This is a genomic window from Hydrogenophaga sp. (genome assembly GCF_018780075.1).
Classification (GTDB): Bacteria; Pseudomonadota; Gammaproteobacteria; order Burkholderiales; family Burkholderiaceae_C; genus Hydrogenophaga.
The window spans coordinates 1-57671 of sequence record NZ_JADMKB010000043.1 but is presented as its reverse complement, the minus strand read 5'-3'; the positions used below and the strand labels follow the sequence as shown (position 1 = coordinate 57671).

51 protein-coding genes and 1 pseudogene (1 of these 52 running past the window's edge) are annotated in these 57671 nt (G+C 67.7%); 35 read left to right on the top strand and 17 right to left on the bottom strand.

The window, feature by feature from the left end; genetic code table 11:
- Positions 1–61, bottom strand: the 5' portion of a protein-coding gene (gene ompA, locus IV088_RS10050) for an outer membrane protein OmpA (protein ID WP_291101329.1). 611 nt of this gene lie to the left of the window's left edge; the window shows 61 of its 672 coding nt (coding positions 1–61); its start codon is at positions 59–61; the stop codon falls past the left edge of the window.
- 263 nt (positions 62–324) lie between these two features.
- Between ompA and gyrA the strand changes: the two genes are divergently transcribed.
- From gyrA to lapB, 9 genes are all read left to right on the top strand, one after another.
- Complete coding sequence (gyrA, locus tag IV088_RS10045) at positions 325–2982, top strand: DNA gyrase subunit A (RefSeq protein ID WP_291101326.1); 2658 nt, start codon at positions 325–327, stop codon at positions 2980–2982.
- Positions 2979–4085: a 3-phosphoserine/phosphohydroxythreonine transaminase gene (serC, locus tag IV088_RS10040; RefSeq protein WP_291101323.1), complete on the top strand. Its 1107-nt coding sequence runs from the start codon at positions 2979–2981 to the stop codon at positions 4083–4085. Before gyrA ends, serC begins: the two co-directional genes overlap by 4 nt.
- Complete coding sequence (pheA, locus tag IV088_RS10035; RefSeq protein ID WP_236964647.1) at positions 4082–5179, top strand: prephenate dehydratase; 1098 nt, start codon at positions 4082–4084, stop codon at positions 5177–5179. The genes serC and pheA overlap by 4 nt, the downstream gene beginning before the upstream one ends.
- A 1-nt stretch (position 5180) precedes the next feature.
- Complete coding sequence (locus IV088_RS10030; RefSeq protein ID WP_291101320.1) at positions 5181–6080, top strand: prephenate dehydrogenase/arogenate dehydrogenase family protein; 900 nt, start codon at positions 5181–5183, stop codon at positions 6078–6080.
- A 17-nt stretch (positions 6081–6097) separates the two neighbouring features.
- Positions 6098–8116: a bifunctional 3-phosphoshikimate 1-carboxyvinyltransferase/cytidylate kinase gene (locus IV088_RS10025; RefSeq protein ID WP_291101317.1), complete on the top strand. Its 2019-nt coding sequence runs from the start codon at positions 6098–6100 to the stop codon at positions 8114–8116.
- 180 nt (positions 8117–8296) lie between these two features.
- Positions 8297–9979 (top strand): 30S ribosomal protein S1, encoded by a 1683-nt coding sequence (gene rpsA / locus IV088_RS10020; RefSeq protein ID WP_291101314.1) that lies wholly within the window; start codon positions 8297–8299, stop codon positions 9977–9979.
- Between the two features lie 83 nt (positions 9980–10062).
- Positions 10063–10383 carry an integration host factor subunit beta gene (locus tag IV088_RS10015; RefSeq protein WP_291101311.1) on the top strand — a complete coding sequence of 107 codons (321 nt, stop codon included), beginning with the start codon at positions 10063–10065 and terminating at the stop codon, positions 10381–10383.
- Positions 10384–10416: 33 nt separating this feature from the next.
- On the top strand, positions 10417–10713 hold the full coding sequence (locus IV088_RS10010; RefSeq protein WP_291101308.1) for a lipopolysaccharide assembly protein LapA domain-containing protein: 297 nt from the start codon (positions 10417–10419) through the stop codon (positions 10711–10713).
- Positions 10703–11842 (top strand): lipopolysaccharide assembly protein LapB, encoded by a 1140-nt coding sequence (gene lapB / locus IV088_RS10005; RefSeq protein ID WP_291101306.1) that lies wholly within the window; start codon positions 10703–10705, stop codon positions 11840–11842. Before IV088_RS10010 ends, lapB begins: the two co-directional genes overlap by 11 nt.
- A 101-nt stretch (positions 11843–11943) precedes the next feature.
- Here the strand turns inward: lapB and IV088_RS10000 are convergent, their stop codons facing one another.
- A complete protein-coding gene (locus IV088_RS10000; protein WP_291101303.1) occupies positions 11944–12633 on the bottom strand; it encodes an aspartate/glutamate racemase family protein in 690 nt (229 codons plus the stop codon).
- A gap of 48 nt (positions 12634–12681) precedes the next feature.
- On the opposite strand from IV088_RS10000, the gene IV088_RS09995 reads away from it, so the two are divergent.
- Entirely contained in the window at positions 12682–13950 is a 1269-nt protein-coding gene (locus IV088_RS09995) for an FAD-binding oxidoreductase (RefSeq protein ID WP_291101300.1), read from the top strand.
- Positions 13951–13959: 9 nt separating this feature from the next.
- Here IV088_RS09995 and IV088_RS09990 read toward each other — a convergent pair whose 3' ends face one another.
- From IV088_RS09990 to IV088_RS09980, 3 genes are read right to left on the bottom strand one after another with little or no spacing between them, the layout of a single operon-like run.
- Positions 13960–15255, bottom strand: coding sequence for a TRAP transporter large permease subunit (locus tag IV088_RS09990; RefSeq protein ID WP_291101298.1), 1296 nt, complete (start codon positions 15253–15255; stop codon positions 13960–13962).
- Positions 15248–15754: a TRAP transporter small permease gene (locus IV088_RS09985; RefSeq protein ID WP_291101350.1), complete on the bottom strand. Its 507-nt coding sequence runs from the start codon at positions 15752–15754 to the stop codon at positions 15248–15250. Before IV088_RS09985 ends, IV088_RS09990 begins: the two co-directional genes overlap by 8 nt.
- A 14-nt stretch (positions 15755–15768) precedes the next feature.
- Positions 15769–16743 carry a TRAP transporter substrate-binding protein gene (locus IV088_RS09980; RefSeq protein WP_291101295.1) on the bottom strand — a complete coding sequence of 325 codons (975 nt, stop codon included), beginning with the start codon at positions 16741–16743 and terminating at the stop codon, positions 15769–15771.
- A gap of 174 nt (positions 16744–16917) precedes the next feature.
- On the opposite strand from IV088_RS09980, the gene IV088_RS09975 reads away from it, so the two are divergent.
- From IV088_RS09975 to IV088_RS09900, 16 genes are all read left to right on the top strand, one after another.
- A complete protein-coding gene (locus tag IV088_RS09975; protein ID WP_291101292.1) occupies positions 16918–17466 on the top strand; it encodes a winged helix DNA-binding protein in 549 nt (182 codons plus the stop codon).
- Between the two features lie 242 nt (positions 17467–17708).
- A complete protein-coding gene (pxpB, locus tag IV088_RS09970) occupies positions 17709–18464 on the top strand; it encodes a 5-oxoprolinase subunit PxpB (RefSeq protein ID WP_291101289.1) in 756 nt (251 codons plus the stop codon).
- Between the two features lie 40 nt (positions 18465–18504).
- Positions 18505–19542 (top strand): biotin-dependent carboxyltransferase family protein, encoded by a 1038-nt coding sequence (locus tag IV088_RS09965; protein WP_291101286.1) that lies wholly within the window; start codon positions 18505–18507, stop codon positions 19540–19542.
- Positions 19543–19644: 102 nt separating this feature from the next.
- The gene (locus IV088_RS09960) at positions 19645–20418 is read left to right on the top strand and encodes a LamB/YcsF family protein (RefSeq protein WP_291101283.1); all 774 of its coding nucleotides are present in this window, start codon (positions 19645–19647) and stop codon (positions 20416–20418) included.
- Positions 20419–20524: 106 nt separating this feature from the next.
- A complete protein-coding gene (locus tag IV088_RS09955; RefSeq protein WP_291101281.1) occupies positions 20525–21529 on the top strand; it encodes a recombination-associated protein RdgC in 1005 nt (334 codons plus the stop codon).
- A 125-nt stretch (positions 21530–21654) separates the two neighbouring features.
- Positions 21655–22038, top strand: coding sequence for a fluoride efflux transporter CrcB (crcB, locus tag IV088_RS09950; RefSeq protein ID WP_291101279.1), 384 nt, complete (start codon positions 21655–21657; stop codon positions 22036–22038).
- Positions 22039–22156: 118 nt separating this feature from the next.
- Positions 22157–23227, top strand: a complete 1071-nt coding sequence (locus IV088_RS09945) for a flavodoxin family protein (RefSeq protein WP_291101277.1) — start codon at positions 22157–22159, stop codon at positions 23225–23227.
- 511 nt (positions 23228–23738) lie between these two features.
- Positions 23739–25670 carry a TAT-dependent nitrous-oxide reductase gene (gene nosZ / locus IV088_RS09940; RefSeq protein WP_291101274.1) on the top strand — a complete coding sequence of 644 codons (1932 nt, stop codon included), beginning with the start codon at positions 23739–23741 and terminating at the stop codon, positions 25668–25670.
- 99 nt (positions 25671–25769) lie between these two features.
- Positions 25770–28388, top strand: coding sequence for a NosR/NirI family protein (locus IV088_RS09935; RefSeq protein ID WP_291101271.1), 2619 nt, complete (start codon positions 25770–25772; stop codon positions 28386–28388).
- Positions 28389–28429: 41 nt separating this feature from the next.
- The gene (locus tag IV088_RS09930; RefSeq protein ID WP_291101347.1) at positions 28430–29668 is read left to right on the top strand and encodes a nitrous oxide reductase family maturation protein NosD; all 1239 of its coding nucleotides are present in this window, start codon (positions 28430–28432) and stop codon (positions 29666–29668) included.
- 4 nt (positions 29669–29672) lie between these two features.
- On the top strand, positions 29673–30593 hold the full coding sequence (locus IV088_RS09925) for an ABC transporter ATP-binding protein (protein WP_291101344.1): 921 nt from the start codon (positions 29673–29675) through the stop codon (positions 30591–30593).
- Complete coding sequence (locus tag IV088_RS09920) at positions 30590–31417, top strand: ABC transporter permease subunit (RefSeq protein ID WP_291101269.1); 828 nt, start codon at positions 30590–30592, stop codon at positions 31415–31417. Before IV088_RS09925 ends, IV088_RS09920 begins: the two co-directional genes overlap by 4 nt.
- Entirely contained in the window at positions 31414–31965 is a 552-nt protein-coding gene (locus tag IV088_RS09915) for a nitrous oxide reductase accessory protein NosL (RefSeq protein WP_291101267.1), read from the top strand. Before IV088_RS09920 ends, IV088_RS09915 begins: the two co-directional genes overlap by 4 nt.
- Positions 31965–32579: a nitrous oxide reductase accessory protein NosL gene (locus IV088_RS09910; RefSeq protein WP_291101265.1), complete on the top strand. Its 615-nt coding sequence runs from the start codon at positions 31965–31967 to the stop codon at positions 32577–32579. Before IV088_RS09915 ends, IV088_RS09910 begins: the two co-directional genes overlap by 1 nt.
- A gap of 105 nt (positions 32580–32684) precedes the next feature.
- Complete coding sequence (locus tag IV088_RS09905; protein ID WP_291101263.1) at positions 32685–33089, top strand: c-type cytochrome; 405 nt, start codon at positions 32685–32687, stop codon at positions 33087–33089.
- 17 nt (positions 33090–33106) lie between these two features.
- Positions 33107–34105, top strand: coding sequence for an FAD:protein FMN transferase (locus tag IV088_RS09900; protein ID WP_291101260.1), 999 nt, complete (start codon positions 33107–33109; stop codon positions 34103–34105).
- Positions 34106–34122: 17 nt separating this feature from the next.
- Here the strand turns inward: IV088_RS09900 and IV088_RS09895 are convergent, their stop codons facing one another.
- The 10 genes from IV088_RS09895 to IV088_RS09850 form a co-directional block, all read right to left on the bottom strand.
- On the bottom strand, positions 34123–34689 hold the full coding sequence (locus IV088_RS09895; RefSeq protein ID WP_291101256.1) for an Rrf2 family transcriptional regulator: 567 nt from the start codon (positions 34687–34689) through the stop codon (positions 34123–34125).
- Positions 34690–34799: 110 nt separating this feature from the next.
- Positions 34800–35246, bottom strand: coding sequence for an OsmC family protein (locus IV088_RS09890; protein WP_291101252.1), 447 nt, complete (start codon positions 35244–35246; stop codon positions 34800–34802).
- 117 nt (positions 35247–35363) lie between these two features.
- The gene (gene fdhF / locus IV088_RS09885; protein ID WP_291101249.1) at positions 35364–38195 is read right to left on the bottom strand and encodes a formate dehydrogenase subunit alpha; all 2832 of its coding nucleotides are present in this window, start codon (positions 38193–38195) and stop codon (positions 35364–35366) included.
- Positions 38192–39862: an NADH-ubiquinone oxidoreductase-F iron-sulfur binding region domain-containing protein gene (locus IV088_RS09880; RefSeq protein ID WP_291101341.1), complete on the bottom strand. Its 1671-nt coding sequence runs from the start codon at positions 39860–39862 to the stop codon at positions 38192–38194. The genes fdhF and IV088_RS09880 overlap by 4 nt, the downstream gene beginning before the upstream one ends.
- 167 nt (positions 39863–40029) lie before the next feature.
- Positions 40030–40986 carry a LysR substrate-binding domain-containing protein gene (locus tag IV088_RS09875; RefSeq protein ID WP_291101246.1) on the bottom strand — a complete coding sequence of 319 codons (957 nt, stop codon included), beginning with the start codon at positions 40984–40986 and terminating at the stop codon, positions 40030–40032.
- 219 nt (positions 40987–41205) lie between these two features.
- Positions 41206–41508: a hypothetical protein gene (locus IV088_RS09870; RefSeq protein WP_291101243.1), complete on the bottom strand. Its 303-nt coding sequence runs from the start codon at positions 41506–41508 to the stop codon at positions 41206–41208.
- Between the two features lie 141 nt (positions 41509–41649).
- Positions 41650–41904 carry a MoaD/ThiS family protein gene (locus IV088_RS09865; protein ID WP_291101240.1) on the bottom strand — a complete coding sequence of 85 codons (255 nt, stop codon included), beginning with the start codon at positions 41902–41904 and terminating at the stop codon, positions 41650–41652.
- 103 nt (positions 41905–42007) lie between these two features.
- Complete coding sequence (locus tag IV088_RS09860; RefSeq protein WP_291101237.1) at positions 42008–43363, bottom strand: FAD-dependent oxidoreductase; 1356 nt, start codon at positions 43361–43363, stop codon at positions 42008–42010.
- A gap of 65 nt (positions 43364–43428) precedes the next feature.
- Complete coding sequence (locus IV088_RS09855) at positions 43429–45276, bottom strand: aldehyde ferredoxin oxidoreductase family protein (RefSeq protein ID WP_291101234.1); 1848 nt, start codon at positions 45274–45276, stop codon at positions 43429–43431.
- Positions 45277–45303: 27 nt separating this feature from the next.
- Complete coding sequence (locus IV088_RS09850; protein ID WP_077328101.1) at positions 45304–45780, bottom strand: 4Fe-4S dicluster domain-containing protein; 477 nt, start codon at positions 45778–45780, stop codon at positions 45304–45306.
- Between the two features lie 442 nt (positions 45781–46222).
- Here IV088_RS09850 and IV088_RS09845 point away from each other — a divergent pair, with 442 nt between their 5' ends.
- From IV088_RS09845 to IV088_RS09810, 8 genes are all read left to right on the top strand, one after another.
- The gene (locus tag IV088_RS09845; RefSeq protein ID WP_291101230.1) at positions 46223–46693 is read left to right on the top strand and encodes a (2Fe-2S)-binding protein; all 471 of its coding nucleotides are present in this window, start codon (positions 46223–46225) and stop codon (positions 46691–46693) included.
- A gap of 12 nt (positions 46694–46705) precedes the next feature.
- Complete coding sequence (locus IV088_RS09840) at positions 46706–49078, top strand: xanthine dehydrogenase family protein molybdopterin-binding subunit (RefSeq protein ID WP_291101227.1); 2373 nt, start codon at positions 46706–46708, stop codon at positions 49076–49078.
- Between the two features lie 116 nt (positions 49079–49194).
- A complete protein-coding gene (locus IV088_RS09835; protein WP_291101224.1) occupies positions 49195–49986 on the top strand; it encodes a xanthine dehydrogenase family protein subunit M in 792 nt (263 codons plus the stop codon).
- A gap of 81 nt (positions 49987–50067) precedes the next feature.
- Positions 50068–50991 carry a MoxR family ATPase gene (locus tag IV088_RS09830; RefSeq protein ID WP_291101221.1) on the top strand — a complete coding sequence of 308 codons (924 nt, stop codon included), beginning with the start codon at positions 50068–50070 and terminating at the stop codon, positions 50989–50991.
- 5 nt (positions 50992–50996) lie between these two features.
- Complete coding sequence (locus IV088_RS09825; protein ID WP_291101218.1) at positions 50997–52181, top strand: VWA domain-containing protein; 1185 nt, start codon at positions 50997–50999, stop codon at positions 52179–52181.
- A gap of 37 nt (positions 52182–52218) precedes the next feature.
- The gene (locus IV088_RS09820) at positions 52219–52824 is read left to right on the top strand and encodes a CoxG family protein (RefSeq protein ID WP_291101216.1); all 606 of its coding nucleotides are present in this window, start codon (positions 52219–52221) and stop codon (positions 52822–52824) included.
- Positions 52825–52862: 38 nt separating this feature from the next.
- A complete protein-coding gene (locus tag IV088_RS09815; RefSeq protein WP_291101214.1) occupies positions 52863–53903 on the top strand; it encodes an XdhC family protein in 1041 nt (346 codons plus the stop codon).
- A 230-nt stretch (positions 53904–54133) separates the two neighbouring features.
- Entirely contained in the window at positions 54134–55243 is a 1110-nt protein-coding gene (locus tag IV088_RS09810; RefSeq protein WP_291101211.1) for a helix-turn-helix domain-containing protein, read from the top strand.
- Between the two features lie 259 nt (positions 55244–55502).
- Here the strand turns inward: IV088_RS09810 and IV088_RS09805 are convergent, their stop codons facing one another.
- Positions 55503–56405 carry an ABC transporter substrate-binding protein gene (locus IV088_RS09805; RefSeq protein WP_291101208.1) on the bottom strand — a complete coding sequence of 301 codons (903 nt, stop codon included), beginning with the start codon at positions 56403–56405 and terminating at the stop codon, positions 55503–55505.
- 56 nt (positions 56406–56461) lie between these two features.
- Positions 56462–56959 carry a cytochrome c-550 PedF gene (gene pedF / locus IV088_RS09800; RefSeq protein ID WP_236964605.1) on the bottom strand — a complete coding sequence of 166 codons (498 nt, stop codon included), beginning with the start codon at positions 56957–56959 and terminating at the stop codon, positions 56462–56464.
- 308 nt (positions 56960–57267) lie between these two features.
- Here pedF and IV088_RS09795 point away from each other — a divergent pair.
- A pseudogene (locus tag IV088_RS09795) lies at positions 57268–57671 on the top strand (hypothetical protein); the annotation flags it as partial.

The following is a 57671-nucleotide window of genomic DNA, read 5'->3' as shown; positions in this document are numbered from 1 at the left end:
AGGCGGCCGATGCCATGGCGGCGGTTGCAAACAGCATTGCCACTGTGTTCAGTTTTTTCATGGTTTTCCTCTTGGAGTAAGCCGCGGACGGGCTGGATGTCAACAATCACGCTTGAAGTGACCACCACTTGAAACGCTGAAATTATTGTGCCACAAGCGTGTGAAACAAGAATCAGGGCGGAGGGACACGGGAGTCACCCCAGTTCAGACAATTAGCGCGATCGTTGCCGGAACACAACAAGCACAGCGGCAAGTCACATGCCAGCCTGTCATTTAAAATGAGCGGTTGCCCACAGGCTGTACACGGACCTCTCTTCACCGCTCATGACACAGTTCGCCAAAGAAACCCTGCCCATCAGCCTTGAAGAGGAAATGCGCCGAAGCTACCTCGACTACGCCATGAGCGTGATCGTGGGGCGCGCACTGCCTGATGCGCGCGACGGCCTGAAACCGGTGCATCGTCGCGTTCTGTTCGCCATGCACGAGCTCAACAACGACTGGAACCGGCCGTACAAGAAATCGGCCCGTATCGTCGGTGATGTGATCGGTAAGTACCACCCACACGGCGACTCGGCGGTGTACGACACCATCGTTCGCATGGCGCAAGACTTTTCGCTGCGTCACATGCTGGTGGACGGCCAGGGCAACTTCGGCAGCGTGGACGGCGACAACGCCGCCGCCATGCGATACACCGAAATCCGCATGTCGAAGATCGCCCACGAAATGCTGGCCGACATCGACAAAGACACCGTCAACTACGGTCCCAACTACGACGGCTCGGAAAAAGAACCGTTGGTTTTGCCGGCACGCTTCCCCAACCTGCTGGTGAACGGCTCGGGCGGCATCGCGGTGGGCATGGCGACCAACATTCCACCGCACAACCTCAACGAGTCGGTGGACGCCTGTCTGCACCTGCTCAAGCACCCTGAAGCGTCCATCGACGAGCTGATGGAGATCATCCCGGCACCCGACTTCCCTACCGGCGGCATCATCTACGGCATCAATGGCGTCAAAGATGGCTACCGCACAGGGCGAGGCCGTGTGGTGATGCGCGCCAAGTGCCATTTCGAGGACATCGACAAGGGCCAACGCCAGTCCATCATCGTGGACGAACTGCCCTACCAGGTGAACAAGAAGACGCTCCAGGAGCGCATTGCCGAACTGGTGCATGAAAAGAAGATTGAGGGCATCAGCCACATCCAGGACGAGTCGGACAAGTCGGGCATGCGCCTGGTGATCGAACTCAAGCGCGGCGAAGTGCCCGAGGTGGTGCTGAACAACCTGTACAAACAGACGCAGTTGCAGGACACCTTCGGCATCAACATGGTGGCCCTGATCGACGGCCAACCCAAGCTGTGCAATCTGAAGGACCTGGTCCAGGTGTTCCTGGAGCACCGCCGCGAGGTGGTGACGCGCCGCACGGTGTTTGAACTGCGCAAGGCGCGCGAACGCGGCCACGTGCTCGAAGGCCTGGCCGTGGCGCTGGCCAACATCGACGAGTTCATTCGCATCATCCGCGAGTCACCCACCCCGCCCGTGGCCAAGGCCGAGCTGATGACGCGCAGCTGGGACAGCAAGCTGGTGCGCGAGATGCTGACCCGCAGCCGCCTGGATGGCGGCGTGGTCAACGCCGACGACTACCGCCCCGACGGTCTGGAACGTGAGTTCGGCATGCAGGGCGATGGCCTGTACCGACTGAGCGAAACGCAGGCCCAGGAAATCCTGCAGATGCGTCTGCAACGCCTGACCGGACTGGAGCAGGACAAGATCGTCGCCGAGTACAAGGACGTGATGGCCGAAATCGACGATCTGCTCGATATCCTGGCCCGGCCCGAGCGTGTGTCCACCATCATCGGTGAAGAACTGACCGCTGTGAAACAGGAGTTTGGCGTGACCAAGCTGGGCGCTCGCCGCAGCGAGATCGAGCACAGCGCGCAAGACCTGTCCACCGAAGACCTGATCACTCCCACCGACATGGTGGTCACGCTCAGTCACAGCGGCTACATCAAGAGCCAGCCGCTCTCCGAGTACCGGGCGCAAAAGCGCGGCGGACGCGGCAAACAGGCCACCGCCACCAAGGAAGACGACTGGATCGACCAGCTCTTCATCGCCAACACGCACGACTACATCCTGTGTTTCTCCAACCGCGGCCGCCTGTACTGGCTCAAGGTGTGGGAAGTGCCGGCGGGCTCGCGCGGCTCGCGCGGCCGCCCCATCGTCAACATGTTCCCGCTGCAGGAGGGCGAGAAGATCAACGTGGTGCTGGCGCTGACCGGTGAAGCGCGCAGCTTCCCCGACAACCGCTTTGTGTTCATGGCCACGTCCATGGGCACCGTGAAGAAAACCTCGCTGGACGAGTTCAACAACCCGCGCAAGGGCGGCATCATCGCGGTCAACCTCGACGAAGGCGACTTCCTGATCGGCGCGGCGCTCACCGATGGGCAGCACGATGTGATGCTGTTCAGCGACGGTGGCAAGGCCGTGCGTTTCGACGAAAACGACGTGCGTCCGCTGGGCCGCAATGCCCGCGGTGTGCGCGGCATGACGATCGAAGACGGCCAGAGCGTGATTGCCATGCTGGTGGCCGAAGACGAGCAGCAAAGCGTGCTGACCGCGACCATCAACGGCTACGGCAAGCGCACGCCGATCAGTGAATACACCCGCCACGGCCGTGGCACCAAGGGCATGATCGCGATCCAGCAGAGCGAGCGCAATGGCAAGGTCGTGGCCGCCACGCTGGTGCACAGCGACGACGAGATCATGCTGATCACCGACAAGGGCGTGCTGGTGCGCACGCGGGTGAGCGAGATCCGCGAAATGGGCCGCGCCACGCAGGGCGTGACGCTGATCGCGCTGGACGATGGCGCGGAGCTGTCGGGCCTGCAGCGCATCGTGGAGAACGACGCCAACGTGGCCGATGCAGGTGATGCACCGGATGCGACCGACGCTGGAGACGACACCGACGCGGGCACCGAAGCATGACACGCCCCTACAACTTCTCGGCCGGCCCGGCCGCCATGCCCGAGGCCGTGCTGCAGCAGGCGGCGGCCGAGATGCTGGACTGGCAAGGCAGCGGCATGGGCGTGATGGAGATGAGCCACCGGGGCAAGGAGTTCATGTCCATCGCGGCCACGGCGGAAGCGGACTTGCGCGAGTTGCTGGCGGTGCCGGCCCACTTCCGCATTCTGTTCATGCAGGGCGGAGGTCTGGCTGAAAACGCCATCGTGCCGATGAACCTGTCTCGGGGCGGCGTGGTGGACTTCGTGGTCACGGGCAGCTGGAGCCAGAAGTCGGCCAAGGAAGCGCGCAAGTACGCTGCTGCCAACGTGGTGGGCAGCAACGAGGCCGACCACCACACCACCCTGCCCTCACCCGCCGGTTGGCGCTTGAGCAGCAACGCGCAATACCTGCACCTCTGCAGCAACGAAACCATCCACGGCGTGGAGTTCCACGAGCTGCCCGACCTCAAGGCCCTGGGCAGCGACGCCCCGCTGGTGATCGACTTCTCTTCTCACGTTGCCTCGCGCTCGGTGGACTGGTCTCGTGTGGGCCTGGCCTTTGGTGGCGCGCAGAAAAACCTCGGGCCTGCCGGCGTGACCCTGGTGGTGGTCCGCGAAGACCTGCTGGGTCACGCGCTGTCCATCTGCCCGAGCGCGTTCGACTACAAAACCGTGGCCGACAACGCATCGATGTACAACACGCCACCCACCTACAGCATCTACATGGCGGGACTGACCTTCCAGTGGCTCAAGGCCCAGACCGAAGGTGCGCTCACCGGCATCGCCGCGATGGAAGCGAAGAACATGGCCAAAGCCCGACTGCTGTACGACTTCATCGACGGCTCGGGGTTCTACCTGAACAAGGTGGCCAAGGACTGCCGCTCTCGCATGAACATCCCCTTCTTCCTGCGCGATGAATCGCGCAACGACGCCTTCCTGGCCGGGGCCAAAGCGGCCGGGCTGCTGCAGCTCAAGGGCCACAAGTCGGTGGGGGGCATGCGCGCCAGCATCTACAACGCCATGCCGCTGGAAGGTGTGCAGGCACTGGTGACGTACATGCGGGATTTTGAACAGACACAAGCATGACCCAACCCTCCCAATCCGAAGCGCTGGGCACCTTGCGGGTCCAGATCGACTCGCTGGACCAGCAACTGCTCTCGTTGCTCAACCAGCGCGCCAAGGTGGCCGAACAGGTCGGCGAGATCAAACGCGCCGAGGGCTCGCCGTTCTTCCGCCCCGACCGCGTGGCCCAGGTCATCGAAAAGATCCAGAAGGCCAACCAGGGTCCGTTGCAGAACGCGCATGTGGCATCCATCTGGCGCGAGATCATGTCGGCCTGCCTGGCGCTGGAAGCACCCCAACGCGTCGCCGTGCTCGGACCGCAAGGCACGTTCTGCGAGCAGGCCGCCATCGAGTTTTTCGGCAGCGCAGCCAACCTGATCTACTGCGCCAATTTTGACGAGGTGTTCCACGCCACCGCAGCGGGCACCGCGCAGTACGGCGTGGTGGGCATGGAGAACTCCACCGAAGGCGTGGTGGCCCGCTCGCTCGACCTGTTCCTGCGCTCGCCGGTCCACGTGGTCGGTGAAGTGAGTCTGCTGGTGCGCCACAACCTGCTGCGCCAGGTGAACCACCTGGACGGCATCGAGGTCGTCATGGCGCATCCACAGGCGCTCGCCCAGTGCCAGGGCTGGCTGAGCCAGCATCTGCCCAACGCCGAACGCCGGGCGGTGTCCAGCAATGCCGAGGGCGCCCGCCTGGCCGCGACCCACCCGGCCTGGGCCGGCCTGGCCAGCGAACGCGCCGCCGCGCAGTTTGGGCTGCACATCGTGGCGCATGCGATCCAGGACGAGGCCTACAACCGCACGCGTTTCGCCGTGATCAGCCTGCCGCAGACCCTGGCCATGCCACCAGCTTCGGGCAAGGACTGCACCAGCCTCGTGGTGTCGGTGCCCAACCGCCCGGGCGCGGTTCACGACCTGCTGGTGCCACTGAAGAACAACGGCGTGTCCATGACGCGCTTCGAGTCTCGCCCAGCCAAGTCGGGTCAGTGGGAGTACTACTTCTACATCGACATCGCCGGCCATCCGTCGCAACCTCATGTGGCGGCGGCGCTCAAAGAACTCCAGGGCCTTTGCGCCTTTTACAAGGTGCTGGGTGCTTACCCGGTCAGTGAATGACATGACCACTCCCGCCCCTGTGAAATTCGAACAGCTCGGTCTCATTGGCTGCGGCCTGATGGGAGGCTCTTTTGCGCTCGCGCTGAAGAAAGCGGGCCTGGTCAAGCGCGTCGTCGGCTACAGCAAATCGCCCTCCACCACCGAGCGAGCCCGGCAGATGGGGGTGATCGACATCGAGGCCCCTTCGGCGTTGCTGGCGGTGTCGGGTGCCGATCTGGTGCTGGTCGCGGTGCCGGTGTCGGCCACCGAAGCGACCTTCAAGGCCATCCGGCATCTGTTGAGCAAAGACACGCTCATCATGGACGTGGGCTCAACCAAGCGCGATGTGATCGACGCCGCGCGCCGCGTGCTCAAGGACCAGGTCGGCATCTTCGTGCCCGCCCACCCCATCACGGGCAAGGAGTTGGCGGGCGTGGAGCACGCCGATGCCGACCTGTACGCGGGCCGGAAGGTCATTCTCACACCCATCGAACGCACGCTCACCGCCCAACTGGACAAGGCCGCACGGTTGTGGACCGCGCTGGGCTGCCAAGTGGAACAGATGTCACCCGAGGCGCACGACGCGGCCTACGCGGCCGTGAGCCACCTGCCCCACATGATTGCGTTTGCGCTGATGAACGGCATCACCGGGCAGGCCCAGGCGAAGGAATTTCTGTCGCTGGCCGGCCCCGGCTTTCGCGACTTCACGCGCATCGCCGCGAGCGACCCCAGCGTCTGGCGCGACATCCTCGCGTCCAACCGCGAGGAACTGATTGCGCAGTCCCGACATTTCCAGCGTGCCCTGCACGCCTTCGAAACGGCGATCTCTGCTGGCAACGCCGATGCCCTGGAATCGCTGATCGAAAAAGCCAGCCACGCCCGGTCCCACTGGCGCATGAGCACCCACAAGCCGCAAAGCTGAGCACCGACCGTCGTCGCATGTACGCCATTGAACATCTTGATCTTCCGCCGTTGAGCAGCGCTGGCGGCACGGTCCGCCTGCCCGGCTCCAAGAGCATTTCCAACCGCGTGCTCTTGCTCGCCGCGCTGAGCGTCGGCCACACCGACATTGCCGATCTGCTGGATTCGGACGACACGCGCGTCATGCTGACGGCGCTGGGTCAGCTGGGATGCCGCATCGAACCGCAAACCGACAGTGTGCTGCGCGTGCACGGCCTGGGCGGTGCGCTGCCCGTCAGGCAGGCACCTCTCTTTCTGGGCAATGCCGGCACGGCGATGCGCCCACTCACCGCCGCGCTCGCGTTGCTCGCCAGCACCCAGGGCGGCCAGTTCGAACTCAGCGGCGTCGCGCGCATGCACGAGCGCCCCATCGGTGATCTGGTGGACGCGCTGCGCCAGCTGGGGTGCCCTGTGGACTGCACGGGCCAAGAAGGCTACCCGCCATTGCGCCTGGGCAACGGGACTCCTCAGTCGCTGAACCTGGACGAGCCGATCCGCGTTCGGGGCGACGTGTCGAGCCAGTTCCTCACCGCCTTGCTGCTGGCCTTGCCGCTGGTGGCCACATCGCACAACGTGGTGATCGACGTGGTGGGCGAACTGATTTCCAAGCCCTACATCGAGATCACGCTCAATTTGCTGGAGCGCTTTGGTGTCACGGTGCAGCGCAATGGCTGGTCGCGTTTCACCATCCCTGCGGGTTGCAAATACCGCTCGCCCGGCCTGATCCACGTCGAAGGTGATGCCTCTTCGGCAAGCTATTTCATTGCGCTGGGTGCCATCGCCGCAGCCACACCCGGCACCCAGGGCATCACCATCGAAGGCGTGGGGCTAGCGTCGATCCAGGGCGACATCCGCTTCGTCGAAGCCGCCCGCTTGATGGGAGCCGATGTGACGGGCGAAGCCAACCGCCTGCACATCCGGCGCGGAGCCTGGCCCCTCAAGGCCATCGACCTGGACTGCAACCACATCCCTGACGCCGCCATGACGCTGGCCGTCATGGCGCTCTACGCCGACGGCACCACCACCTTGCGCAACATCGCCAGCTGGCGCGTCAAGGAAACCGACCGGATCGCCGCCATGGCGACCGAGTGCCGCAAGTTCGGCGCCACGGTCGAAGAAGGGACAGATTTCATCCGCATCACGCCCCCCACGCGATGGAGCACGGGAAGCATCCACACCTACGACGACCACCGCGTGGCCATGTGCTTCTCTCTCGTGGCCTTCAATCCGGACGCCCTGCCGGTGCGGATCGAAGACCCGAAATGCGTGGCCAAGACCTTCCCGGACTATTTCGAGACCCTGTTCGACGTGAGCCACACGCCGGCCCATGCCATCCCGGTGATCTGCATCGACGGCCCCACGGCATCAGGCAAGGGAACACTGGCCTCTGAGGTGGCCCAACGGCTGGGCTACCAGTTGCTCGACTCGGGTGCCCTGTACCGGGCCACCGCCCTGGCGGCGCAGGACGCGGGCATCGATCTGGACGATCAACCCCCCCTGGCCCGACTGGCCGCAGAGCTGCCCCTGGTGTTCCGTGATCACCGGGTGTACCTTGCCGGCCGCGACATCACCGACCCCTTGCGGCTGGAGTCCACCGGTGGCATGGCCTCCAGGGTGTCCCAGCATCCCGAGGTCCGATCCGCGCTCCATGCGTTGCAGCTGAGCTTTCGGCGCCTGCCTGGCCTGGTCGCCGACGGGCGCGACATGGGCACCGTGATCTTCCCGGACGCGCCGCTGAAGGTGTATTTGACCGCCAGCGCCGAACAACGCGCGCAAAGGCGGCATAAGCAGTTGATTTCAAAGGGATTTGCTGCTAACATCGAAGACCTTTTGGCCGACTTGGCGGCGCGCGACCTGCGGGACACATCCCGGGCCCACGCACCGCTGAAGCCGGCCGAAGATGCTTTGTTGCTGGACAACTCCGCGCTCACCATCGAACAGTCGGTGCTGCAGGTGCTGGACTGGTGGCAAGGCAAAACGGTGTTTTCGGGCAGCTGAAAACACCATTCCTGATGGCCCAGACGGCACCGCCGGGCGCTCACTGCCCGCAGGCCGAATGGTTCTTTCACTTAACCCCGCGGTACCCCGTACCGCATGTCAACGCCGCCCATCCGTCGAATCCGCGCCAACCGTACAACCGGTGCTGCGCCCCGACGCTGAGTGGCTCTAGGAAACTGCATGTCTGAATCTTTTGCCGCCCTCTTCGAAGAGTCCCTGAAACGCGCTGAAATGCGCTCAGGCGAAGTCATCACCGCGGAAGTCGTTCGCATCGAACACAACCACGTCGTGGTCAACGCCGGTCTGAAGTCGGAAGCCTATGTGCCGCTCGCCGAGTTCAAGAACGACCTGGGCGAACTCGAAGTGCAGGTCGGCGACTTCGTCTCCGTCGCCATCGACTCCGTGGAAAACGGCTTCGGCGACACCCTGCTGTCGCGCGACAAGGCCAAGCGCCTGGCCTCGTGGATGGCCCTGGAAAAGGCCCTCGAATCCGGCGACTTCGTCACCGGCACGACCTCCAGCAAGGTCAAGGGCGGCCTCAAGGTCATGGTCAACGGCATCAGCGCCTTCCTGCCGGGCTCGCTGGTCGACAGCCGTCCGACCAAGGACCTGACCCCGTACGAAAACAAGACCCTGGAATTCAAGGTCATCAAGCTCGACCGCAAGCGCAACAACGTGGTGCTGAGCCGCCGTGCCGTGGTGGAAGCCTCCATGGGCGAAGAACGCGCCAAGCTGATGGACACGCTGAAAGAAGGCGCGATCGTCAACGGCGTGGTCAAGAACATCACCGAATACGGTGCGTTCGTGGACCTGGGCGGTATCGACGGCCTGCTGCACATCACCGACATGGCCTGGCGCCGTGTCCGTCACCCGAGCGAAGTGGTGACGGCTGGCCAGGAAATCACCGCCAAGATCCTGAAGTTCGACACCGAGAAGCACCGCGTTTCCCTGGGTCTGAAGCAGATGGGCGACGATCCCTGGATGGGCGTTGGCCGCCGCTACCCGCAAGGCACGCGCATGTTCGGCAAGATCACCAACATCGCCGACTACGGCGCGTTCGTCGAGCTGGAGCCAGGCATCGAAGGCCTGGTGCACGTCTCCGAAATGGACTGGACCAACAAGAACGTGGCCCCGTCCAAGCTGGTGTCGCTGGGCGACGAAGTCGAAGTCATGGTGCTCGACATCGACGAAGACAAGCGTCGCATCTCGCTGGGCATGAAGCAGTGCCGTGCCAACCCCTGGCACGAGTTCGCCGAGCAGACCAAGCGTGGTGACCGCGTCAAGGGCCCGATCAAGTCGATCACCGACTTCGGCGTGTTCGTGGGTCTGGCCGCCGGCATCGACGGCCTGGTTCACCTGTCCGATCTGTCGTGGAACGAAACCGGCGAAGCCGCCGTACGCAACTACAAAAAGGGTCAGGAAGTCGAAGCCATCGTGCTGGCCATCGATGTGGAGCGCGAGCGCATCTCCCTGGGCATCAAGCAACTCGACGGTGACCCGTTCACCACCTTCGTGTCGGTGAACGACAAGGGCTCCATCGTGACCGGCAAGGTCAAGACCGTGGACGCCAAGGGCGCTGAAATCGATCTTGGCGAAGACGTGCTGGGCTACCTGCGTGCCTCCGAAATCAGCCGTGACCGCGTGGAAGATGCGCGCAACGTGCTGAAAGAAGGCGACGAAGTGACGACCGTGGTGATGAACGTGGACCGCAAGACCCGCAACATCCAGCTGTCGATCAAGGCCAAGGACATGGCTGACCAGAACGAAGCCATGCAGACCCTGAGCCAGCAGTCGGCCCGTGAAAATGCCGGCACCACCAGCCTGGGCGCCCTGCTGCGCGCCAAGCTGGACAACAACAACTGAGAAGCCTGATCAGTGGCTGGCGCGCACCCTGCGCGCCAGCCCTGTGATGCGCCATCCAGACCCGAACACGGTTCGATTCAGACATGACCCGCAGCGACCTCGTCGAAGCACTGGCCGGCAAGTTCAGCCAGCTCACCCACCGCGATGCCGAGTTTGCCGTCAAAGCGATCCTCGATGCGATGGGCGAGGCCTTGGTCAAAGGCCACCGGATCGAAATCCGGGGTTTTGGCAGCTTTTCCGTGAACCGCCGCTCACCCCGCATCGGGCGCAACCCGCGTTCGGGTGAAAGCGTGATGATTCCGGAGAAACGCGTCCCCCATTTCAAACCGGGCAAGGCCCTGCGCGAAGAGGTGGACAAGAAGACCGCCGAGATCCTGGGCCGCGCGCCGAAGACGCCGACCTGATCGCTACAATCGCCCCACCACAGAGGGGATGATTTGAAATACCTGATGTGGCTGCTCAACGCAGCCATTTTTTTTGTGCTGTTCGCCTTCGCGCTGAACAACCAGGCACCCGTCACGCTGCACCTGTTCTTCGGTGCCAGCTGGCAGGCGCCGCTGGTGCTGGTGCTGCTGTGTGTGCTGCTGCTGGGCGTGGTGCTGGGTGTCCTGGTGATGCTGCCGCTGTGGCTGCGCGCACGCAAGCAACGGCGTCCCACGCCCACGGTCGTGACGCCGCTGCCCACCGTCCCCGATGCTGTCGGCCCGCCCCAGACCACCACCCATGGATCTTGATCTCACCTGGCTCCTCTGGGGCCTGCCTCTGGCGTTCGCGCTCGGTTGGGTTGCTTCGCGCCTGGACCTGCGCCAGTGGCGCATGGAAAGCCGGCAGACGCCGAAGGCCTATTTCCGGGGCCTGAACCACCTGCTGAACGAGCAGCAGGATCAGGCCATCGACGCCTTCATCGAAGCGGTCCAGCGGGACCCCGACACGGCCGAGTTGCACTTTGCGCTGGGCAACCTGTTCCGCCGCCGTGGTGACTACGACCGCGCGGTCCGGGTCCATGAACACCTGCTCGCGCGCGCCGACCTCGACCGCAAGGACCGCGACCGTGCCCAGCATGCCTTGGCACTCGATTTTCTGAAGGCGGGTTTGCTGGACCGTGCCGAGTCGGCGCTGCACAAGCTGGATGGGTCGGCCTTCGAAGGCGAGGCCCTGCTGGCGCTGCTCGCGATCAGCGAGCGCTCGCGCGACTGGCCGCAGGCCCAGGCGATCGCCCAGCGGCTGGAAGACGCCAACCAGGGCAGCTTCAGCACGCGCCTGTCGCACTACCTGTGCGAAGAGGCCGAGTTGGCCCAGAGCAAAGGCGATGTCACCGAGGCCCTGCGACTGCTCGGCAAGGCCGTGGACCGAGCGCCTCAACAGGCGCGCGGCTGGCTGGCGCTCTCGGCGCTCAAGGCCCAGCAGGGCGACACGTCGGGGGCCATGGACACCCTGAAGAAGATGGCCAGTGAAGCCCCCCAAGGCATGCCGCTGGCGGCCCTACCGCTGGCGGACCTGTCCAAGCTGGTCGGGCGCCAGGCGGAGGCGCTCCAGTTGCTGCACGCGGCACAGGCGCACGCGCCCTCGCTGGACATCACCGAGGCCCTGGCCCGCCTGAGCCCGGATGCAGCCCGATCCCACTACCTCGCCCACCTGGAGCGAGAACCTTCGCTGGTGATTGCCACGCAGTGGCTGGGTGGCGAGACGCTCTCCGACCCCACCGCCCAGAAGCGGGTCCAGTCCGCACTGGAACAGGCCAGCGCGCCGCTCAAGCGCTACCGCTGCGCAGCCTGCGGCTTCGAGGCGCGGCAACACTTCTGGCATTGCCCCGGCTGCCAGAGCTGGGACAGTTACCCGGCTCGGCGCGTAGAGGAGTTGTAGCCCCCCCGCGCCGCTTCGCGTCACCCCCGAGGGGCAACGCTGGCGGCCCGGCGAAGCCGGTTCCGCGGCGTTCTGGGTAGAACGCCCCCTCTTTTCGATTCTCAGTTTGCTGTTCGCTGCTCCCTCCATGTGGCCAGCAGCAGGGTTTCCAGATCGTGCACAGGCCGCCCCGTCGCCTGCGCCACGGCATGTCGGTAGGGTGGCATGTTGGTGCACTCGAGCACCACGTGCTTCACCTCGGGATGCCTCGCCACCAGCCGCACCGCCGCTTCCACCACGTCATCCGATGCGTGCTGCAGATCCAGCTCAGTGTCGTCGCTCAGGATGCGCGACTGCAGTTCGCAGCCCGGCCGCAAACCTTCCACCGGCGTGCCCACCGGGACACCCGCCCGCTGCAGCAGGTCGGCGTGCAGCGAAGCGGCATCGAACGTGACGATGCCCGGGGACGACAGGCCGACACATTGCAGCAGGCTGGAGGTGATCACCGGCACGTCCACCGCCGCCTGCAGTTCGGTTTGCCACGCGGCCAGAAACCCGCAACTGGTGGTGATCAGCCGGGCACCCTGGTGCGCCAGCGATCGTGCAGCGTCTGCAAAGGGTCCGAGCAGCGCCGGGTCTTGGGTTTGCACCACGCGCCGGGCCGATGCACCGGGCACGGTGATGAAGCGCGCCGGGATGCTGGCGCGCGCCCAGGTGGCCGGGCTGCCGATGTCGCCGGGCGGACGGGGGAAGCGCGTGTCCAGCATGATCACCCCCAGAAATCCTTCGGTCGTGGTCGGCGGGCTCGTCATGGCGATAAGCTGAGGGTGGAAAAGCATCAACGAAGGAATCATTGGAGCATGACGCAGGCAAGGCTGGGACAACAGGTGGTGGTGCTGGGCGCAGGCATGGTGGGCATCGCTTGCGCGCTCTCGTTGCGCCAACGCGGCCTGGACGTGACCGTGATCGACCCGCTGGGGCCGGGTGCCGCCACCTCGCACGGCAACGCGGGTGTGCTGGCGCGCAGCTCGCTCATGCCGTTCAACCACCCCCGGCTGTGGTCGCAGCTGCCGGGCCTGCTGCGCGGGCGCAGCCCGGGCTTTCGATACCACCCGCTGGGGTTGCTGGATCAATGGCGCTGGGGGCTCTCGTTCCTCGCCCATGCGCGCGAACAGGCCTTTCGCGACACCACCACGGCACTCGACGCGCTCATCCGTCATTCCGGCACCGTGCACCGAGCGTGGATGGCGGCGGCCGGTGTCGCGCACCGCCGGCGAGATGAGGGCTGGCTGTTCCTCTACCGCAGCGAGACGGGGTTCGGGGCGGGCGCTTTCGGGCGCGAGACCCTGGCCCGGTTCGGTGTGGCCACCGCCGTGCTGGCCCCGCACGAACTGCACGACCTGGAACCGCACCTGCAACCCATCTTCCGCAAGGCCCTGTGGGTGAAAGACGCCAGCTCGGTGGACAGCCCCGGTGAGGTCGTGCGCGCCTACGCGAGGTGGCTGGTGGAACTGGGTGGACGGGTGATGACCTCCGAGGCCACTCGGTTGCACCGGGATGGTGATGGTTGGAGCGTCGACACGGCCGGCGGGGGAACCCAGCGTGCCGATCACGTGGTCATCGCGCTCGGCCCGTGGTCGCGCGACTTCCTTCGACAGCAGCTCGGTTTGAAGTTGCCCATGGGCTTCGAGCGCGGCTACCACCGGCACCTCAACCCGGTGAACGGCGCAACGCTGAACCGCCCGGTCTACGACACGGCGGCAGGCTACGTGCTGGCACCCATGGCGCAAGGGCTGCGCCTGACCACCGGGGTGGAACTCAACGCGCAACACGCGCCACTGAGACCTGGACAACTGAACGCCGCCGAACGGGCCGCGCGCGAGGCGCTGGCGATGGGCGAACGCACGGCCGAGCCCGACTGGCTGGGCAGCCGCCCCACCCTGCCCGACAGCCGCCCGATGGTGGGGGAATGCCCCGGCCGGCCCGGTGTCTGGCTGGCGCTGGGGCACCAGCACGTCGGGTTCTCGACGGGACCGGGGACCGGTGAGCTGCTGTCCCAACTCATGCTGGGCGAGCCCACCACCATCGACCCGCGCCCGTTCAGGCCACAGCGCTTTCTGCGGGCCTGAACACAACGGTCACATGTTCCCCGGCAGCCACATCACGATGGAGGGGAACCACCAGAGCAGGCACACCGCCAGCACCATGAGGAAAAAGTAAGGCAGGCAGACCCTGGCGATCCAGTTGATCTCGCGCTGGGTCATGCCCTGCAGCACAAACAGGTTGAAGCCCACCGGCGGCGTGATCTGTGCCATCTCCACCACGATCACGATGAAGATGCCGAACCAGATCAGGTCGATGCCCGCGGCCTGCACCGTGGGCACGATGACCCCCATGGTCAGCACGATCATGGAAATGCCGTCGAGGAAACAGCCCAGCACGATGTAGAACAGCGCCAGCGCGATCAGCAACAGGCCCGGCGACAGGCCCAGCGATCCGACCCACTCGGCGAGGTGACGCGGCAGGCCGATGTAGCCCATGGACAGGGTGAGGAAGGCGGCCCCGGCGAGGATCAGCGCCATCATGCAGTACAGCCTCGTGGCCCCCAGCAGCGCGTCCTTGAAGTTCTGCCAGTTGAGCGACTTCTGGTAGGCCGACAGCATCAGCGAGCCGACCACGCCGATGGCGGCCGCCTCGGTGGCTGTTGCCACGCCCACGTAGATCGAGCCGATCACGCCGCCGATGAGCAGCACCACCGGAATGAGCTCGCTGGAGGCGCGCAGTTTTTCCGTGAAGCTCATGTCGGCATCGGCTTCGGGGATCTTGTCGGGGTTGAGCAGCGACCAGACCATCAGGTAGCCGCTGAACAGCCCCGCGAGCATCAGCCCCGGAATCACGCCCGCCACGAACAGCTTGGCGATCGACACCTCGGCGGCGACGCCGTACACGATCATCACGATCGACGGCGGGATCAGCAGGCCCAGCGTGCTCGCGCCACCGAGCGAACCGATGACGCGCTCCGGCGGGTAGCCGCGCGCGGTCAGCTCGGGAATCGTCATCTTGCCGATGGTGGCGCAGGTCGCGGCCGACGAGCCCGACACCGCTGCAAAAATGGTGCTGCCCAGGATGTTGGTGTGCAGCAGCCGGCCCGGCAGCGCGTTGACCCAGGGCGCCAGGCCCTTGAACATGTTCTCCGACAGCTTGGTGCGGAACAGGATCTCGCCCATCCACACGAACAACGGCAGCGCGGTCAGCGTCCAGCTGCTGGCCGAGCCCCAGATGGTGACGGCCATGGCGTCGCCCGCGCTGCGCGACGAAAACAGCTCCATGCCGATCCAGGCCACGCCCGCCAGCGTGAGGCCGATCCAGACGCCGCTGCCCAACAGCGCAAACAGGGCAACGATCAGAAAGCCGGTGACGACCATGTCATTCATGTCGGGTCTCCGATCCGTCGATGCGTTGCCGCTGGCCACGGGCTTCGAGCACCCATTCGTCCACGAAGGCGACGAACAGCACCAGCGTGCCCAGCGCCATCGCCAGCTGGGGAATCCACAGCGGCGTGGCGTCGTTGCCGGTGGAGATGTCGTTGAATTCGTGCGACTGCCACACCAGCCGCACCGCAAACCAGGCGAACAGCCCGGAGAGCAGCACCGCTGCGGTCAGCGACCACAGCTCCAGGCCCTGGCGGGCGCGGCCGGTGAGCTTGCCCAGCACCAGCGTGACGCGGATGTGTTCGTTGCGCTTGAGCGTGTGCGCCAGCGCCAGGAAGCCGGCCGCGGCCATGGTGTAGCCCGCGTAGGCGTCCGTGCCCGGCACGTGGAAATTGAACTGCCGGCCCAGCACCGACAGCAGCACCATGACCAGCACGCCGATCATGAACACCGCCGCGAGCCAGGCGCAGCCGTCGTACAAGGCATTGAGCGTGCGCCGCATGGTGCCGTCGTGGCTCACTTGCGGAACGCGTCGACCATGGCCTGGCCTTCAGGACCGGCCTTCTCCAGCCACTCCTTGAGCATGGTGTCACCGACCTTCTTCATGTCGGTCTTCAGCGCGGCCGGGGCCGGCAGGATCTGCATGCCACCGGCCTTGAGCTTGTCCAGGCTCTCGCCGTTGGCCTTCTTGCTCTCGGCCCAGCCGCGGGTCTCGGCGTCGGCGGCGGCCTTCAGCACCGCGTCCTGCGTGGGCTTGTCCAGCGCATCGAAGGCTTTCTTGTTCACCAGCAGCGCGTTCTTGGGCAACCAGGCCTGGGTGTCGTACCAATACTTCACGTGCTCGTACAGCTTGGCGTCGGCGCCGGTGGAGCCGCTGGACATCATGCTTTCGGTCACGCCGGTGGCAAACGCCTGGCTCACTTCAGCGGCCTGCACGGTGACGGGCTGTGCGCCCACCAGCTCGGCGATGCGGGCAGTGGCCGGGCTGTAGGCGCGCCACTTGATGCCCTTGAGGTCGGCCGCGCTGTTCAGCGGCTTCTTGCTGTACACGCCCTGCGGCGGCCATGGCACGGCGTACAACACCATCATGCCCTGCTCGGCCAGCTTCTTCTCCACCACCGGGCGCTGCACCTTCCAGAGCTTGGCCGATTCGTCGTAGCTGTCGGCCAGGAACGGCAGCCCGTCGGCGCCGAAGAGGGCCCATTCGTTCTGGTAGTTGGCCATCAGGATTTCGCCAGCCTGCGCCTGACCGCCCTGCACCGCGCGCTTGATCTCGGGCGCCTTGAACAGCGCGGCGTTGGCGTGCACCGTGATCTTGAGCTTGCCGCCGCTGGCCTTGTCCACGTCGGCCGCGAACTGGCTGATGTTGGCCGTGTGGAAATTGGTGGCCGGGTAGGCCGTGGCCAGGTCCCACTTGGCCTGGGCGAAGGCCGAGGTGGACAACGCGACGGCGGCAGCGGCCATCGAGAGTTGGAAAGCGCGACGTTTCATGGGAGCTCCGGTGGGTGAGGTGGAACAGATTGCAGGGACGTCCTGCGGGGAAAGGGTGCACGGAATGTAGGCGCCGGGCCGCCGGATTGTGATGGGTGTTTTCCCTTATCGTCAACAAATCGTTGGCAAATCATCAGCAAAAAATCTAAACTTCGGGCCATCGAAGGAGCGCCCATGGCCAAGACACCCAAAGCAACATCCACGCCCGCCGCGAAGGCGCCCGGCTCGCACATCGTGTCGTCGGCGCACCTGGTCTCGCCCCAGAGCGCGGAGATGAGCGAGTTCGAGTTCGGCCTGATCGTGGCGAGCAACGCCTTCCACCGCTGGGTGGTGCACTGCATGTCGGCCGCCGGCCTGAAAGACCTGATGCCGCTGGACGTGCTGGTGCTGCACCACGTCTCGCACCGCGCGCGGGACAAGCGCCTCTCGGACATCTGTTTCATCATGAACATCGAGGACACCCACCTCGTCAACTACTCGCTCAAGAAGCTCGTGAGCCTGGGCGTGGTGGTGTCCAGCAAGTCGGGCAAAGAGGTCACCTACGCCGCCACCGAGGCGGGCAGCGTCAGCGTGCAACGCTACCGCGAGATCCGCGAGCAATGCCTGATCCAGGCGCTGCACGCGGACGACGGGCTCAACAAGGACATCGGCGAGCTGGCGCGCCTGCTGCGCGTGCTCTCGGGCATGTACGACCAGGCGGCGCGGTCCGCGGCGTCATTGTGAACACCCCCGGTACTGTGAAGACCCCCCTGCGCCGCTTCGCGTCTTCCCCCCTGAGGGGGACGCAGCTGGTGGCCCGGCAAAGCCGGTTCCACGGCTGCTCTGGGTGGGGGCACGCGCTCCGGCTGTATGTGGGAGCCTCTGCCGCTGCGCGTCTCGTGCCTGGCTCCCTCGCCCCTCTGGGGAGAGGGCTGGGGTGAGGGGCCGCCGCCGAGCCCTGGTCTCCCTGTCGCAAATCACCTCCCATGAGTCCTGACACGCCCCCCCGCCTGCTCGCCCTCGGCGACAGCGCCTGGACGCTGGAGTTCGGCAGCGCCATCGACCCGGCCATCAACGCCCGCGTGATGGGCCTGGCCGAGCGGGTGGCGCAGCGGCGTGGCGCGGAACCGCTGCTCGCATCGATCACCGATGTGGTGCCCACCTTCCGCTCGCTCACGGTGCACTACGACCCGCTGGAGGTCGATGCGGTCGCGCTGGGCGAACGGCTGCAGGCGTTGGCGCAAGAGGGGCATCAGGACATGCAGCCCGGCCACCTCTGGCACCTGCCGGTGTGCTTCGACGCCGACTGCGCGCCCGACCTGCCGCGCCTGGCCGAAGCCAAGGGGCTGTCGCCGGCCGAGGTGATCCAGCGCCTGCTCGCCGCGACCTTCCGGGTCTACATGCTGGGCTTCCAGCCCGGCTTCCCCTACATGGGCGGCGTACCGCCAGAACTGCAGATGCCCCGCCTGCCCGCGCCGCGCCAGAAGGTGCCCGCGCAGTCGCTGGCCGTGGCCGGCGAGATGTGTGCCGTCTATCCGTGGGACAGCCCCGGCGGCTGGAATCTGCTGGGCCGCACGCCGGTGGTGCTGTTCGACCTGCGCCACGCCGAGCAGCCGGCCCTGCTCGCAGCCGGCGACAGCGTGCGCTGCTTCGCGGTGGACCGCGCGACCCACGACCGGCTCGCCATCGACATCGCGCGGGGCCTGCCGCGTGAGACGTTTCTGAAGGCGCCCGAACAATGAGCCCAGCTCGCCAAGCAGTCCGCTGGACGAAGGTTTCCCCGTGAACGGACTTCTGGAGATCGTTCAACCCGGCATCGGCACCACCGTGCAGGACGGTGGCCGCGCGGGCCACCGGCACCACGGCATGCCGCTCTCGGGCTGGCTCGACGGACCGCTGGCCCGCGCGGCCAACGCCCTGCTCGGCAACCCCGCGGACGCCGCCGTGCTGGAGCTGCGCGGCACGGGCACGGTGCTGCGCGTGAAGGCCGGACCGGTGCGTGTGGCGCTGGCGGGCCGCATCGTCGCCACCTGCCTGCGGGCCGACGGCGGCCGCAGCCCCCTGCCCGCCTGGCACAGCGCCACCTTGCGCGAGGGCGACCAGCTGCTGCTCGGCACGGCCGAGAGCGGTTGTGCCTACCTCGCCGTGGCCGGCGGGTTGCTGGTCGAACCCCAGCTCAGCAGCCGCTCCAGCTACTGGCGCGCGGGCCTGGCCGGCGTGCTGGGCCGCGCCTTCCGACCGGGCGATCCGCTGCCCTGTGGCGCCTGGGGCCATGCCGACCCGAGGGAGTGGCGTTGCCGTTCGCCGTGGACGGCCAGCGAGGGCCCGGTGCGCGTGCTGCTCGGGCCGCAACAAGACCACTTCAGCCCCGACGCCATCGCCCAGTTCCTGGGCCAAGACTGGGAAGCCACCGCCGCGCAGGACCGCATGGGCCTGCGGTTTTTGGGCGAGGCGCTGGCGCACGTCAACGCTGCGGCGGCGGACATCGTGTCCGACGGCGTCACACCCGGCGCGATCCAGGTGCCCGCCAACGGCCAGCCCATCGTGCTGCTCGCCGACGGCCAGACCGTGGGCGGCTACCCCAAGATCGCCACCGTGATCAGCGCCGACCTGCCGCGGCTCGCGCACCTGCGTCCCGGCACCCGCGTGCGATTCGAAGCGGTGGACCTCGAGCAGGCCCAGCGCGTGCTGAACGACGAACGCGCGCGCTGGCAACGCTGGCTCAACGCGCGCGAGACCTACCTGCCGCCCGGTACGGTGGACGAAACCGCGCTGTACACGTCCAATCTGATCGACGGCATGCTGCGCGCCGACCCCTGACCAGGAGCACACCATGCACCCCCACGTTCGACACTTCGTGTTCTCACGACCCCCCAAGGTGGCACAAGCCTCCTTTGAGGCGGCTCGGCAGGAGGCTTGACCATGACCCAACCCACCATCAACCTCAACGCCGACCTCGGCGAAAGCTTCGGCGCCTGGCGCATGGGCGACGACACGGCGCTGCTGCAGGTGATTGGCAGCGCCAACATCGCCTGCGGTTTTCACGCGGGCGACCCGGTCGTGATGCGCGAGACCGTGCGCCTCGCGCTGGCCAACGGCGTGAGCCTGGGCGCGCACCCGGCCTTCCCCGACCTGCAGGGCTTCGGCCGCCGCGCCATGCAGCTGTCGGCCAAAGAACTCGAAGCCACCATCCTCTACCAGGTGGGCGCGCTGCAGGCCATGGCCGCGGCTGAAGGCGGCAGTGTCACGCACGTCAAGCCGCACGGCGCGCTCAACAACATCGCCTGCGCCGACGCCGAAGTGGCCGCCACCGTGGCGCGCGCCGTGCGGGCGCTGGACCAAGAGCTCATCCTGCTCGCGCCCGCCCTCTCGGCGCTGGAAGCGGCCGGCGAGGCGGCGGGCCTGCGCGTGGGCCGCGAGGTATTCGCCGACCGCAGCTACCAGGCCGACGGCCAGCTCACGCCGCGCTCGCAGCCCGGCGCCGTGCTGCACGACGCCCAGGCCTGCGTGCAGCACGTGCTGCGCATGCTCGACGCCGGCGGCATCGTCACCGCCGACGGCCAGCACCTGCCGACCCCCATTCACAGCATCTGCGTGCACGGCGACGGGCCCGACGCCGTGGCCTCGGCACAGCAGATCCGGCAGGCGCTGGAGGCGGCGGGCTACCGGCTCGCACCGCTGCCCGCGCTGGTCTGAACCCCGGGGTTGGGCTGGGTATCATCAAAGCCCCTCACCCCAACCCTCTCCCGCTGACGGGAGGGGGCGCCGGTCCAAAACGCACCGGCACAACCCAAGGAATTCCGTGTTCAAGAATGTAACGATCTACCGCATCGCGCCCGGCTGGGGCGCGACGCTGGAAGCCATGGAAGCCGCGCTCGACGCGGCCCGTTTTGTGCCCTGCGGTGCCACGCAGGACAAGGCCGTGGGCTGGGTCGAGCCGCGCGGCGAGGCGAATGGCCCCTTGGCCGAGTCCGTGGCCGGGCAGCGCATCCTCAAACTGATGATCGAGAGCAAGGCCGTGCCCGGCTCGGTCGTGCGCGAGAAGGCGGACGAAGAAGCCGAGCACATCGAGGCCACCACCGGCCGCAAGCCCGGCAAGAAGCAGATGAAAGAACTGCGCGAAGACGCGCTGCTCTCCCTGCTGCCGCAGGCCTTTCCGCGCCGCATGGCCGTGTGGGTCTGGATCGACCTGGCCAACGGCCTGCTGGTCACCGACGCCAGCAGCCAGGGCAAGGCCGACGAGCTGGTGACCGCCCTGGTCAACGTGTTCAACGACCTGTCCCTCACCCTGTTGCAGACCGCCGTGACGCCGCAGACCGCCATGACCTCGTGGCTCTCGGCACCGGTGTCGGACGAAGACGAAGGTGGCGCCCCCGGCGGCTTCTCGGTCGAGCGCGAGTGCGAGCTGAAGTCGGGCGACGAAGAGAAGAGCGTCGTGAAGTTCACCCGCCACAACCTCGCCACCGACGAGGTGCGCAAGCACATCACCGAGGGCAAGCTGCCCACGCGCCTGGCCATGAGCTGGGAGGGCCGCATCGGCTTCGTGCTCACCGAGTCCATGCAGCTCAAGAAGCTCGCGTTCCTCGAAGGCGTGTTCGACGACCGCGCCGACGACGGCGACAGCGGCTTCGACACCGACGTGGCGCTGAGCACCGGCGAGCTGAACAAGCTGATCCCCGAACTGATCGAGGCCCTGGGCGGCGAGATCGTGCCCGGCATGGCGATGCCCGACGCCCCGGCCGCGGCACCGGCCAAACCCAAGCAGGAGGCCGTCACCGCCGTCGGCGACGACGATCCACCGTTCTGAAACATGCACCCCCCTGCGTCGCTGCGCGCCTTCCCCCCAGGGGGACCACACCCGTGGCCCGGCCAAGCCGGTTCCACGGTGTGCGCTGGGCACGATAGCGACCACCACCGGACCAGCGAATACCCATGCTGCAAGTGATCGCCATCAGCCTCGGCGCCAGCGTCGGCGCGCTCTCGCGCTGGCAGCTGAGCCTGTGGCTCAACCAGGGGCACGCCGTGCTGCCCTGGGGCACGCTGGCAGCCAACTGGATCGGCGCCTGGCTGGTGGGCGTGGCGGTGGTGTTCTTCCACAGCCAGACGCAGCTGGACCCGGCCTGGCGGCTGGCCGCCATCACCGGATTTCTGGGCGCGCTCACCACCTTCTCCACCTTCTCGGTCGAGGTGGTCGGCATGCTGCAGCACGCGCGCTACCTGCTGGCCATCGGCACCGCGGGCCTGCACCTGCTGGGCTCGCTGATGCTCACGGTGCTCGGCATGAAGATGGCGGGCTGGTGGTGGGCCCCGGCCTGACACGGCCCCGCTGACGCGGCACGGCGGGCCTGCCGGCGATCTGTGCGGCATCGCACAGACACCGACGGTCCATGCGCCCAGATTGAACCCCTCGGCACTTGCCGCCAAGGGACCCACCATGATCCAGATTCGCAAGGGGCAGGCGCCCGCCCCTTTGGCACGGGCGCAGTTCACCGAGCGCTTCCGGGCCTCCTTCAAGGACCCGGCGTTCCGCGCGGAAGAGACCTCGATTGCCCGCCTGGAAGCCATCGCCTGGGCCGCCTTCAGCGAAGGCCGCAAGGCGCCGTTCACCCACAAGGCCGGCGACGGTTACGCCAACCCGGACTACCTGCTGTCCGACGAATGGGTCGCCACCAAAAAACGGCTGGACGCCGCTCAATTGCTGTGGGCCGACCCTGCAACGACTTCACGCGTGCTGCTGGTCTGCGGCTCGGCGCGCAACGACGGCACCTGCCCAGGTGAAATCTCCAAAAGCTTTCGACTGATGGAAATCGCCCGGGAGGTGCTGGAGCCGCTGGACCTGCAGACCGATGTGCTGGACCTGAGCCTGCTCACCTCCGAGTACGGCCTGAAGATCCACCCCTGCAAGGGTTGCCTGTCCACGGCCATGCCGCTGTGCCACTGGCCCTGCAGCTGTTACCCCAACCACGCGCTGAACCAGACCAACGACTGGATGGCCGAAATCTACGAGCGCTGGACCGCGGCGCACGCCGTGCTCATCGTCACCCCGGTCTACTGGTACCAGAGCCCGAGCCCGCTCAAGCTGATGATGGACCGCATGGTGTGTGCCGATGGCGGCAACCCGGACCCCACCGCGACCGCGGGCAAAAACGCCGCCAAGGCCAAAGCCCTGGAGATGAAGGGCTGGGACTACCCGCAGCACCTGGCCGGCCGTGCCTACGGTGTGCTGGTGCACGGTGACGTGGCCGGCATCGAAGGGGCGCGGCGCTCGCTGTGCGACTGGCTGGACTGGATGGGCTTTCTCGATGCGGGCGTGATGGCCCGGCTGGACCGCTACATCGGCTACTACGAACCCTACGCCAACAGCCACGAGGCCCTGGACCGCGACGAAGCCCTGCAGGAAGAGGCCCGCAACCTGGCGCGGGCCGTGGCCAAGGCCGTGGTCGAGCTGCGCGCCGGCCGGCTGCAGGCGGTGCAGCCGTCGTTGAAACGCCCCCGCCCCAAGTAGCGCAGCCAGGCTCACAGTGCGGCAAGGCGGTCGTTGCGGCACCGCACGCCAGGGTTCAAGAGGCCATTCCATTGACGCAGGTCAAACGCACCTAAATATTCACTTCATGTGCATGATATCGGACCTATAGTCCGCGCATGACGCATTTCCCGAGACCCACACGCGCAGTGCAGCGATGGCTTCTGCTCTGCCTGGTGCTCTGCTGGGGAATCGTTTTTTCATCGCCGATCCCGACCCTCCAGGGCATGACCGAGGTCTGCAGCAGCAGCGGCACCCAGTGGGTTCAGGCCGATGACAGCCCCGACACGGGGCCCACGCACACCACCGTCTGCTGGCTCTGCCTGCCCGCTGCCCTGCCGAGCCCGCCCACCGCCACGCTGCCAGCGGTCGGCCTGCCTCCACTCACGCTCCCGGCCCGGGTAGCCAGTCACGTGCCTCCCGCTCCCGCTGCCATGCCGCCCCCCGCGCGTGGCCCACCCACTTTCCAAACCCAAACCCAAGAGGTTCACACATGAAAAGCGACAGCAGCTTGCCTTCCAAAGACACCACCGCATGGGGTCGCCGACGTTTCCTCAACACCGCCGCATTGGCGGGACTGACGATGGGCGCCGCAGCCTGCACCGACAAAGAATCCGGTGCCGCCAACGCCCCCGCCGCAGCGCCGGCCGCGGCCCCCGATGCCGCACACGCCGGCACCAACGCCACACACCTCAAACCCGGTGAACTCGACACCTACTACGGTCTGTGGAGCGGTGGCCACACCGGCGACATGCGCGTGCTCGGCCTGCCCTCGGGCCGTGAACTCATGCGCATCCCCTGCTTCGTGCCCGACGCGCTGGTGGGCTGGGGCATCACCAACGAGTCCAAGAAGATCATGGGCACCAAGCCCGATGGCTCGCTGCGCTACACGGTGGGCGACTCGCACCACACCCACGCCTCCTACAAGGACGGCAACTACGACGGCCGCTACGCCTGGATCAACGACAAGATCAACGCCCGCATCGCGCGCATCCGCCTGGACTACTTCATCTGCGACAAGATCACGCAGCTGCCCAACGTCCAGGGCTTCCACGGCATCTTCCCCGACAAGGCCGACCCGGTGGACCCGGCGATCAACTACACCACGCGGGTGTTCTGCGGCGCCGAATTCTCCATCCCGCTGCCCAACACCGGCGTGGACGACGGCACCCAGTACCGCTCGATGTTCACCTGCGTGGACGCCGAGAGCATGGAAGTGCGCTGGCAGGTGCTGATCGACGGCAACTGCGACCTGACCGCCACGTCCTACGACGGCAAGCTCGCGGCCACCAACCAGTACAACATCGAGATGGGCGTCACCTACGAGGACATGATGTCCTCCGAGCGCGATGCCTGCCTGTTCTTCAACATCGCCCGCATCGAAGCGGCGGTGAAGGCCGGCAAGTTCAAGACCGTGGGCACCTCCAAGGTGCCGGTGGTCGATGGCACGCACGAGGCCAACAAGGACCCCAAGACCGCGCTGACCGCCTACGTCTCCGTGCCCAAGAACCCGCACGGCGTCAACGCCAGCCCGGACGGCAAGTACTTCATCTGCGCCGGCAAGCTCTCACCCACCGCCACCGTGATCGAGCTCGCCAAGGTGCTCGACTGGTTCGACGGCAAACTGGAAAAGCTGGACGCGGCCATCGTGGCCGAGGTCGAGATCGGCCTGGGCCCGCTGCACACCGCCTTTGACGGCCGCGGCAACGCCTACACCACGCTGTTCCTCGACAGCCAGGTCGTGAAATGGAACGTGGACGCCGCGATCAAGTTCCACGCCGGCGACAAGGCCGCCAAGTACGTGGTCGATCGCATCGACGTGCAATACCAGCCGGGCCACCTGAACGCCAGCCAGTCCGAGACCAAGGCCGCCGACGGCAAGTACCTGGCCGTGGGTTGCAAGTTCTCCAAGGACCGCTTCCTGCCCGTGGGCCCGCTGCACGCCGAAAACGAGCAGCTGATCGACATCTCGGGCGACAAGATGGTGCTGCTGGCCGACCACCCGGTGCGGGGCGAGCCGCACGACTTCATCATCTTCAAACGCGAGCTGCTCCAGCCCAAGCAGGTGTATTCGCTCGACGAATTCCCGCTGGCCATCAAGGACCCGAAAGAGTCCGGCGTGTTCCGCAACGGCAAGAAGGTCACGGTGAAGATGACCTCGCAGGCCCCGGCGTTCAGCCTGCGCGAGTTCAAGGTCAAGAAGGGCGACGAGGTCACGCTGATCCTCACCAACCTCGACAAGATCGAAGACCTGACGCACGGCTTCGCGATCCCCAACCACAACGTGAACTTCATCGTCAACCCGCAGGAGACGGCCTCGGTCACGTTCATCGCCGACCAGCCGGGCGTGTTCTGGTGCTACTGCACGCACTTCTGCCACGCGCTGCACCTGGAGATGCGCACCCGCATGATCGTGGAGGCATAAGCCTTCGCACCCCTCCCCAGCTGGGGAGGTCTTGCCTTGCCGGGTCCGATGCCGGCGCCGTGTGGCGCTGGCATCGGACCCCGCCCCCTGGACCCAACGATGTCGATTGCACGCCTTTTCGCGGCCGCGCTGACCGCCGCCGCCCTGTTGCTGAGCACGCTCGGCAACGACGCACGGGCGCAGGCCTACGAAGCCCATCTGCCCGCCGACCTGGCCACCAACCCCGACCTGTGCGCCCTCGTGCCCTGTGCGGACGTGTTTCCGGGCGCCAAGAGCTTTTCTCAACGCATGGGCCAGCCACCGTATGTGGAAGCCTATGGCGACGCCGACCCGCAGCAGCCGGGCAAGAAGACGGTGCTGGGCTATGTGATGCTCTCGACCGACATCACCGACATCCCGGCCTACTCCGGCAAGCCGGTGGTCACCCTCATCGGCATGGACGCGCAGGGCCGTTATGTGGGCATCAAGGTGCTCAAGCACTCCGAGCCCATCCTGCTGCTGGGCATCCCTGAAAAAGCCCTGCTTGACTTCAACCACCAGTACCTCGGCAAGTCGGTGGCCGACCAGATCGAAGTGGGGCCCTCTCGCCCCGATCAAAACGTGCTCGGGGTGGACGCCATCTCGGGCGCCACCGTGACCGTGATCGCACAAAACCAGGTGATGCAGCTCTCGGGCTCGGCCGTGGCCCGCCAGGTCGGCATCATCGAGCCCACGCGGCGCGACCCGGCCCGCTTCGTCGCGCGCCAGCAGCGCTACAGCTGGGCCGAGCTGGTTCAGATGGGCGCCGTGCAGACCCTGCGCGTCGCGCCCGAACAGGTGGGCCTGCCGCGCGGCGACGCGCCCTTCATCGAACTCTGGTTCGGCGACCTCAACCACCCCGACATTGGCACCAGCCTGCTGGGCGAGCGCAGCTTCGCCAACCTGCGCGAGCGCCTGCAACCGGGCGAACACGCACTCTTCGTGGTGCGCACCGCGGGCGTGGAGTCGTTCAAGGGCTCCGGCTTTGTGCGCGGCGGCCTGTACGACCGGGTCCAGGTGAAACAGGGTGCTGATTCGTTCACCTTCCGCGACCTCGACTACCTCAACCTCTATGGCCTGCAGGCCGCGGGCGCGCCGGCCTTCAGCGAGTCGGCGATCTTTGTCATCCGGGCCGGCTCGTTCTCGGCGGCCTACCCCTGGAAGCTGGCCTTCCTGGGCAACCGCGTGGACCGCGCCACCGGCCACCGCAGCTTCGCCAATTTCGAATCGAAATACTGGCTGGCGGCGGATCTGCTCGAAGGCGGGCGCCCGGTGGTCACCGAGCCCGACGCGCCCTGGGTGCGCATCTGGACATCGCGCGCCATTCAGATCGCCCTCTTCAGCGCCCTGCTGCTGGCGGTGGCCGTGGTCTACGCCCTGCGCGACAAGCTCACGCGGCGCTCGACCCACAAGAACAAATGGCCGGTCAACGCCTTCAAGTACTTGGCCTGGGCGCTCAGCATCGGCTTCGTTGGCTTCGGTCTCATGGCGCAGCCCTCCATCACCCAGGTGCTGACCTGGTTCCACGCGCTGCTGTTCCAGTGGACCTGGTCGCTGTTCCTGTCGGACCCGTTCATCTTCGTCTTCTGGGTCTTCATCATCGCCACCGTGTTTCTGTTCGGGCGTGGGCTGTTCTGCGGCTGGATGTGCCCGTTCGGCTCGCTCTCCGAAGCCCTCTACAAGGTGGGGCGCGTGATCGGTCTCAAGCGCTTCCAGACCCAGCTGCCGCAGGTCTGGCACGACCGGCTCAAGTGGCTGAAGTACGCCATCTTCTTCGGCCTGCTGGTGGTGTCGATGTTCTCCATGGGCCTGGCCGAGGTGCTGGCCGAGGTGGAGCCCTTCAAGACCACCTTCCTGGTCGGCATCACCCACCGCAGTTGGCCCTATGGTCTGTTCGTGGTGGTGATCCTGGGCCTGTCGCTGTTCATCGAACGCCCCTACTGCAAGTACATCTGCCCGCTGGGCGCTTCGCTGGCCATGCCCAGCACCTTCCGCTGGTTCGGCCTGCAGCGCAAGCAGGACTGCAACAGCTGCAAGGCCTGCGCCGTGGGCTGCGGCGCGCAGGCGATCGACGCCGACGGCCGCATCGACCACCGCGAATGCCTGCACTGCCTGGACTGCATGGTGCTCTACACCGACCAGAAAGGCTGCCCGCCGCTGGCCAAGGAGCGCAAGCGCCGCGAGCGCGACGGCCTGCTCATCACGCCCATCGGGCGCGACGGTTACTTCATCCCCATCGAGCCGGTCTCGCCCGTCGGCGCCCGGGCGGCGCAAGGCCCCGATCCGCGCATGCCCACCGCGCCCGCCCAGCCCTGGCCCGGCGGCCGCGCCCCGGGCCTCAAAGGCCTGTGGCAGGAGGTGTTGCACCACCTGTGGCCCTGGAGCCGCGACGGCTGGAAGCACCAGCGCGCCCTGCAGTTCGCCGGGCTCTCGCTGGCCCTGGCCGCCAGCGTGGCCTGGCTGCTGGCGGCCGACGGGCGGCTGTCGGCCAGCGCCATCATCGGCTGGTGGTTCGGCTGGAGCGTCTACGAGGTGCTGATCCGCATGGCGGGCAAGCGCTACGTGAAGGACGGCCCTTGGTGGCATGCGCGCTACCGCGTGGCGAACGGGATGGACATGCTCAGCTACGTCGGGTTCAAGAACCTGCTGATCGGCGCGACGCTGTTCCTCGCGCTCAAGACCCTGGGGCACCTGGCGTGAAGACCCACACATCCTGGCGCCAACGGCTGGCCGGCGTGTGGCTGGTGGCGTTGGCCCTGCCCGCGTGGTCCGCCGTGTGGCGGGTCGAGCCGGGCGGCGACATCCAGGCCACCGTGGCGCGGGCCGCCGCTGGCGATGTGGTGGAAGTGGCGCGCGGCTTCTACAGCGTCAACCTGCGCATCGACAAGCCCCTGATCCTGCGCGGCATCAACCGCCCCACCCTCAGCGGCGGCCAGCGCGGCGACACCATCCGCGTCGCCTCACCCGACGTGCTGATCGAAGGCCTGATCGTGCGCGACTCGGGCACCAGCCTGAAGAGCCAGCACGCGGGCATCTATGTGCAGCCCGGTTCGCACCGGGCCGTGGTGCGGCGTTGCGACCTGACCTACAACCTCTTCGGCCTGTGGATCGAAAAGGCCAACGAAGTGCGCATCGAACACAACCGCATCACCGGCCTGCGCGACCTCAACTCCTCGCAGCGCGGCAACGGCATCCAGCTCTACAACACGCAGGGCGCGCGCATCACCGGCAACGACATCAGCTTCGTGCGCGACGCGCTGTACGTCGACGTGTCGCACAACGCCGAATTCCGCGGCAACCGGCTGCACCACAGCCGCTACGGCTCGCACTACATGAACTCGTACCACAACCTGTGGGAAGACAACGACAGCTTCTACAACCGCGGCGGTCTGGCCCTGATGGAGGTGCGCGACCAGGTGGTGCGCGGCAACCGCACCTGGGGCAATTCCGACCACGGCATCATGCTGCGCACCCTGCAGGACTCGGTGATCGAAAACAACGTGGTGGCCGGCAACGACCGCGGCTTCTTCATCTACGACGTCGAGTACGTGACGCTGCGCAACAACCTGGTGATGGACAACCGCGTCGGAGTGCACCTGTCCGCCGGGTCCACGCGCAACCAGGTGGTGGGCAACGACTTCATCGCCAACCGGGAGCAGGTGCGCTACGTGGGCGCGCGCGACGAACCCTGGGGCCAGCCCACGCCCGGCCAGGGCAATCACTGGAGCAACTACCTGGGCTGGGACCGCGACGGCAACGGCATCGGCGACCTGTCCTACGAGGCCAACGACCTGGTGGACCGCCTGCAGTGGCGCCACCCTTCCATTCAACTCTTGCTGGGCAGCCCCGCGGTGCAGGCCCTGCGCGTGCTGGGGCACCAGTTCCCGGTGCTGCGCGTGCCCAGCGTGATCGACCCCCATCCGGCCATGGCGCCGAAACACCCCGACTGGAGCACATGGCGTGACAAGCATTTCCGCTGAGGCCCTGCATCTCGAGAGCGTCACCAAACCCTACGGCAGCCGGCGTGCGCCGCTGCTGGCGCTGGACAACGTGAGCCTGCGGGTGCCACGCGGCCAGCTCTTCGGCCTGATCGGCCACAACGGCGCCGGCAAGAGCACGCTGTTCAAGCTCGTGCTCGGCCTCATCACCCCCAGCCACGGCCACATCCGCGTCAACGGCTGCGCGGTGAACGGCCCCGACTTCCGCACCACGCGGCGCGCCCTGGGCTACCTGCCCGAGAACCTGGTGCTGTACGACAACCTCACCGGGCTGGAGACGTTGCGCTTTTTCGCGCGCCTCAAGGGCGCGCCGCAGACGCAATGCGCCGCCCTGCTGGATCGCGTCGGCCTGACCCGGGCCGGCGGGCGGGCGGTGCGCGAGTACTCCAAGGGCATGCGCCAGCGGCTGGGTTTTGCCCAGGCCCTGCTGGGCGACCCGCAACTGCTGTTGCTCGACGAGCCCACCACCGGCCTGGACCCGTCGGCGATCCGCGATTTCTACGACCAGCTCGACCTGCTGCGCTCGCAGGGCGTGACCCTGGTCATCAGCTCGCACATCCTGGCCGAGCTGCAGCAGCGCGTCGATGCCCTGGCCATGCTCAGCAACGGCCGCGTGTGCGCGCAGGGCTCGGTGCAGGCGCTGCGCGAGCGCTCGCGCATGCCCCTGGTCTTCCAGCTGCGCGCCGCGCCGGACCGGCTGCAGGCCCTGGCCACCGAGCGGCCCGGGCAACTGGCCGGTGCCGAGATCGCGCTGCAGCAGCGCGAACCCGGTCTGCTGGAACTGCGCTGCCCCCGCGAGCACAAGATGCGGGTACTCGCCTGGCTGGCCGGTGCGGGCCTGAGCGATCTGCAGATCCACGAGCCCTCGCTGGAGGACGTGTACTTCGGCCTGAGGGAGGCACCATGAACGTTTCACTGCAATGGCGTCAGGTGCAGGCCGTGGCCGCCAAGGAATTCCGCGACCGGCTGCGCAACCGCTGGGTGCTGGCGGTGGCCGTGGTCTTCACGGTGTTCTCGCTGCTCATCACCTACTTCGGCTCGGCCGCGCAGGGCCAGATCGGCCCGCGCTCGATCGAGCTCACCATCGCCAGCCTGGTCAGCCTGGTGATCTACCTGATCCCGCTGATCGCGCTGCTGCTCGGCTTCGATGCCATCGTCGGCGAGCGCGAGCGCGGCTCGCTCGACCTGCTGCTGGCCCTGCCCATCACGCGGCTCGAACTGCTGCTGGGCAAGTACCTCGGGCTCGCAGGTGCGCTGACGCTGTCCACCGTCTCGGGCTTTGCGCTGGTGGCCCTGCTGCTGTACCAGCGCTTCAGCTGGGCCGGCCTGTACCACTACGCCGGCTTCGTGATCAGTTCGGTGCTGCTGGGGCTGGCGTTCCTGAGCCTGGCGGTGCTGCTGTCGGCGCTGGCCCGCGACCGCACCCGCGCCTCGGGCCTGGCCATCGCGCTGTGGTTCGCGATGGTGCTGGTGTTCGACCTGCTGCTGCTGGGCCTGCTCGTGGCCACCGGCGGCCAGTTCGCCGGCCAGGCCTTCGCCTACCTGCTGCTGCTGAACCCGGCCGACATCTTCCGCATCCTCAACGTGTTTTCGCTCGACGACGTGCAGCGCCTGTATGGCCTGGCCAGCATCCTGCCCCCGGCCCTCAGCCAGGTGGGCTGGCTCGCCAGCGCCATGCTGGCCTGGATCGTCGCACCCCTTGCCCTGGCTTCCTGGAGATTCCGACCATGAACACCCCTTCCCACATCACCCTGAACCGCCGCCGCCTGCTGTGCGGCTGCGCCGGCCTGGCCACCCTCGGCCTGCTGGGCTGCGGCCAGGGCGGCGATGCCGCCTCCGGCGCCAGCGCCCCGGCCGAGATCAGCGCCCAGTCCAGCTGTTCGCTCGACGGCATGCAGTTGGCCGACTACCCCGGTCCCAAGGGCCAGATCCGCTACGCCGGCGTGCCCGAGGTGCAGTGGTTCTGCGATTCGGTGGAGCTGCTGTCGGTGCTGCTCGCCCCCGAGCAGGTGCGCGCGGTGGTGAGCGCCCACGTGCAGGACATGGCCCTGGCCGACTGGGAGCAGCCCCGCGGGCACTGGATCGACGCGCGCCAGGCGCTCTACGTGCTGGGCAGCCAGCGCCGCGGCTCCATGGGGCCCACGGCCGTGAGCTTCGCCACCGAAGCCACGGCGCAGGCCTTCGTGCAGCAGCACGGTGGCCGCCTGCTGCGCTACGCCGAACTCAAGCCCGACATGGTGGACCTGAGCGGCGGTGCGCTGCACGACACCCGCATGTGATGCCATCGCGCCGCACCGCCATCGGTCTGTCGCTGCTGGGCGGCACGACCGTGTTCGCCGGCCTGGGCTGGCGGGCGGTTCGGGGTGCCACGGCGCCCGTCCGCGCGAACGCGGCGCGGCCCGGCGACGTGTGCCTGACCGCGCCCACCTTCTCCCACGACCCCGCCTCGGGCCTGCCCCTGCAGGCGGCGCGCGAGGTGCCACCCGAGGCCCGCTGCCCGGTCTGCGGCATGTTCCCGGCGCGCCAGCCCCGCTGGGCGGCGCAGGTCATCTTCCGCAATGGCGACGTGCAGTACCTGGACTCGCCGCTGAGTCTGTTCCTGTACTTGCAGCGGGTCCCGCGCTACACGGCCGGCCAGAGCGCCGACCGCATCGTGGCCAGCCACGTCACCGATCTGGACACCGGCGCCTGGGTGCCCGCCGAGCGGGCCTGGTACGTGCACGGGTCCCGGCTGATGGGCCCGATGCGAACGGGCAACCTGCCCGCGTTCGCCACCGTTGAGCGCGCGCGAGCCTTCGCCACCCGGGAAGGCGGCGAGTGGTTCGCGGCCGCGCGCTTGCGCCAGGGCCTGCCCGCGTCGCTGCAGCGGCTCGCCCCGCACACCCACGGCTGAAGCCCGGCCTCCTTTGATGTCCATCAAGGGTCGGTTTAATTATTCATGTAGTATGAATATTAAAATCCAGATCACCCCACTCACCACTTCATTCAAGGACTCCCCATGAACGCCAAGAAGCTTCTCCTGATCCTGGGCTGCAGCGCCGCCCTGATGGCCTGCGGCGACAAGCCCGCCGCCGGCGCCGCGGCGCCGGCGGCCTCGGCTCCGGCCCCGGTGGCCGCCGTCGCTGCGGCACCCGCCCCCGCGGCCGAGAACGCCGTGGGCAAGAAGGTCTATGGCTCGGTGTGCTCCATGTGCCACGCCGCCAACGTGGCCGGTGCCCCCAAGCCCGGCGACAAGGCCGACTGGGGCCCGCGCATCGCGCAAGGCAAGGACACGCTCTACAAGCACGCCGTCGAAGGCTTCACCGGTGCCAAGGGCATGATGCCCCCCCGCGGCGGCGGCAACGCCCTCACCGACGACGAGCTGAAGGCCGCCGTGGACTACATGGTCGCCCAGTCGCTCTGAACCCACCCGGCCCCACCATGACACACCTGCTCCAACGCCGTCAGTGCCTGGCCGGGCTGGGCGGCCTGCTCGTCGCCGGCCTGGGCATGCGCCCTGCGCTGGCCAGCCCCGACGTCCACCGCGCCACCCGCGTGTTGATGGGCACGCGGGTGGACATCGTGGCGCAGGGCGACGGCCCGGGCGCCACGGCGGCGGCCGTGCAGGCGGCCTTCGCGGAAATGCAGCGCCTGGAACGCATGATGAGCCGCCACCGCGCCGACAGCCTGGTGAGCGCGATGCACCGCCGCGCGGGCCAGGGCCTGGTGATGGCACCGCCCGAACTGCTCGCGGTGCTGCAGCGGGCCGCCGAGCTGTCCCGGCTCAGCGAGGGCGCCTTCGACATCACGGTGGGGGCGTACCACGGCTGGTCCTTCGACCCGCAGGACGCCCACGTGCCCGCGCCGCAAGACCTGCGCCGCGAACGCCGGCTGGTGAACTTCCGCGACGTGTTGGTGCACCCCGCGACCGGCCAGGCCGGCCTGGGACGCCCGGGCATGCGCATCGACCTGGGGGGCGTGGCCAAACTGCCCATCCTGCAGGCGGGTCTGCGCGTGCTCGGACAGCACGGCGTGCGCCACGCCATGGTCAATGGCGGGGGCGATGTGCTCACGCGCGGCCAGCTCCTGGGCCAGGACTGGCGCGTGGGCATCCGTGACCCGCGTTCGCCCGAGCGGCTGATCCACACGGTGCAGGTGCGCGACGGGTGTGTGGCCTCGTCCGGCGACTACGAGCGCTGCTTCGTGCGCGACGGCCGCCGTTACCACCACGTGCTGGACCCGCGCACGGGCATGCCCAGCCGCGGCGTGCGGGGCGTGGTCACGGTGTCGCGCCAGCCCGACCCGGTCAACGGCCTGGGCGCCGCGATCATGGTGGCGGGCGCCGCCACAGGCCGGCACCTGCTGTCACCCCTGCGCGACGTGGACAGCCTGATCGTCGACGCCGACGCCCGCGTCAGCACCACCGGGCGGTGGCACTGAGGCAACGCCCTTCGGCGTCAGTCGGCCTGGGCTTTGCCCGGCTTGCGCGCGGCCGATGGCCGCCTGGCGGGCGCGGCTTTGGTCGCCGGAACCGGCGCTGTCCTGGGCATCTTCAGCGAGGCCAGCTGGATGGGAATCAGGTGCGGCATCTGCCCCGCCTGCGCCTTGCCCGTCGCCACGGGCGCCAGCAGATCGGCCAGCGTGATGCCATCGAGCACGTCGAAGAACCCCTGCGTCGCCTTGTACAGGACGTCCTTGAGCCGGCAGTAGCCATCCAGGCGGCAGGTGTTGGTCTTGCGATCGAAACACTCCACCAGGGTCATGTCGGTTTCGGTCTGACGCACGACCTCGCCCAGGGTCAGTTCCCCGGCAGGCTTGAGCAAGCGCAGACCGCCGCCGCGACCCCGCGTGGTGGCCAGCCAGCCAAACGACGCCAGGATCATCACGATCTTGGTGAGGTGGCTGCGGGAAATGCCGTGTGCCTCGGCGATCTCGTTGACCGTGGGCGGATGCTCGCGCCCCTCGCAGGCGGCGCAATACATCAGCACCCGCAGGCTGTAGTCGGTCCAGTGAGTGAGTCGCATGCGGTGTTGCCCGGGCAGGGGGTGGTGGTTGGCGTGAAACTTTCACTGTAGCGGCAATGGAACGCGCCCGCCGTGTCCCGGATCAAGGTCCGGCGACATTCCCGCGCGCATCAGCCCTTGAGGCGGGCTCCGGCACCGTCTTGCACCTGCACGTTGATCGCAATGCCCTGGCGCACGCTCATCGACACGGTGCAGAACTCCTCGAACTGAGCCAGCACACGGTCCAGGTGCTCCAGCTCGGCGGCGGGGCGCCCCAGCTCCAGCTGCACCGTGATGTCGGTGATGCGCAGGCGGTTGGCCGCATTCCGGCCGGTGGTGGCGGTGGCCGTGGCTTTCAGCGGACCGGGGTCCTGCTTGTATTTCTGCAGCGCGAACACCAGGCTGGCGCTCAGGCAGTTGGCCACGGCGGCCAGCAGCAGGTGGTCGGGCGCAGGGCCGGCCGCGCCCCCCAGCGGCGGCGGCTCGTCCACCGCCAGCTGCGCGATGGCGGGACCGAAATCGACCAGAAACTGGTAGCCGGACTGGCGGGTCAGGGTGACGGTGGCTTGCTCGCTCATGAGGGGAACTCCGTGATGGGTGGCTTCACATTTCATTTACCCCTAGGGGTATGAAGCATCATACGCCGGGAATCCCCCGGCGCCTTGCCCCGGGTCGCCACCGTGGGCGCTCCACGCTCAGGGGCTGGAGGCGCCCGCGGGCCGGATCGATACCGCGCAGTACTTGAACTCCGGGATCTTGGCCTGGGGGTCGAGCGCCGCGTTGGTCAGCAGGTTGGCCGCGGCCTCCGAGTAGGCGAAGGGAATGAACACGCAACCGGCGGCGGTGCCGTCGTCCTGGCGCGCGCGCAGCGTCACCTCGCCCCGGCGCGAGCGCACCGTGATGCGGTCACCCGCGGACAGCCCCAGCCGCGCCAGGTCGGTGCCGCTGACGCTGGCCGTGGCCTCCGGTTCCAGCGCGTCCAGCACCGTCGCGCGCCGCGTCATGCTGCCGGTGTGCCAGTGTTCGAGCTGGCGACCGGTGATCAGCACCATCGGGTACTCGGTGTCGGGCGACTCGTCGGCGGGCACCAGTTGCGCCGGCACCAGGCGCAGCCGGCCGTCCCCCGTCGGGAAGTGGTCGATGAAGACGATGGGCTGGCCCGGGTCGTCGTCGCTCAGGCAGGGGTAAGTCACGCTGCCCTCGCGTTCCAGCCGCTCCCAGCGGATGCCCGCGATCGAGGCGTGCATCGCCTGTCGCATCTCTTCGTACACCGCGGCGACGCCATGGTGCCCGCCCTCGTAGCGCCAGCGCAGCCCCAGGCCCGCGGCCATCTGCTGGATGATCCAGAGGTCGGCGCGCGCGTTGCCCGGCGGATCGATCGCCTGCCGGCCCAGCTGCACCATGCGGTCGGTGTTGCTCACGGTGCCGGTCTTTTCCGGCCAGGCGCTGGCGGGCAGGATCACGTCGGCCAGCCACGCGGTCTCGGTCATGAAAATGTCCTGCACCACCAGGTGTTCGAGCGACGCGAGTGCGTGGCGCGTGTGGTTCAGGTCGGGGTCGCTCATGGCCGGGTTCTCGCCCATGACGTAGAGGCCTCGCAGCTTGTGCGGGTCGCTGTCGTCGGCCAGCGCCTTGTGCATCAGCTCGACCACGGTGTAGCCCGGCGCACGGTCCAGCAGCGTGCCCCAGAAGTCCTCGAACCAGGCGTGGGCCGCCTCGTTGTCGACCCGCTGGTAGTTGGGGAACATCATCGGGATCAGGCCGGCGTCGCTTGCGCCTTGCACGTTGTTCTGCCCGCGCAGCGGGTGCAGGCCGCTGCCGGGTTTGCCGATCTGGCCGGTGATGGCGCACAGCGCGATCAGGCAGCGCGCGTTGTCGGTGCCGTGCACGTGCTGGCTCACGCCCATGCCCCAGAGGATCATCGCGGCCTTCGCGGTCGCAAACGCGCGCGCCACCTCGCGGATGGTCTGCGCCGGAATGCCGCAGACCGGTGCCATGGCCTCGGGGCTGAAGCGCGCGACGTTCTGCGCCAGTTCCTCGTAGTGCGTGGTGCGCTGCGCGACGAAGTCCTGGTTCACCAGCCCTTCGTCAATGACCGTGTGGATCATCGCGTTGAGCAGGGCCACGTCGGTGTCGGGCCGGAAGGGCAGCGTGCGCCAGGCGTGCTGGCCGATGTCGGTGATGCGCGGGTCGGCCAGCACGATGCGGGTGCCGCTCTGCGCCGCGTTCTTCATCCAGGTCGCGGCCACCGGGTGGTTGACGGTCGGGTTGGAGCCGATCACCACGATCAGGTCGGCGTGCGCCACGTCGTTGACCGGGTTGCTCACCGCGCCCGATCCCACGCCTTCGAGCAGCGCCGCGACGCTGGAGGCGTGGCACAGGCGCGTGCAGTGGTCGACGTTGTTGGAGCCGAAGCCGGTGCGCACCAGCTTCTGGAACAGGTAGGCCTCTTCGTTCGTGCCCTTGGCCGAGCCGAAACCGGCCAGGCTTCGGGGGCCGTGGTTGTCGCGCAGCGCCTTGAAGGTGCCGGAGGAAAGCGCCAGGGCTTCTTCCCAGCTCGCTTCGCGGAAGGTCTCGCGCCAGTCGGCGTCGCGCGCCGGAATGCCGTCGCCGTGTTTGGGCACGCCCTCGCGCCGGATCAGCGGCACCGTCAGGCGGCCCGCGTGGTGCACGTAGTCGAAACCGAAGCGGCCCTTGACGCACAGGCGGCCATGGTTGGCCGGTCCGTCGCGGCCTTCGACCGCGACAATTTTTTCGTCGCGCACCTTGTAGCTCAGTTGGCAACCCACACCGCAGAACGGGCACACCGAGTCCACCGAGCGGTCGACGGCCTGTGAGCCCACCAGGCTCTTGGGCATGAGCGCGCCCGTCGGGCAGGCCTGCACGCACTCGCCGCAGGCCACGCAGCTGCTGGCGCCCATGGGGTCGCCGAGGTCGAACACCACCTGCGCGTGTGAGCCCCGGAAGGCCATGCCGATCACGTCGTTGACCTGCTCTTCGCGGCAGGCGCGCTGGCATCGGTTGCACTGGATACAGGCGTCGAGGTTGACCGCCATCGCAGGGTGCGAGAGGTCGGGCGCGGTGGGCGCGCGGCGCAAGGCCGCCAGTGCGGGGCGCACGGTCACGCCCTCGCGCTGCGCCCACTCGCTCAGCTCGCCGTGCGGCAGGGCGGGGTCGTCGTCCAGCCACTTGTGGCCCTGCTCGGGCATGTCGGAGAGCAGCAGCTCCAGCACCATGTCGCGGCTCTTCTTCGCGCGCAGGCTTTGCGCCAGCACCTTCATGCCGGGCGTCACGCTGCGGCAGCAGCTGGGCGCAAGCGCGCGCTCGCCCGCGACCTCGACCACACAGGCGCGGCAGTTGCCGTCGGGGCGCAGCGGGTCGCTGTGGCACAGGCGCGGGATCACCACACCGTGGCGCTCGGCGGCGTTCAGGATGGACTCGCCGTCGAAGGCTTCGACGGGCTGGCCGTCGAGTTCGAAGGCCACGGTGGCGGGGGTGAGCTGCTTGGCAGTCAAAGGCTTGTTCATGCGGCACCCCCCACTTCGTGGGCGAAGTGTTTGAGCACCGAGCGGATCGGGTTCGGCGCGGCCTGGCCCAGGCCGCAGATCGAGGCGTCGCCCATGACCTCGCACAGGTCATTGAGGGTGTCGACGTCCCAGGTATCGGCCTCCATCAGCTTCACGGACTTGGCCGTGCCGACGCGACACGGCGTGCACTGGCCGCAGCTTTCGTGCTCGAAAAACCGCAGGGTGTTGAGCGCCGCGTCGCGCACGCGATCCTGATGACCGAGCACGACCACGGCGGCCGAGCCGATGAAGCAGCCGTGCGGCTGCAGCGTGTCGAAGTCGAGCGGGATGTCGGCCATGCTCGCGGGCAGGATGCCGCCGCTCGCGCCACCGGGCAGGTAGGCGTACAGCTCGTGCCCTTCGGCCATGCCACCGCAGTGTTCGGCGATCAGTTCGCGCAGGGTGATGCCGGCGGGCGCCAGCTTGACGCCGGGTTCGCGCACGCGCCCGCTCACGCTGAAGCTGCGCAGGCCTTGGCGGCCATGGCGCCCTTGCGAAGCAAACCAGCCGGGGCCGCGCTCCAGGATGTCGCGCACCCAGTACAGGGTTTCGAAGTTGTGCTCCAGCGTGGGCCGGCCGAACAGGCCCACCTCGGCGATGTAGGGCGGTCGCATGCGCGGCTCGCCGCGTTTGCCTTCGATGCTTTCGATCATGGCCGACTCTTCACCGCAGATGTAGGCGCCCGCGCCGCGTCGCAGCTCGATGCGCGGCAGCGCACACGGCGGGTCGGCTTGCAGCGCGGCCAGCTCGGCCTGCAACAGGCGACGGCAGTCGTGGTATTCGTCGCGCAGGTACAGGTAGACCGCGTCGATGCCGACCACCGAGGCGGCGATCAGCACGCCTTCGAGAAAACGGTGCGCGTCGCGTTCCATGTGATGGCGGTCCTTGAAGGTGCCGGGCTCGCCCTCGTCGATGTTCACCGCCATCAGGCGCGGCCCCGCGAAGCCGCGCACGATGCGCCACTTGCGCCCCGCCGGAAACCCCGCGCCACCCAGGCCGCGCAGGCCCGAGTCTTCCATGGCCTTGATCAGGTCCTCGGGGTCCCGTTCGCCGCGTGCAACCGCAGCAGCCAGCTGGTAGCCACCACCGGCGCGGTAGGCGGCGTATCCCACAAAGTCGGGGTGTGGTGCGGCGGGGGTTTCGTCCGGCATCGCCGCACAAGCCACCACCGTGTCCGGCGTGGCCCTCGCCACCGCGCGCTGACCGACCTGCACCGCCGGTGCCTGCTCGCAGCGGCCCACACAGGGCGCGGGGATCACGCGCACCGCCTGGCCCAGCAAGGCGGGCAGCTTCGCCAGCAGGTCGCTGGCGCCGGCCAGGCTGCAGCTCAGCCCGTCGCACACGCGCACGGTCAGCCCGGCGGGCGTGTCGCCCTCGCGCAAGACCTCGAAGTGGTGGTAGAAGCTCGCGACCTCGAACACCTCCACCACGGGCAGTCGCATCTCGGCCGCGAGCGCCACGATCAGGGCCTCGGGCAGTCCATGGTGGGCGTCGTTGATGGCGTGCAAGTGCTCGATCAGCAGGTCGCGCCGGTGGCCGTCGGCGGGCGGGGCGCCGATCAGCGCACGCACGGCCTCGATGGCAGCAGGGGTTGCCTGGCGGCCCTTGAGGTGGGCGCGGGCCTTCATGCCCTTGCGGTGGCCGTCGGGCTTCAGGGACGAGGCCGGGGCGATGGGAATGGTGCGGAAGCTGGGGTTGCTCATTCCCGCACTGTGTCGCGGGCCGCCCTCCGCGTCAAATTGCTTTGCCACATGGGTTCATTCAATGCCTGAATGAACCCGCGTTCACGGGCGCGTCAGTTCAGGGCGCCGCTCAAGGTCGCCAGCTCGGCGCGCCAGTCGGCGTCCTTGGCCAGGGCGAGCGCGGCCTCCAGCGCGCGCGTGGGTGCCACGTTCTTGCGCGTCAGAAAGCCCACGGGCGTTTGCACCTCGGGCCGCACCAGCGGCCGAAAGCTCAGCCCCGGCTGGTCGCGCAGGCTGGCCACCAGCGACCCGGGCATGACGCTGGACAGGCTGCCGGAGCGCACGGCGAGCGCCAGCGCGAACACCGAGTTGGTCTCCATCACCGGCTGCGCCACGGCCCCGGCGCGCGCGAACGCCGCGTCCACCACGCTGCGGTTGTGCATGTCGGGCGTGAGCAGGCACAGCGGCTGCTGCGCCGCCTCGCTCCAGGGCACGGGCTCGCCCATGCGGCTGGCGCCGGCCGGCCCTTTGGCGCGCGGCGACCGGGGGGCGCTGGACACCAGGTAATGGTGCTCCTGGTACTGGGCGAGCACCTGAAAGCCGCTGGTGCGCGGGTTCACGCGCTCCAGAAACCCCAGCCCCAGGTCCAGCGTCAGCTCTTTCAACCCGGCCTCGATGTCGGCCGAGGGCAGCGACAGCACGACCGGCGCCACCCCCGGGTGGCGGGCCTGCAAGCGCGCGCAGAACCGTGTGGCCACCGGCACCGCCGACGGCACCACACCCAGGCGCAGCCGCCCCACCGGCCGGTCGGCCTGGCTGGCCAGTGCCTGCTGCAGCATCTCGTGTTCGCGCAGCATGCGGCGCGCGCTCGCGAGCACCTGCTCGCCTTCGGGCGTGAGGCCGGAATAGGTTCGGCCCCGGTGCACGATGGGCGTGCCCATCTCGCGCTCCAGCGCGCGCAGGGCGTTGGACAGTGCCGGTTGCGTGATGTGACACGCCTTGGCCGCGCGCTCGAAGTGGCGGTGGTCGTGCAGCGCGACCAGGTAGCGCAGGGAGGTGAGCAGGTTCATGGGGTGGTGCGGGGCAGGTGTTCCCGAAGTGGGCCACAGCCTATCACCCGGTCACCGCAAAAGCCCATGGAACAAACACGCCATCACAAAGCACGGCGCAAGGCAGCAGCGGCCCGGGGTTTCTCCCGGAGCACGTGGTGTGACCGAGAGGCTCCGCCGGACGGCCAGTGCCGCCCCCTTGAGGGGCGTGACGCGAAGCGGCGCGGGAGGTGTTCCGATCTACCCTCCACCGCGCTGCATGTAGAGATCAAAGCGCTTCATGAACGCATACCGCTGCTCAGCGTCCAGCCCCACGAACACGAAACTCACGCGCAGCACTGGCATGCGCATGAGCGCGATCACGCGCGGCGGCATCACCTGCCAGCGCAATTGCAGCGAGCCGGGCGGAATCTCGACCATTGCCGAGGCACCCTCCACACGCCACGGTCGGCCGTCTCCCACCGCAGCCGGCAACCAGCGCAGCCACTCGTCCTCGGTGCAGCCCATGTCGCGCTCAAAACGCTCGGCGTAACTCGATTGCATGTCAGGGAAACCGCGACCCGAACCACAAGCCGAAACGGCCGAAGTGGCCCAACCCAGAACGCGGCGGAACTGGCTTCGCCAGGTCGCACCGCGTTGCCCCCTTGAGGGGGTCGCGCGCAGCGCGGCGGGGGTGCCTCACTGTCACCCGCCCGCGATCGGCGGCCAGATCGCCAGCGCGTCGCCTTCGCTCAGCGTGGTGCTCATGCGCTTGTCCGGCTCGACGTACTTGCCATTGACCAGCACCAGGTGCACCAGCTTCGGCGGCAGGCCGAAGGGCTCGATGATCTGGCTGATCGGCGCGTCCGGACTCACGTCCAGTTCAAGGACGTTGCTGCGCCGCGCCTCGGGCGGCAGGTAGTCGGTGAGCGTGGCGAAGAGTTTGAAAGTGATGCGCATGGTGGGGATTGTGTAGCGATCGATCCGCCGCCGGGCCGCCCCAAGGCGGATCAGCCCCCTCGGGGGGCAGCGACCCGCGCAGCGGCGGAGCGTGGGGGCAGAGTCATGCACGCCGGCGGTCGTCTGTCGCGCCGTTCCAGTGGCCTTGCCCCTGTGCCGCCGACAGGTAGGCGTCCATCAGTTTCGTGGGGTCGTCCATGAGCCGGTCTTTCCACTCGCCCAGCTTGACCTGCCCCTCGACCAGGCCGCGCATCACGCCCACGTGGTCCGTCCAGCCCACGCTGTTGCAACCGACCAGGCGGTCGTCCTTGAACTGCAGGCTCAGGTGGCGGCCGGCCTTCTCATCGGTCAGCTCCACGTGCTGCCCGCCGGGCAGGCCTTCCCAGTTGCCGAAGCTGGTGGAGATCAGGCCCAGCGTGTCGAGCACGTTGATCTGGGTCACGCCCATCAGCTCGGCGGTCTGGCCCACCATGTTGAGCGCGGCCACGCGCGCCTGTTCGGCGGCGTTGGGCTGGATCGCGCTCACGATGGTTCTGCCCGAGACCTTGTCAAAGGCCTCGGCACAGTCGCCGGCCGCGTAGATGCCGGGCACGTTGGTCTGCAGGTGCTCGTCGGTGAGCACGCCCACCAGGCAGCGCACGCCGCTGTTTTCCAGGAAGCCGATGTTGGGCTTGACGCCGGTGGCGCTGATGACCAGGTCGGCCTCCAGCGTCTCGCCGGTGGACAGGCGCACCCGCATCTTGCCGCCGGGCACGGCCGGCGAGCCGAGGCCCACCGCCTGCGCGATCTTGCCCAGCAGGCCCGGCTCGGCGCCGTTGCCGCGCTCGATGGCCTCGACCCTGGCGCCGGTGTAGACCTTGACGCCCTTCTTCTGGCACCAGTCCTTGATCATGCCGCCGGCCGTGGGGCCCATCATGCGCGGCACCATGCGGTCGCCCATCTCGACGACGGACAGCTCCACGCCGCGCTGCTGCAGCGACTCCATGATGATGCAGCCGATGAAGCCCGCACCCATCTGCAACACCTTGGCACCGGGCTTCGCGAGGTTGGCGATGGCGCGCGCATCGGCCAGCGTCCAGCAGCTGTGCACACCCGGGCCGTGGATGCCAGGGATCGGCGGGGTCGCGGGCGAGGAACCGGTCGCGATCAGCAGCGTGTCGAAGTGCAGCGTGTTGCCGTCGCTCAGCTCGATGCAACGTTTCACCGAGTCCAGCAGCTTGGCACGCACGCCGCGCAAGACCTTGATGTTCAACGCGTCGAAGTGGCCCGCGGTGTGGCGCAGGTGCGTGCCGTCTTCGCCGACCTTGCCGATCAGCAGGTAGGGGATCGCCATGCGCGAGTACGGCGCTTCATTTTCATCGCCGACGACGGTGATCGTGTCGTGGGGCGCGTGCTTGCGGATGGTCTCGGCCGCGATGACACCGGCCGGGCCGGCACCGAGGATGACGTGGTGGGTCATGAACGTGTTCTCCAAAAAGAAGAAGCGGCCGCAGGGGACCGCTTCTCCACTCTATCCAATCGGAATCAAAGGCTCAGGCGCGTCTTGGTCTCGGCGGTCGGGCGGCCTTCCGGGTCCCAGCCGCGAACGGCGTAGTACTTGGGCAGCATCTCGGGCAGCTTGCTGACCATGCCCTTGGAAGCACCGGTCTTGGCCGCTTCGGTGAGCAGGCGCTTCGGCAGGTTGTCGTCCTTGGCGGTGAAGCCGGCGGCGTTGTTGAACTCGCGCTCCATGTTCCAGATGCGCTCACCGATCTTCTCCAGCTCTTCGGTGGTGAATTCTTCGTTGCACGCGGCCTGCAGCTGCGGCGCCAGATCGGCCACGCCCCAGGCGAAGGTCGTGAACACGCACAGGCCCGACGAGTCGAACGCGGCGGTGGCGTCCTGGAACGCCTTCACCAGCTCCGGCTTGCCTTCGCTCTCGACCGGATCGGTCTTGACCGGAATACCCAGCACTTCAGAAGCGATGGTGTAGCCACGCAGGTGGCAGGCGCCACGGTTGCTGGTGGCGTAGGCCAGGCCGATGCCCTGGATGGCGCGGCCGTCGTAGGCCGGGAACTCCTGGCCCTTCACGCTCATGGACAGGTCGGGGTGGCCGTATTTTTCGGTGAGGCGTTTGGAGCCCTGGCCGATCTCCTTGCCGAAGCCTTCGCCCTTGGCGGTGATCTCGGCGAAGTGGGCCAGCGCCTGCGCCGAGCCGAACTTGGCGTCGATGCCGAGCTGCTCGGCGGTGAGCACGCCCATCTCGTACAGCTCCATCACCGCGCCCACGGTGGCACCAAAGCTGATCGGGTCGAAGCCCTCTTCGTTGCACAGCAGGTTGGCGTATTGCAGCGCTTCGAGGTCGTTCACGCCGTTGGCGGCGCCCAGCGCCCAGGCCGCTTCGTATTCCAGGCCGCCGTTGGCGCCCCAGTACTGCGGCTTGTTGGCCACGGTGAAGTGGCCCTCGTCCATCTTGCTGATGCGACCGCAGGCGATGGTGCAGCCGAAGCAGGCCTGGTTGGTCACCAGGTGCTTCTTGCCGTCGGTGGCGCGCGGCGTGACCATGGCTTCGGCCGAGATGTCTTTTGCGCCTTCGAACTGCACGTCGCGGTGGTTGCGCGTGGGCAAGGCCCCCATCTCGTTGATCACGTTCATCAGCACCTGGGTGCCGTAGGCCGGCAGGCCCTGGCCCGTGACCGCGTTCTCGGCCAGGATCTTTTTCTTCTCTTTGGTGACCTGCATGAAGGCCTTGGGATCGCGGATGTTGCCCACGCCCTTGGTGCCGCGAACAGCGATGGCCTTCAGGTTCTTGCTGCCCATCACGGCGCCCACGCCCGAGCGGCCGGCCGCGCGGTGCAGGTCGTTGACCACGGCCGCGTACAGCACGCCGTTTTCACCGGCCTTGCCGATGCTCGACACGCGCACCAGCGGGTCCTGCAGGCTCGACTTGAGCACCTCCTCGGTCTTCCACACGCTCTGGCCCCAGAGGTGGCCTGCGTCGCGCAGCTCGACCTCGTCGTCGTTGATGTAAAGGTAGACCGGCTTCGGGCTCTTGCCCTCGAAAATGATCATGTCCCAGCCGGCCATCTTGAGCTCGGCGCCCCAGTAGCCACCCGAGTTCGAGCAGGCGATGGCACCGGTCAGCGGGCCCTTGGTGATGACGGTGTAGCGGCCCCCGGTGGAGGCCATGGTGCCGGTCAGCGGGCCGGTGGCCCAGATGATCTTGTTCTCCGGCGAGAGCGGGTCGACCTTGGGGTCGACTTCACTCACCAGGTATTTGCTGCCCAGCCCGCGCGAGCCGATGTAGGCACGCGCCCACTCGGTGTTCAGCGGTTCGGACTTGACGGTGCCCGCGGTCAGGTTGACGCGGAGGATTTTTCCAGCCCAAGACATGTTGAAGCTCCTTGAATGGGTTGGGGGTTAGGCGGCGGACGGCTGGTTGCCCAGCTTGTCGGCCCATTGCTTCATCTTGTCGATGCCGGTCCAGTTGGCGTCCACGAAGGTGATGGCCGCCGTCGGGCAGGCGTCGGCGCAGGCCGGTTCGCCGCCGCAGAGGTCGCACTTCTGGACCTTGCCGGTTTCCTGCACGTAGTTGATGGTGCCGAAGGGGCAGGCGATGGTGCAGACCTTGCAGCCCACGCAGGTGGTCTCGTTCACCACTTTCGCGCCGGTCACCTTGTCCACCGTGATCGCCTCCACCGGGCAGGCGTGCAGGCACCAGGCCTCGTCGCACTGCGTGCAGGTGTAGGGCACCTTCTTGCCGGTGTGGTGGAAGTCGAACACCTTGATGCGCGACTTCGAGGTCGCGTAAGTGCCGTAGTTCTCGAACGAGCAGGCCATTTCGCACTGCAGGCAGCCGGTGCACTTGTCCGGGTTGATGTGGAGGATTTTTTGCATGCGTGGGTCTCCGGTTGTGGTTTCACACGCGGCCCCTGGAGAGGTATGACCATGTGTTCATACGATTGTTGACCTGAAGGTAGGCCCATATGTCAGGGATAACCCTCAAACCACCGCCGCGAGGCCACAAAATCTCAGTTTGAGACAACGCCAGGAACGCTGCGATGGCCCGTTGAAACGCAAGGCATTTCAATCAACTAAGCGCTCCAATCAGGCGCCACGAAATGCCATGGCGATGGCATTCATTCCCTATGCATTGAATGCCACATGAAATGGAGAAAATGCTGTTGAATCAACGTTTTTCCCGTCCTTCCAATGACGCCGCCACCTGTCGCAAATTGAGAATGTTTCAGAGCGCCATTTCGATCTGAGGGTTAACACGCAATTCGCTCTTTTTGAGCCATGTTTCACTGTTTTGGGACCCCACCAACAGGAGACACAGATGCAGGTTCAGCTCAAGGTCAACGGCAAGCCCACCTCGGTGGACGTTGCCCCCCACACATTGCTCGTCCAGGTGCTGCGCGAACACCTCAAGCTCACCGGCACCCACGTCGGATGCGACACCGCCCAGTGCGGCGCCTGCACCGTCATCCGGGACGGCCGGGCCATCAAGTCGTGCAACGTGCTGGCCGTGCAGGTCAGCGGCTCGGAGATCACCACCATCGAAGGCCTGGCCCAGCCCGACGGCACCATGCATCCGATGCAGGCCGCCTTCAAGGAGTGCCACGGCCTGCAGTGCGGCTACTGCACCCCCGGCATGGTGATGAGCGCGGTGGACCTCTGCACGCACCACCCCAAGGCCAGCGCCGGCGAGATCCGCGAGCTGCTCGAAGGCAACCTGTGCCGCTGCACCGGTTACCAGAACATCGTCAAGGCCGTGGTCAAGGGCCAGGCCGACATGGCTTCGTCCTGAGGAGAAACAGACATGGGTGCATCCGATTTCGCCAACCTGCCGCACATCGGCGAGGCCGTCCGCCGCAAGGAGGACTACCGCTTCCTCACCGGCGCGGGCAACTACACCGACGACATCACGCAGGCCAACCAGACCTGCGCGGTGTTCGTGCGCAGCCCGCACGCGCACGCCAACATCAAAAGCATCGACCTGACCCGCGCCAAGGCCATGCCCGGCGTGGTCGAGATCTTCACCGGCAAGGACATCGACGGGAAGATGGGCGGCCTGCCCTGCGGCTGGCTGATCACCAGCACCGACGGCACACCGATGAAGGAGCCGCCCCACCCGATCCTGGCCATCGGCAAGGCGCGTTACGTGGGTGACCAGGTGGCGATGGTGATCGCCGAGACGCTGGAGCAGGCCAAGAACGCCGCCGAGGCGGTGGACGTGGACTACGACATGCTCGACGCCGTGGTGGACATGCGCACCGCCGCGCAGGGCCCGGCCCTGCACGAGGCCGCGCCCGACAACCACTGCTACAAGTGGGCCATCGGCGACAAGGGCGCGGTGGACGCGGCCTTCGCCAGCGCCGCGCACGTGACCAAGCTCGACCTGACCAACAACCGCCTCGTGCCCAACGCCATGGAGCCGCGCGCGGCCATCGGCATGTACAACCGCGCGACCGAGGAATACACGCTCTACGTCTCGAACCAGAACCCGCACGTCGAGCGTCTGCTGATGACGGCGTTTGTGCTCGGCCTGCCCGAACACAAGGTGCGCGTGATCGCGCCCGACGTGGGCGGCGGCTTCGGCTCCAAGATCTTCCTGTACGCCGAAGACGTGGCGCTCACCTGGGCGGCCAAGCAGATCAACCGCAACATCAAGTGGACCTGCGAACGCAGCGAGTCCTTCCTGACCGATGCGCACGGCCGCGACCACATCAGCCACGCCGAGATGGCCATGGACAAGGACGGCAAGTTTCTCGCCATGCGCGTGCACACCGACGCAAACATGGGCGCCTACCTGTCCACCTTCGCCTCGGCCGTGCCGACCATCCTGTACGCCACGCTGCTGGCGGGCCAGTACAAGACGCCGCAGGTGTATGTGGAGGTGGACGCCTGGTTCACCAACACCGCGCCGGTGGACGCCTACCGCGGTGCCGGCCGGCCCGAAGCCACCTACCTGCTGGAGCGCCTGGTGAGCCGCTGTGGCTGGGAGCTGGGCATCGGTCAGGATCAGATCCGCAAACGCAACTTCATCGACAGCTGGCCCTACCAGACGCCGGTGGCCCTGCAGTACGACGTGGGCGACTACCTGGGCTGCATGAACAAGGCGCAGGAACTGGCCGACGTGGCCGGCTTCGAGCAGCGCAAGGCGGCCAGCGCCGCCAGGGGCCTGCTGCGCGGCATCGGCTACAGCAGCTACATCGAGGCCTGTGGCATTGCGCCGTCGAACATCGCGGGGGCGCTCGGGGCGCGTGCCGGCCTGTTTGAATGCGGTGAGGTGCGCGTGCACCCCACGGGCAGCGTGACCATCTTCACCGGCTCGCACAGCCACGGCCAGGGCCACGAGACCACGTTCGCGCAGGTCGTGGCGGCACGCCTGGGCATCGCGGTGGACGCAGTGGACGTGGTGCACGGCGACACCGGCCGTGTGCCCTTCGGCATGGGTACGTATGGCTCGCGTTCCATCTCGGTGGGCGGCGCGGCCATCATGAAGGCGCTGGACAAGATCGAGACCAAGGCCAAGAAGATCGCGGCCCACCTGATGGAAGCCAGCGACGCCGACGTGGAGTTCGCCAACGGCGAGTTCACCGTCAAGGGCACCGACAAGAAGGTCACCTTCGGCCAGGTCGCGCTCACCGCCTACGTGCCGCACAACTACCCGCTGGACAAGCTGGAGCCCGGCCTGAACGAAACCGCGTTCTACGACCCGACCAACTTCACCTTCCCCGCCGGCACCTACATCTGCGAAGTGGAAGTGGACCCCGCCACCGGTAAGACGCGTGTGGACAAGTTCAGCGCGGTGGACGACTTCGGCACCATCATCAACCCCATGATCGTCGAGGGCCAGGTGCACGGCGGCATCGTGCAGGGCATCGGCCAGGCGCTGCTGGAAAACTGCGTGTACGACAACGAAACCGGCCAGCTGCTCACCGGCTCCTTCATGGACTACGCCATGCCGCGCGCCGACGACTTCCCCGAGTTCAAGATCGGCACCATCTGCACCCCCTGCACCCACAACCCGCTGGGCACCAAAGGTTGCGGTGAAGCGGGGGCGATTGGCTCGCCGCCAGCGGTCATCAATGCCGTGCTCGACGCCTTGAAGCCCCTGGGTGTGACGGAGTTCGACATGCCCGCATCGCCCGGCCGAGTCTGGGAAGCGATTCAAGCGGCCAAGCAATGAAACACCCCTGCGCCGCCTTCGGCGTCACCCCCTCAAGGGGGCGGCACCAGCCGTCCGGCGAAGCCGGCCCGGCGGGGCCCCTGGGCGGCAACCTTTCCATAAAGGAGTGACTCACCATGTACGCATTCACATTCGACAAACCCTCGTCCCTCGCCGATGCCAGCAAGGCCGCCGCCGGCGGCGCCAAACCTCTGGCCGGTGGCCAGACGCTGCTGGCCTCGATGAAGCTGCGCCTGTCCGAACCTGGCTCGCTGGTCGACCTCGGCGGCATCAAGGAACTGGCCGGCATCCGGCGCGAAGGCAACGCCTTGGTGATCGGCGCCATGACGCGCCACCTCGACGTGGCCAACAGCGCCGAAGTCAAGGCCGCGATCCCCGGCCTGGCCGATCTGGCCGCCCACATCGGTGACAAGCAGGTGCGCGTCATGGGCACGATGGGCGGCTCGGTCGCCAACAACGACCCCGCCGCCTGCTACCCCAGCGCGGTGCTGGGCCTGGGCGCCACGGTGCACACCACGCAACGCCAGATCGCGGCCGACGATTTCTTCCAGGGCATGTTCACCACCGCCCTGAACGAGGGTGAACTCATCACGGCCATCCGCTTCCCGATCCCGAAGAAGTCGGTCTACATGAAGTTCAACCAGCCGGCCTCGCGCTTCGCGCTCACCGGCGTCTACCTCGCGGTGACCGACGGCGGCGTGCGCGTGGCCGTGACCGGCGCGAGCAGCGGCGGCGTGTTCCGCCACACCGGGCTGGAAGACGCACTCAACAAGAGCTTCACAACGCAGGCCGCTGCGGCCGTGAAGGTAGATTCGAGCGACCTGAACGCCGACCTGCACGCCACCGCAAACTACCGCGCCAACCTCATCAGTGTGCTCACACAAAGAGCGGTCGCCCAGTTGAGCTGAAGCCTCGGCGGCCCGTTGCAGCAGGCCCCGCGTTGCCAGACCCGGGGCCTTTTTTCTGTGATTCCACCAGCCCTTCTTTTCATGACCGCTTTCACCTCCATCGACGCCCTCATCCAGGCACTGAAGACCGCCGGCTACCACGCCGACCGACGCCTGGCCACGGCGGTGTTTCTCGCGCTCAAGCTGCAGCGTCCGCTGCTGCTGGAAGGCGAGCCCGGCGTGGGCAAGACCGAGCTGGCCAAGGCGCTGGCGAAGGTCTTGCAGCGCGAGCTGCTGCGTCTGCAGTGTTACGACGGGCTGGAGCAGCGCGAGGCGCTGTACGAATGGAACTACGCGGCCCAGCTGCTGCACATGCGCGCCGCCCAGGCGAGGCACGACGCGGCCGGCAGCGCGGACGAGGTGGAACGCATCGAACGCGAGGTCTACCAGGAGCGTTACCTGATCCGCCGCCCGCTGCTGCAGGCGCTGCAGGCGCCCGCACCCGGCGCGCTGCTGCTGATCGACGAGGTGGACCGCGCCGACGAACCCTTCGAGGCCTTTCTGCTGGAGTACCTGGGCGAATACCAGGTCAGCATCCCCGAGCTGGGCACGGTGCGCGCGCTGATCGCGCCGGTGACCATCCTCACCAGCAACCGCACCCGCGAGCTGAACGATGCGGTCAAGCGCCGCTGCCTCTACCACTGGCTCGACTACCCCGATCGCGAGCGCGAGCTGGACATTGTGCGTGCCCAGGTGCCGCAGGCTTCGGCCGAACTCTCTGCCCAGGTGGCCGAAGTGGTGGGCCGCCTGCGCAGCCAGCCTTTTGCCAACGCCTTCCAGCGCGCGCCCGGCATCGCCGAGAGCGTGGAGTGGGCCAAGGCTCTGGTGGCGCTGGACACGCTGGCCATCGACCCCGAGGTGCTGTCGGACACGGCCGGCATTCTGTTCAAGCAGCGCGAAGACGTGGCCGCGCTCACGCGGGACATGGCGGCCGAGCTGCTCAAGCCCGCCGACGCGGAAGCCTGATCACCATGCAACTCGGTGACGCCCGCACCGGCAAGCTGGCCGACAACATCACCGGCTTCGGCCGCGCGTTGCGCCGCGCCGGCGTGCGGGTGGACAGCTCGCGCATCGCGCTGGCCGCCGACGCGGCGCTGGCCGTGGGCCTGGAGCGCAAGCAGGATGTGAGCGCGGCGATGGAGGCGGTGCTGGTCAGCCGCGAGCAGGACCGGCTGGTGTTCCGCGAGCTGTTCGATGTGTACTTCCGCAACCCCGAGATCGCGCAGAAGCTGCTCTCGCAACTGCTGCCCAGTGCCGAGGGCAAGGCCGAGCCCAGCCAGCGCCGCCCGCGCGTGCGCGAGGCGCTGTCGCCGCAAAAGACCTTCGGCCACCAGGCCCAGCCCAAGCAGGAAGACCAGAAGGTCGAGTTCGACGCGGCCATGACGGCGAGCGACCTGCAGCGCCTCAAACACGCCGACTTCAACGCCCTCTCGGGCACCGAATACCGCCTGGTCGAGCGGCTGGCGCGCGACATCCGCCTGCCGCTGCCCAGCGTTGCCTCGCGCCGCACCCGACCGGGCGCGCGCGGTGCGCAACCGCACTGGCCGGGCATGATGCGCAGCGCCGTGCGCAACGGCGGCGAGCTGCTGGAGCTGCCGCGCCTGGAGCGGCGCGAGCAAGCGCTGCCGCTGCTGGTGCTGGTCGACGTGTCGGGCTCGATGGAACGCTACACGCGGCTGCTGCTCGCCTTCCTGCACGCGGCCACGCGCCAGCACCGCCGCCGCGACGTGTTCGCCTTCGGCACCCGGCTCACCGACCTCACGCCCGCCTTCCGCCTCGCCGACACCGACGAGATGCTGGCGCACGCCAGCCAGGCCATCGAAGACTTCGCCGGGGGTACCCAGCTGGGCGAAGCGCTGCACACCCTGCGCCACGATCACGCGCGCCGCCTGGTCGGCCGCCGCACCCTGGTGCTGATCGTCACCGACGGGCTGGACACCGGTGAACCCCAAGAACTCGGCGAAGCGCTGGACTGGCTGCGCCGCCGATGCCGCCGCCTGCTCTGGCTCAACCCCCTGCTGCGCTTCGACGGCTACGCGCCGCTGGCGCGCGGCGCCGCCGAACTGCACAGCCACGCCCACGGCATGCTGGCGGTGCACAACCTCAGCAAGCTCGAAGACCTGGCCAGCGGCCTGGCGACCCTGATGAAGAGATGAAGATTTCACCGAACCGCAAGAAAGAAGGAATCCCAACATGGACATGCAAGGCAACCGATCCCTCGCCATCAACCAGCAACAGGCCTGGGACGCGCTCAACGACCCCGAGGTGCTCAAGGCCTGCATCCCCGGCTGCGACAAGGTGGAGCCGACCGGCGAGAACCAGTACGCCGTGGGCATGGCACTGAAGATCGGCCCGGTGTCGGCCAAGTTCGCCGGCAAGATCCTGCTCAGCGACATCGTCGCGCCCGCGTCGTACAAGATCAATTTCGAGGGCCAGGGCGGCGTCGCCGGTTTCGGCAAGGGCGCGGCCGAAGTGAAGCTCAGCCCCAACGGCAGCGGCTGCGAACTGGACTACACGGTGCACGCCAACGTGGGCGGCAAGATCGCGCAGCTGGGCCAGCGCCTGATCGACGGCACAGCCAAGGCCATGTCGGAAGACTTCTTCAAGCGCTTCGACGAAGCGATGCAGAAGGCCCATCCCGAGGCCTATGCGACGCGGGACGCAGCGGTCGCTGCCGCAGCGGCTGACACTGTGGCCACGCCGGTGGCAGCGCCTGCCGCCAGCGGCGGCGGTGTGCCCGTCTGGTTGTGGGTGGCCGGCGCGGTGGCCATCGGCGTGATCTGGTGGCTGAGCCGCTGAGTCGCGGTGACGGCACACTCCCCACCTGGAGACAACCCATGGAAAACCTCGACATCACGGTGCTGCGCAAGCTGCTGCAATGGCGGCGCGACGGGCAACGGGCGCTGCTGGCCACGGTGGTCCGCACCTGGGGGTCGTCGCCGCGCCCGGTCGGCTCGATCATGGCGCTGTGTGAAACCGGCTCGGTGGTGGGCTCGGTCTCGGGCGGCTGCATCGAAGACGACCTGATCTACCGCTACAGCCGGGCCAACGCCCCCGCGGGCGTGCAGCCCGCCGCGGGCATCACGCACGACATTCCCACCGGACCGCCCGAGCGCGTGACCTACGGCGTCACCGCCGACGAAGCCCACCGCTTCGGCCTGCCCTGCGGCGGCACGCTGGAGCTGCTGCTCGAATTCAACCCCGATGCCGACACGCTCGCGGCACTGGTGCAGGCCCTGAGCATAGGCCGACTGATGCAGCGTTGCACCGAGCTCGCCACCGGCGCGGTCACGCTGCAGCCCTGCGACAAGCCCGCGGGTCTCAGCGACGACGGTGTGACGCTGCGCAACACCTTCGGTCCCGAGTACCGCATGTTGCTGATCGGCGCAGGCCAGCTCACCGAGTACCTCTCGACCATGGCCCTGTTCTGCGGCTTCGCGGTCACGGTCTGCGACCCGCGTGAGGAGTACCGCGGCAGCTGGGCCGTGGCCGGTGTGGCGCTGGCCCACGGCATGCCCGACGACGTGGTGCGCGAATTCCAGGTCGACCGCCGCACCTGCGTGATCGCGCTCACCCACGACCCGAAGCTGGACGACCTCGCCCTGCTCGAAGCGCTGCAGACCGAAGCGTTCTACGTCGGCGCCATCGGCTCGCGGCGCAACAACGAGGCGCGCCGCGCCCGGATGATCGAGCACCTCGACCAGACCGAGGCCAGCCTGGCCCCGCTGCGCGGCCCGATCGGCATCTACATCGGCAGCAAGATGCCGTCCGAGATCGCGGTCAGCATCATGGCCGAGGTGCTGGCGGTGAAAAACGCGGTGCCCCTGCCGCGCGATACCCAGGTGGGGTGGGCCAAAGACCGGCTGAGGACGAGGTAACCCCCTGCAGCGCTGCGCGCTACCCCCCAAGGGGGCGGCACGGGCCGTCCGGCAGAGCCGGCCCGGCGGTGCCCTGGGCTGTTGCGCCTCATGCGTCGGGGTAAGCCCCGGCACCATGGCATGTGATTTGCGCTGATGCTCGGCAGACGCGCGAACCGTGGTGACTTGATCCGCCACTGTCGCAATTTGCAACACTTGTGTCCCAGATCCCACCGACCGCAGAGGCAGACGTGATCCCAGCCGCCACCCACTCCCCACCGACCGACCAGCGCCTGGCCCTCATCGAACGGGCGCGCCACGCGGTGCTGGACGCCCGCGAAGCCCGTCCCTCGCCCTGGGTCTCGCCCAGCATCGAACGCTCGTGGCGGCGCTGCCTGGCACTGGGACACGAACCCCGGCAACGGGTGAGCTTCGAACCGGTGTCGGTGGGCAGCATGCGCCACGCGCTGGAGGCCAGCCAGCCCCTGATCCAGGCCGCAGCGCCGGTGATCCGCTCGCTCTCGCGTGCCATGGTGAACAGCCGGTATTTCGCCATCCTCACCGACGCGCGCGGCACGGTGATCGACGTCGATGGCCCGGTGGACCGCAACGACCCGCGCGCGTCCGCCATCGCCAGGGTGGGCGTGGACCTGTCGGAGTCGGCCGTGGGCACCACCGCCATCGGCACCACGCTGGCCGACCACGCGCCGGTGTGGTTGCACCGGGGCGAACACTTCTTCAACGACACCGGGGTGTTCAGCTGCGCCGGCGCGCCCATCTGGGGGCCCGACGGGCAATGCGTCGGCATGCTGGACCTCACCGGGGTGGATGTGGCCGAGCAGCCCGCGCTCAAGCACCTGGTGAGCCAGTCCGCGCGCAGCATCGAGAACGCCCTCACCACCGCCCGCCCTCACCGGCTGCTGCTGCGACTGAACTGGCCCGGCCGGGTGCTCGGCGACGACAACGACGGGCTGGTGTGCGTGGACGGCGACGGGTGCATCAGCGGCGCCAACCGCGCCGCGGCGGACATGCTCGGCCTTTCGCCCCAGCGCCAGTCCCTTCACATCAGCGAGGTCTTTGCCGTGCCGTCCGACAGCCTCTTCGACGCTGCGCGCAGCCACCGGCCTGCGGCCGAGGTGCCGTTGTGGTCGGGCCTGCGCCTGCTGGTGCTGGCACTGAACCCCGGCCCGGCTGGCCTGACCGGCGCCGCCCGCCCAGTGAGCCACAGCGTGCCCCTGAGAGACGTGGAGACCGCCCTCATCCGGCGCGCGGTGGACGAAGCCCGCGGCAACGTGATGGAAGCCGCAAGAGCACTCGGCATCAGCCGCGCCACCGTGTACCGCAAGCTGAACAAGCGGTGACCCCCCGCGCCGCCTGCGGCGTCACCCCCCGGGGGGCAACGCGAGCGGACTGGCAGAGCCAGCTCCGCCGCGTTCTGGGTGAAGTCATTTCGCTTCGGTTGGCTGCGTGAAGGTGAGACACACCGTTTGCGCTCCCCGAGCAGCCTGAAGGTCTTGTCGGCGCGACGTGCCTCAATCCAGAACGCGGTGGAACCGGCTTTGCCGGGCCACTCGCGTTGCCCCCTGGGGGGTGACGCGAAGCGGCGCGGGGGGAACTCGGCTACGGCGCGGTGAGCGTCAACCCGTGCTGCTTGAAGATCGCCAGCATCTCGCCGCTGTCGCGCAGGGATTTCATGGCGCCTTCGAGGGCCTGCGCCAGTTCCCTGTTCGCCGACCTGACCGCCATGCCCACCGGCCAGCCGGTGTCGGCGATGCCGTTGTTGAAATTGAGCTTGCTGAGGCGGAAGTGGGCGGCGGCGCCCGGGTTGCGGAACAGCACCGACTCGGCCTGGGCCCGCGTCACGAAAGCGGCCACGGCCTTGCCGTCCACGGCGGCCTGGGCGGCTTCGACACCCGTGTTGTAGATCGTGACCTGGTTGCGCAGCAGCCCGCCACCGTGGCCCATGAGCACGCTGGCGGCGCCCGCGCCGCGCTCGGCCGCGAGCGCCACACCCTTGAGGTCTTCGGGCACCGCCGCATCGGCCAGCTTGCGCGTGTCGTGCATCAGCATCACCGACTGGCGCATGTAGGGCGCAAAAATCATCACCTGCGGGTTGCCCTGCGCGAGGAATTTGTCGGCCGGCACCTGCAGCATCACGTCGGCCGGGCCGTAGCCCAGGTAGTGACCGCGCCAGACCATGTTGCGCAGGTCATCGCCCATGTTCTCGCCCGCGTCGTAGGGCAGCAGCGAGAGCTTGAGCTTCAGCTGCCGCGCCAGGGCCTCGGCCAGCGACACGTCCAGCCCCTTCATGTCGGTGACGGGCCCGTCCGACAGCGGCGCGTTGTCCTTGTACACCGCGACCTTGAGCACACCGCTGGCCTTGATGCGGGCGAGGTCGGTCAGCTCGGTCTGGGCCTGCGCCGGCCAGTGCCCGGCGAGCACCGGCAGCAGCAGGGCCAGCGCCGCGCGGCGGCGCAGGGAATGGATGGGGTGTGAACGTGGCGGCCTGGGGGTCTGGGTCATGTGGCTTGTCTCGTTGTTGTGGTGTTCACTGCGCAGCGCCTTGGGGGACAGCCCAATCAGGGCTCGCGACGCGTTTCGATGTAGGTGCGGATCGACCAGATGGCTTCCTGCGAGAGCGTGCCCTCGAACGGCGGCATGTACACCCGGCCGTCGCGCACACGCCCGCGCCGCACGGTGGCAATGAAGTAGTCGTCCATTTCCTTGAAGCAGGCGGCCTTCTTGGTCGCATCGGCCATGCCGGTGCAATCGGCGTCGAGCTTGCGCAGGTCGGGCGAAATGCCGCCGGAAATGGCTTCGAGCCCGTGGCAGCGCGCGCAGTTCTGGTTGTAGGCCGAGGTGCCGATGCGCAGCGCTTCGCCGCGCGCCGGGCTCTGTTCGTTGTAGGGGTTGGCATCGCGCCATTTCTCGCCGAGCTGCGGCAAGGTTTTGGTGTCGACGGCTTGAGGCGTCACGTCGCCGTGGGCCATGACGGCGGCGGCGGCCAGGCTGCAGGCGGCGAGGGCCAGCAGGCGCAGGGCCGAACGCGCCGGTGGCTTGAGAAAATGGGTCTTCATGGGGCTTGTCTCCGGGGTCAAAAAAAGGGGCTCAGGAGCCTGAAAAGCAATAAGCAGGCCACCGGTTTTTGATCCCCGGTCTCATGGCCACAAGGGTGCCACCGCCCGCCACCACTGTTCCAATTTGCACCACAACCCTGTGCCACACGGACCGACTGTGACAGCCCGCGCGGGTTTGTCCGGCCAGATCGGCCCTTCTGTGCGTGGCCGGCGATTTGCTTATGTACCAGATCGAGGCAAATGCCACACACTGTTTCACTCGGGGAATACCCAGTGTTGATTCGTGGCACAGATATGAAGAAAATCACATGACTCACGAACCACACAACGACGGTCCACCCCAGGGCGCATCACAAGATCCGAACTGGACCATGGACTACTGGGGGGGATTCCCCTCGGACTCTGGAGACAACATGAGTGCCGCCATGTACACCCGCCCCGGCGGTGAGCGAGCCGACACTCCGCCACCGGCCCTCTCCCCCGCCGGTCACGACCCGATCGGTCAGTCGCACCAGCGTTCGCGCGCCTACGGCATCACCGAACAGAGCGAACCCGACTTCTCCAGCCCCTCGCGCGGCATCCTGACCGAAGCGCTGGACGAAAACCGGTTTTTGTTCCAGCACGCCGCACCGGTCATGGAGACGCTCTACGACCAGATCGTCAACACCCACAGCATGGTGCTGCTGACCTCGGCCAAGGGCATGGTGCTGCA

What these genes read in the sequence shown, in the direction of transcription:
- gyrA (WP_291101326.1), top strand. Translation starts at nt 325, where the DNA reads ATGACACAGTTCGCCAAAGAAACCCTGCCCATCAGCCTTGAAGAGGAA.
- serC (WP_291101323.1), top strand. Translation starts at nt 2,979, where the DNA reads ATGACACGCCCCTACAACTTCTCGGCCGGCCCGGCCGCCATGCCCGAG.
- pheA (WP_236964647.1), top strand. Translation starts at nt 4,082, where the DNA reads ATGACCCAACCCTCCCAATCCGAAGCGCTGGGCACCTTGCGGGTCCAG.
- IV088_RS10030 (WP_291101320.1), top strand. Translation starts at nt 5,181, where the DNA reads ATGACCACTCCCGCCCCTGTGAAATTCGAACAGCTCGGTCTCATTGGC.
- IV088_RS10025 (WP_291101317.1), top strand. Translation starts at nt 6,098, where the DNA reads ATGTACGCCATTGAACATCTTGATCTTCCGCCGTTGAGCAGCGCTGGC.
- rpsA (WP_291101314.1), top strand. Translation starts at nt 8,297, where the DNA reads ATGTCTGAATCTTTTGCCGCCCTCTTCGAAGAGTCCCTGAAACGCGCT.
- IV088_RS10015 (WP_291101311.1), top strand. Translation starts at nt 10,063, where the DNA reads ATGACCCGCAGCGACCTCGTCGAAGCACTGGCCGGCAAGTTCAGCCAG.
- lapB (WP_291101306.1), top strand. Translation starts at nt 10,703, where the DNA reads ATGGATCTTGATCTCACCTGGCTCCTCTGGGGCCTGCCTCTGGCGTTC.
- IV088_RS10000 (WP_291101303.1), bottom strand. Translation starts at nt 12,633, where the DNA reads ATGACGAGCCCGCCGACCACGACCGAAGGATTTCTGGGGGTGATCATG.
- IV088_RS09995 (WP_291101300.1), top strand. Translation starts at nt 12,682, where the DNA reads ATGACGCAGGCAAGGCTGGGACAACAGGTGGTGGTGCTGGGCGCAGGC.
- IV088_RS09990 (WP_291101298.1), bottom strand. Translation starts at nt 15,255, where the DNA reads ATGAATGACATGGTCGTCACCGGCTTTCTGATCGTTGCCCTGTTTGCG.
- IV088_RS09985 (WP_291101350.1), bottom strand. Translation starts at nt 15,754, where the DNA reads ATGCGGCGCACGCTCAATGCCTTGTACGACGGCTGCGCCTGGCTCGCG.
- IV088_RS09980 (WP_291101295.1), bottom strand. Translation starts at nt 16,743, where the DNA reads ATGAAACGTCGCGCTTTCCAACTCTCGATGGCCGCTGCCGCCGTCGCG.
- IV088_RS09975 (WP_291101292.1), top strand. Translation starts at nt 16,918, where the DNA reads ATGGCCAAGACACCCAAAGCAACATCCACGCCCGCCGCGAAGGCGCCC.
- pxpB (WP_291101289.1), top strand. Translation starts at nt 17,709, where the DNA reads ATGAGTCCTGACACGCCCCCCCGCCTGCTCGCCCTCGGCGACAGCGCC.
- IV088_RS09960 (WP_291101283.1), top strand. Translation starts at nt 19,645, where the DNA reads ATGACCCAACCCACCATCAACCTCAACGCCGACCTCGGCGAAAGCTTC.
- crcB (WP_291101279.1), top strand. Translation starts at nt 21,655, where the DNA reads ATGCTGCAAGTGATCGCCATCAGCCTCGGCGCCAGCGTCGGCGCGCTC.
- IV088_RS09945 (WP_291101277.1), top strand. Translation starts at nt 22,157, where the DNA reads ATGATCCAGATTCGCAAGGGGCAGGCGCCCGCCCCTTTGGCACGGGCG.
- nosZ (WP_291101274.1), top strand. Translation starts at nt 23,739, where the DNA reads ATGAAAAGCGACAGCAGCTTGCCTTCCAAAGACACCACCGCATGGGGT.
- IV088_RS09935 (WP_291101271.1), top strand. Translation starts at nt 25,770, where the DNA reads ATGTCGATTGCACGCCTTTTCGCGGCCGCGCTGACCGCCGCCGCCCTG.
- IV088_RS09920 (WP_291101269.1), top strand. Translation starts at nt 30,590, where the DNA reads ATGAACGTTTCACTGCAATGGCGTCAGGTGCAGGCCGTGGCCGCCAAG.
- IV088_RS09915 (WP_291101267.1), top strand. Translation starts at nt 31,414, where the DNA reads ATGAACACCCCTTCCCACATCACCCTGAACCGCCGCCGCCTGCTGTGC.
- IV088_RS09910 (WP_291101265.1), top strand. Translation starts at nt 31,965, where the DNA reads ATGCCATCGCGCCGCACCGCCATCGGTCTGTCGCTGCTGGGCGGCACG.
- IV088_RS09905 (WP_291101263.1), top strand. Translation starts at nt 32,685, where the DNA reads ATGAACGCCAAGAAGCTTCTCCTGATCCTGGGCTGCAGCGCCGCCCTG.
- IV088_RS09900 (WP_291101260.1), top strand. Translation starts at nt 33,107, where the DNA reads ATGACACACCTGCTCCAACGCCGTCAGTGCCTGGCCGGGCTGGGCGGC.
- IV088_RS09895 (WP_291101256.1), bottom strand. Translation starts at nt 34,689, where the DNA reads ATGCGACTCACTCACTGGACCGACTACAGCCTGCGGGTGCTGATGTAT.
- IV088_RS09890 (WP_291101252.1), bottom strand. Translation starts at nt 35,246, where the DNA reads ATGAGCGAGCAAGCCACCGTCACCCTGACCCGCCAGTCCGGCTACCAG.
- fdhF (WP_291101249.1), bottom strand. Translation starts at nt 38,195, where the DNA reads ATGAACAAGCCTTTGACTGCCAAGCAGCTCACCCCCGCCACCGTGGCC.
- IV088_RS09880 (WP_291101341.1), bottom strand. Translation starts at nt 39,862, where the DNA reads ATGAAGGCCCGCGCCCACCTCAAGGGCCGCCAGGCAACCCCTGCTGCC.
- IV088_RS09875 (WP_291101246.1), bottom strand. Translation starts at nt 40,986, where the DNA reads ATGAACCTGCTCACCTCCCTGCGCTACCTGGTCGCGCTGCACGACCAC.
- IV088_RS09870 (WP_291101243.1), bottom strand. Translation starts at nt 41,508, where the DNA reads ATGCAATCGAGTTACGCCGAGCGTTTTGAGCGCGACATGGGCTGCACC.
- IV088_RS09865 (WP_291101240.1), bottom strand. Translation starts at nt 41,904, where the DNA reads ATGCGCATCACTTTCAAACTCTTCGCCACGCTCACCGACTACCTGCCG.
- IV088_RS09860 (WP_291101237.1), bottom strand. Translation starts at nt 43,363, where the DNA reads ATGACCCACCACGTCATCCTCGGTGCCGGCCCGGCCGGTGTCATCGCG.
- IV088_RS09855 (WP_291101234.1), bottom strand. Translation starts at nt 45,276, where the DNA reads ATGTCTTGGGCTGGAAAAATCCTCCGCGTCAACCTGACCGCGGGCACC.
- IV088_RS09850 (WP_077328101.1), bottom strand. Translation starts at nt 45,780, where the DNA reads ATGCAAAAAATCCTCCACATCAACCCGGACAAGTGCACCGGCTGCCTG.
- IV088_RS09845 (WP_291101230.1), top strand. Translation starts at nt 46,223, where the DNA reads ATGCAGGTTCAGCTCAAGGTCAACGGCAAGCCCACCTCGGTGGACGTT.
- IV088_RS09840 (WP_291101227.1), top strand. Translation starts at nt 46,706, where the DNA reads ATGGGTGCATCCGATTTCGCCAACCTGCCGCACATCGGCGAGGCCGTC.
- IV088_RS09835 (WP_291101224.1), top strand. Translation starts at nt 49,195, where the DNA reads ATGTACGCATTCACATTCGACAAACCCTCGTCCCTCGCCGATGCCAGC.
- IV088_RS09830 (WP_291101221.1), top strand. Translation starts at nt 50,068, where the DNA reads ATGACCGCTTTCACCTCCATCGACGCCCTCATCCAGGCACTGAAGACC.
- IV088_RS09825 (WP_291101218.1), top strand. Translation starts at nt 50,997, where the DNA reads ATGCAACTCGGTGACGCCCGCACCGGCAAGCTGGCCGACAACATCACC.
- IV088_RS09820 (WP_291101216.1), top strand. Translation starts at nt 52,219, where the DNA reads ATGGACATGCAAGGCAACCGATCCCTCGCCATCAACCAGCAACAGGCC.
- IV088_RS09815 (WP_291101214.1), top strand. Translation starts at nt 52,863, where the DNA reads ATGGAAAACCTCGACATCACGGTGCTGCGCAAGCTGCTGCAATGGCGG.
- IV088_RS09805 (WP_291101208.1), bottom strand. Translation starts at nt 56,405, where the DNA reads ATGACCCAGACCCCCAGGCCGCCACGTTCACACCCCATCCATTCCCTG.
- pedF (WP_236964605.1), bottom strand. Translation starts at nt 56,959, where the DNA reads ATGAAGACCCATTTTCTCAAGCCACCGGCGCGTTCGGCCCTGCGCCTG.